The following is a 57,671-nucleotide window of genomic DNA, read 5'->3' on the forward strand; positions in this document are numbered from 1 at the left end:
CTGCAAAGTAAAAAACTCTCTCTCTTTCTTCTCTCTGTGCCCTCTGCGCCTCTGTGGTTCGATAAAAAATAACGAACCGCAGAGACACAGAGAACGCAGAGATTTGAAGAGTCACCTTGAATAGAACGAAAGTAAAAAATACTTGAACGTAAAAGGATTTTAAACAGTGGTAAGCATACAAGACATCAAGACTGCAACTATCCAACCAGATTCTTTGGGCAGATTTGGAAGATTTGGCGGTAAGTACGTCCCCGAAACCTTAATGCCTGCATTAAGTGAGTTAGAAGCAGCATTTCAAAAATATCGCAACGAGCCGAGTTTCCAAGCAGAACTGCAAAACCTACTGCGCGATTATGTCGGACGACCCAGCCCATTATATTTTGCTGAACGCCTGACAACAAACTACGCTAGACCAGATGGCACGGGGCCACAAATTTATTTGAAGCGTGAGGATTTAAATCATACAGGCGCTCACAAAATTAATAATGCTTTAGCTCAGGTGTTGCTAGCTAAACGCATGGGTAAGCAACGGATTATTGCCGAGACAGGTGCAGGTCAACACGGCGTAGCCACTGCAACTGTATGTGCTAGGTTTGGTTTGAAATGTGTGATTTACATGGGCATCCATGATATGGAACGCCAATCGCTAAATGTGTTCCGCATGAAATTAATGGGGGCTGAAGTTCGTCCGGTAGAAGCGGGTACGGGAACTCTCAAAGATGCAACTTCCGAAGCAATTCGGGATTGGGTGACAAATGTAGAAACAACCCATTACATCCTCGGTTCCGTTGCCGGGCCTCATCCCTACCCGATGATTGTCCGTGACTTCCACGCGGTAATTGGTGTAGAAACTCGCGCTCAATCCCAGGAGAAATGGGGAGGATTACCAGATATTTTACTAGCTTGCGTGGGTGGAGGTTCCAATGCGATCGGCTTATTCAATGAATTTGTGCATGAACCTTCAGTGCGTCTAATTGGAGTGGAAGCGGCGGGTGAAGGTGTAGATACAGAAAAACACGCTGCTACCTTGACAAAGGGAAGAATAGGTGTATTGCATGGTGCAATGAGCTATTTACTGCAAGATGATGATGGTCAAGTCATCGAAGCCCATTCAATTAGTGCCGGATTAGATTATCCCGGCGTTGGCCCTGAGCATAGTTATTTAAAGGATCTTGGTCGCGCTGAATATTACAGTGTGACTGATAAACAAGCCTTAGATGCTTTTCAAAGACTCTCGCAACTAGAGGGAATTATCCCAGCTTTGGAAACTGCTCATGCGATCGCATATCTCGAAACCCTTTGTCCTCAGTTAAAAGGCAATCCCCGCATCGTCATCAATTGCTCCGGCAGAGGTGACAAAGATGTACAAACCGTCGCCAAAGTCCTGATTCCCTAGTGGTTCATGTCATTGATTTAGATGAGTTCGTAGTAAGCACTTTAGTGCTTAAAAATTCAGGACTAAAGTCCTGACTACAAACTTATTCTTCATTCAGAACTAGTCAAATGAGAAATAACCACAATGATAACTGTAACCCAAGCTCCACCCGAAAACATCGCTATCTCTTCTGAGTTCTACAACTGGCCAGCTTTATTGCAACAGTTGTTAAATCGGCAATCGTTGACGGTTTCCCAAGCTACAGATTTGATGCAAGGTTGGCTCACAGATGCCATTCCCCATGTCCTATCAGGAGCAATTTTAGCCGCAATTCAAGCCAAAGGCGTATCCGCCCAAGAATTAGTAGGCATGGCCAGTGTCTTACAATCCCAATCCCCAGTACCCAGTACCCAATACCCAGCCCCCCTAATTGACACCTGCGGAACTGGTGGAGATGGTGCTTCAACATTTAATATTTCCACTGCTGTTGCCTTTGTTGCTGCTGCTGCCGGGGTAAAGGTTGCCAAACATGGCAATCGTTCAGCATCCAGTAAGACTGGTTCGGCTGATGTACTGGAAGCTTTGGGGATAAATCTCAACGCCAATCCAGAAAAAGTGCAAGCCGCAGTGGGTGAAGTTGGAATCACCTTTTTGTTTGCTCCAGGTTGGCATCCTGCACTCAAAGCGATCGCAACTTTGCGAAAAACTTTGAAGGTACGGACTGTTTTTAACTTACTCGGCCCGCTAGTAAATCCCATGCGGCCGACAGGGCAAATTATTGGCGTGAACGATCCGCTTTTACTAGAGGAAATTGTTCAAGCTTTATCGCAATTGGGATGTCAGCAAGCGATCGCAGTTCATGGACGCGAACGTTTAGATGAAGCTGGTTTGGCAGATGTCACCGACTTAGCTGTACTTCAAGATAAAAAGGTGCGTTCTCTAACGCTGAACCCTCAAGAACTTGGGTTGAATTTTGCATCCACTGCGGCATTGCACGGTGGAGATGTCCAAGAAAATGCCGAAATTTTGAAGGCAGTTCTCCAAGGTAAAGGCACTCAAGCACAGCAGGATGTTGTCGCTTTAAACACAGCCCTGGCACTCCAAGTAGGTGAAGCCATTCACGGGGAAACGGATATTTTAGTTGGTTGTGTTAAAGGTATTGTCCTGGTGAAGGAAATCCTGCAAAGCGGCGCGGCTTGGACAAAACTAGAACAACTCGCTGAATTTTTACACTAGACGAACCTCTCCTCATAGGATTAAGCCTCTCTCCGTTTCGGGGAGAGGTTTGGAGAGGGGTCAATATATTACACCCAAAACTATACACAAGGAAAAACAGATGATTATCATCCTTAAGAGCGGTACACCTGCTGAGGAAATTACCCGTATCAGCGAAGAACTGAGTGAAACTTGGAAAGTTACGGTAGAAAAAAGCGTTGGAACTCATAAAGTTGTACTAGGGCTAATTGGCGATACCACTAGCATCGATAAATTACAGGTTCAGGAATTTAGCCCTTGGATTGAACAAGTATTACGGGTGCAACAACCTTTCAAACGGGTAAGCCGAGAATTCCGACATGGAGAAGCCAGCGAGGTTGTTGTACCTACACCCAACGGTGATGTCTATTTTGGCGAACATCATCCAATCGTAGTGGTAGCTGGGCCTTGTTCCGTTGAAAATGAAGCGATGATTGTCGAAACCGCAAAGCGCGTCAAGGCAGCAGGAGCGCAATTTCTGCGTGGTGGAGCTTACAAACCCCGCACTTCACCTTATGCCTTTCAAGGTTATGGTGAAAGCGCTTTAGATTTATTAGCAGCAGCGCGGGAAGCGACTGGTTTGGGTATTGTCACAGAATTGATGGATGCTGCCGATTTATCAGCAGTGGCGAGAACAGCTGACATAATCCAAATTGGAGCTAGGAATATGCACAACTTCTCGCTGTTGAAAAAGGTAGGCGCTCAAGATAAACCCGTGCTGCTGAAGCGGGGGATGTCTGCCACAATTGACGAGTGGTTGATGGCAGCAGAATATATTTTGGCATCTGGAAACCCAAATGTAATTCTTTGTGAGCGGGGAATCAGAACCTTTGATGGTAAATATGCCCGGAATACTTTAGATTTATCGGTGCTTCCGGTGTTGCGATCGCTGACCCATTTACCGATTATGATCGATCCTAGTCATGGTACTGGTAGGTCTGAATACGTTCCATCAATGGCAATGGCTGCGATCGCAGCTGGTACAGATGCCTTGATGATTGAAGTTCACCCCAATCCCGCAAAAGCTTTATCTGACGGGCCGCAATCTCTCACCCCTGATAAATTTGACCGCTTAGTTCGAGAAATGTCAATTATTGGCAAAGTAGTCGATCGCTGGCCTACACCTGCATTTGATAGCATTAACGATAAACGCATTCGCTTCATGCCAGAACTATCAAAGTAGACAGAGTGTAATCTCAGCTGATTTTTTGTGAATGGCTAAACCCGATCAACAGATTTTTTAAACAAAAGAATCCGTTGGTCGGGTTTTCATCAGCACGAAAGACTACTTATTGTAGAGACGGCGATTCATCGCGTCTCTTGCCTTAACCATAATAATTTTTATTACTTAGGATAGTTCCGATTTAAATAAAATTGTATTTAAGATTACAAGGTAATAAAAAACTAAATTTGTGGGGAATTAATTTCCCCTGCTACCAAGGAGTAATAATGGTTTTAAGTCAATATCAACGTGCTGTGGGCGTATTTACTCATCGTCGAGATGCAGAACAGGCGCTACATGAGTTGAGAGATTCTGGCTTGGCGATGGACAAAGTATCTGTAGTTGTACAGAATGCAGACCGCAATCATGAAATTATCGAGGATGAAATTAAAGAGCGCACTGGTGATAAAGCTGACGAAGGTGCAACAGTAGGAGGTCTTTCAGGGGGCGCTGTTGGTGGATTGACTGGTTTATTAGTAGGTCTTGGGACTTTAGCAATCCCTGGAGTTGGGCCAATAATGCTGGCTGGCGCAGCTGCAACTGCTTTGGTTACAACCCTTGTTGGTGCAAGTATTGGTGCTGCTACTGGGACTTTTGCTGGTGCATTAGTTGGTTGGGGAATATCAGAAGAACAAGCTAGATCATATAACGAGCGAGTAGAGCATGGACACTATTTCATAATCGTGGATTGTACATCTTTTGAAATTGCTAAAGTAGAAGCAATTCTACAGCGTTGGGGTATTGAAGAATTTGGCATTTACGAACCTATAAGTATTGAGCAATTATCTCCAAATTCTACTACTACCATTCCTAATAAAAGTGGGATTTTGAGCAAATATGCTGTTAGTTGCTTCGATAACATAGAGAATGCTAAAGCTGCAATTAACGATATGTATATCACAGGGTTTTCAGCAAATCAGATGTCTTTAATTTGCAAAGACCTTTCTCAATTTATTGGGTTAACTGGTATTAATTTAAGTGAGCGCTTTGACGCGATGAGGCTAGGAATAGCAGATGATTGGGCACGCTTTTACAACGAGCAAATTGAGCAAGGAAATTACATACTCATCGTTAGCGGCACAGACAATGAGCTTGAACAGGCTAGCTTTATTGTAGGCAATTATGGAGTTCAGGAATGTCAAATTTATGACCCAATGTTAATCCGTTCTTGAAAACTAGCACTGGGAATTTTAACAATTTTGTTAGAACAAACAAATATATAGCAATACTTTCAAAATCCTCCGGTCTTTAGCTGTAAGTAGGTAGACATAATTAAATATAAAATAAACTCTTAGTTTGTAGTGAGCGATTTATCGCTCAGAGCAAGGATTATCAGGACTAAAGTCCTTACTACAAACTTTAAATTTATTTATGACTAGATACTTATGTGTTGCAGCTTATAACTTTATTCGAAATATTCCGCCCGTAAACCGGGCGAATATGTAACAAAGCAATTGTGCAAACTAAATTATTACATCTAAATTTCCTCAGAAATTTTGATGAAGACATTAATAGCCTTCTATCGTATAACCAGCAGATTGAACTATCTGTTTAATCGACTCTTCAGAAGCCGCAGTATCTACAGTTACGGTTTTAGCATCAACATTCACATCTACCTTGGCATCAGATTCCATCGTCAAAATAGATTTAGTTATTTTCTTGGCGCACTCATCACCTTTAATATCCGGAACTTTCAATTTAATTGCCATTACTTACCTCAGTTCATCAACTTTTATTTCTATTTCATCAATATAATAACGGTTGAGACAATGAAGAAACATCTTACTAGAGTCAGGGAATTGAGCATCCCTAGGATAGTAATAAATAATAGCTAGACTTAAATTATTAGTTGTTGGATGGCTAATACATCTGGTTTTTGGTAGATGCCATTGTGCAATTTGTTGTGTGAAGAAAGTAACTCTGGCGATTTAGTTGAAAAAGGATAAAATATCGAGCTACCTATTTTTTTGGAGTTCGTGCATACTTCTCACAACCTTTGTTACTAGATTTCTGGGTGTAAATCTGACGCTTTCGGTCAATATTTTATTTCTCATCCCAGGAACAACAACAGTTTTATTTTTCATTAAACCCCGATAACCAATCTTAGCAACGGTTTCCGTATCCATCATTCTGTTAACATTAGCAATCTTGGAATCTTCCATTGCAGCAGTTTGTTGGAATTCTGATGCTGTTGGGCCGGGACAAAGAACAGTAACGCTAACACCAGTACCCTCTAATTCATTAGCAATCGCTTCTGAAAATGATAAGACATAGGCTTTAGTAGCAAAATAAACCGCCATTAGAGGCCCCGGTTGAAAAGCTGCTGCTGAGGCGACATTTAATATTTTTCCATAGTCTTGCTCGACCATATCCTTGAGAAATAACTTTGTTAAATGTGTCAAAGTCACCATATTTACCTGGAGCATTTGCAGTTCAATACTGAGGTCTGTTTCGCTGAATGCTCCATAAGTACCAAAGCCAGCATTGTTAACCAGCACATCAATTTTGATGGATTCTTGCTGGAGTTCTCTAAAAATTTCTTCTGGAGATGTTGGGATAGATAAATCCTTAGTCAAAATTTTCACAAAAATCCCAAACTTTTGCGGAAATTCATTTATGATTTCTGTAAGTTTTTGTTCATTCTTATCCACTAACACCAGATTATAACCATGACGAGCAAAAATCTGGGTTAATTGATAGCCGATCCCACTAGCCGCTCCTGTAATTAGAGCAGTTTTTTTTTGCCGACTTTCAGATGTTTTATTCATGCTAGAAAAATGGCGAATGTGAGTTAATTAATTTAAGTTTTATAAAAATAGCTACAACAATATATAATGTTTGCGGTAGCTATTTTTATGCAGACAATAAATGATGCTATCTACCTGAAACGAGTATGCTTCAATCAAGCATAAGAGACGTAAATATAAAAATCTGTATCTATATAAACAAGATCAAAAATATTTAATTTTTTCATTAATGTCACAACCTAATTCCGTTACTATAACTGATGTGCAAGCAGCACAAGAGCGAATTTTGGGAATTGCCCATCGCACGCCTGTGCTAACTTCTAGAATGGTTAACGATCGCACCAATAGCCAAGTATTCTTTAAATGCGAGAACTTTCAACGCACCGGGGCATTTAAATTTAGAGGGGCGTACAATGCCTTAGCGCAACTATCGGTAGCACAAAAACAAACAGGCGTTCTCACCTATTCATCAGGAAATCATGCCCAAGCGATCGCTCTAGCTGGAAAAATCCTCAATATTCCCACCACTATTGTCATGCCTGATGATGCACCCATTGTCAAACAAACTGCTACTCGTGGCTATGGTGCAGAGATAATTTTATACAATCGTCAAGAAACAAACCGAGAAGAATTAGCCCAAAATTTAGCAGATGATAGCTCTTTGACACTCATTCCCCCTTACGATCATCCTCATGTAGTCGCCGGACAGGGGACAACTGCTTTAGAACTGATTCAAGAGGTTGGTGAATTGGATTTGCTATTAGTTTGTTGTGGCGGTGGCGGATTACTTTCAGGATGTGCGATCGCAGCCAAGTCACTTTTACCCAATTGTAAAGTAATCGGGGTAGAACCAGCACTTGCCGACGATGCTACCCGCTCTTTTCACACCAAAACCCTGCAAACTGTCAAGAATCCTGATACCATCGCCGATGGTGCGCGGACTCCTAGCCTTGGTAAAATTACTTTCCCCTTAGTGCTGCATTACGTTGATGATATGGTGACGGTATCTGAAGAAGCGATTCTTCGCACCATGTTTTTCTTATGGGAACGTCTGAAAATTGTCGTTGAACCCACAGGAGTACTTGCAGCAGCAGCCTTACTCGAAGGTGTGGTGACAGCACCAGAGTCGAGGATTGGTGTCATCATCAGTGGTGGAAATATCGATTTGGCGCAAGTTGGTAAATTGTTTTCTGGTGGATTTTGACACCCCCACCCCTTTAAGGAGTGGGATTGCAAGGTTTTAGCGAATCAACTTATCTAATTGGATTTCCCCGATATTTTTAATTCTTCTGGGGAGTCACCTCTGCACTAGGCGTAGGTGTAGGTTCAGGTGTGGGGGTTTCTGTAGGTGTAGGTTCAGGTGTAGGTTCAGGCGTGGATGTTTCCGTGGGTGTAGACGTTGGCGTAGGTGTTGGCGATGGGGGAGGAGTGGGATTTTCTGCTGTAACGGTGAGTTCATAGTCTACTGGTTTCGATGCTGTGGAAACCACGACAAACTCGTAAAATCCGTTTTCTGGTAATTTAGTTGATAAACTGCGCTTGGTAGAATCTTCTAAGAATTGGATTTTGCCAGAGGGTGAATAGACTGATAATAAAACTTGGGAATTTGCTTCTAGTTTGAATTCCAGAGATTGATTTTTAGCAAGTCCAGCAATAAATACTTTGCCACTACCAGGTTGAAGATTACCACTGACTGTTTTGCCAGTAGCGCCCGGATCAAAGACAAGTTTCTGGAAAGCGCTACCGGAGAGGATCGCACTGAGTTTATCGCTAACAAAACCGTACCAAACTTGTCCAATGGGCTGATCGCGGAAATCTTTACCACGCTGTTCCGGGAATACACTTAAAAATGCAGCGTCTCCCAAATCATACAAAGAACGACTACCAACGTTGATTTTGTTGACTTCTACTTTCCAGCGATCGCGTTCAGCGCTTGTATAAGTTCCCAGTTGTCGGCGGGTGTTGGAACTCAGGGGTGCTAGTTTTTCCAGCAATTCTGAGGCTGTTTTATCCCATTCTGCCCGCAAACCCTCATCTTCAGTCCCATCGCTGAGAGTGCGCCCGCGTACACTGGGGTTTCTGTCCCAAAAAACTTGATTCACCAAGTTCACATAGAAGTTAGAGTTAATCCCCAACTGTTGACGGCGATCGTTTAATTTTTCTTTACGCTGCCGTTCTGCGGGTGAATATTGCGCTAAAGGATCGGTTGGTTGGTTACTGGTTGGAGTCGGGCTAGCTGTGGGAGTAGGTTGAACTTCCCCGATATCGTTGCGGCTGCTATTCACTCCCCACCAAATTAATCCAACACTACCAGCTACCACCGCCGCCACTAGGAAGATTTTTGTTGGTGTCCACCAAGAAGGAGAGGGAGGAGATGAGAAAGATGGGGGAGGGGGGGAGACGGCGACGGTGGCGGATGTGGGTTGTGGTGGGGTGGGATATTGAGTTGGGGGAAAGTTAGCTGGGGGCGGGTTGAGGGCTTCGATTACTTGGTGAACTGATTGATAGCGATCGCTTGGTCTGGCAGATAGCATTTTATCTAATACCTGTGCCAAAATCGGACTCACGTTTACTTCCCGTCGCCACTGCCAGGTTAAATTATAGGTATCAATTAATTCTTGGGGCTGTTTCCCTGTCAGTAAAACCAACATTGTTGCAGCTAAAGCATATAAGTCGCTGTGAGGAGATACTAACCCAGTTTGCATCTGTTCTGGGGGTGCAAATCCAACCTTACCTAATAGGGTTGGTGATGGGGAAGATGCAACCATACCGGGTTGGTAATATTCGGAAGCTACGGTTGCTACTACTTGTTTGACACCGCCAAAGTCAATTAAAACTGGCAGTTTGTCAACAGTGCGAAGCATTAAGTTATCTGGAGAAATATCTCGATGAATTACTCCGAGTGAGTGAATGTATTCCAACACTGGCAAAATTTGCTGCAACAATTGGCGTATTTCTGCCTCTGTAAAGCGCAAACCTTGTTGTAACCGCGCATTTAACAAAGAATTGTAAGTTTCCCCTTCTACATAATCTTGTACCAAAAACAGATATTCTTTGCCCCCTAAGTTTAGCCGCAGCAGTTCCCGGAAGCGGGGAATTTGCGGATGTTGCAGTTTATAGAGAACACTCGCTTCTCTCTCAAACAGTTCTTCTGCTTTTTGAACAACGTAAGCGGTTTGAACTTGGGGGGAAAATTCTTTTAAAACACAAAGTTCGCGGAAACGGTTGACATCTTCGGCTAAATAAGTCCGTCCAAAGCCACCTTGGCCAATTTGACGCACAATTACATAGCGATCGCCTAAAGTTAGTCCCGGTTGGATACTATAACTCATGGGCGCACCCGACAATTTTTCACCACACTGGAGACAAAAGCGACTACCTGGGGAATTTTCATGTCCTTTATAACAATATATTTTGGTCATTTGTCATTGGTCATTTGTCATTTGTTATTTGTTATTCTTCCCTAGTCGCCAGTCTCCTTACTTGCCAGATTGTACTTTACTGACTTGATCGGCTGCGATCGCATACCAAATTTGACCGAAGGTCTTTTGATTCAGTTTCCCACGCTCCTGACGAGGAAACAACCGATCAAATTTTTCATTTGTGTCTTTGTTCAGTTGCTCAAGTGTATAGTCCCCAAATTGGCCGGATCGCGCTTGTCGTCTCCATGTATCGTAATCTTTTTGACTATATTTACCTAATTTTTGACGAGATTCTGTACTGAGCTTTGCCTGTTCTATTTTATTCAATAAATCGTCAGCAATACCAGACCATTCATCTCGTAAACCAGCATCTTCAGGTTTAGATGTCAGGCTACGTCCCTTTAATTCTGGTTTTTTAGTATAAAATAAATCGTCTACGAAGGGAATAAAAAATCCTTCAGTAATTTCTAGCTGTTGACGACGACTGATAATTTCTTGGAGATTAGGATTTTTTCCTTTGTCACTACCTGGTTTCCCGCTTGGGAATTGGGGAATTTGCGGTAATGAAATTGATGGGATGGTAATTGAAGATACGCTGCGAATGACTGCATTTACTACCCCCCAAGCACCTGCGCCGGTTAAGACAACTAAAGCTGTTCCCCCTAAACTCATCATAAAAGGACGAATCCAAAGAGGGAAAGATATCGGTTTGGAGATCGCTTGCGTTCTATTCTGGAATCTACTCACAATAGCGCTGGCGCGTTGTCTTCCCGGAGCAACTACCATCGTCTTAATCTTGCTGGTAATCGAATTGCCAGTTGATTTAGCCGCACTTGTAGATGGTAAATCTTTCAGGACTTGCTCGGCTCGTTGATAGCGATCGCTCGGTTTATAAGCCACCATCTTTTTTAACACCGCTTCCAGTTTGGGACTAACTCGGATTTGTTTTCCCCAACCCCAAATTCCCTGGTAGCTGTCGTATAATTTTTGCGGTTCTTGCCCTGTGAGCAACACCAGTGACGTAACTGCTAAGGAGTATAAATCACTACTAAAAAATGCTTTCCCTTGCCGTAGCTGCTCTTCTGGAGCATAGCCTTTTTTACCTAGCAAAGTATTATTCCCCACCAACTTCGTCTGCCAAAAACCTTGAGAAGCTGGCAATTGTTTGACACCACCAAAATCAATCAGCACGGGTAGATTATCAGAACGCCGCCAAATTAAATTATCAGGAGAGATATCACGGTGAACAACATCTTGTGAGTGGATGTAGGCTAATACAGGTAAAATCTGTTGCAGTAGGGTGATTACTTCCTCTTCACTGAAAGTCTTTCCTTGGCTCTCGCGTTGTTCTAATAGTTGGTAGTAATTGTCACCATCTATATAATCTTGTACTAAAAAGAAAAAATCTTTAGTACCTATTTTCACTTGTAGCGAGGCGTGAAAACGCGGAATCTGTGGATGCTGGAGTTTTTTCAGAACATTGGCTTCTCGCTCAAATAACTCTTTAGCTTTTTGTAAATCTTGATGTTCTTGTACTTGGGGCGCAAATTCCTTCAGCACACAGGTTCGATGGGATTGACTTATATCCTCCGCCAAATAGGTGCGTCCAAAGCCGCCCTGCCCTAAATGACGGATAATTTGATAGCGATTATCCACAACCTGTCCCACAGCAAGAGGTAATGGTTCACCACAATGGGTACAAAAGCGGTTACTACCATTATTTGTGTGTTGTCTACTGCAATAGAGTTGCATGGTGCTGAAGGATAAATTAATGTTTTATTGGATGACTACAACGCGCATATCCTCATTTTCGGATATCCTACGAATTACGTTAGCGGCGTAAGAGCGTCATTACGAATTACGTTAGCGAAGCGGTAGCGAGTCTTCGAGCGTCATTACGAATTATTTTAACGGTGTTGGTTCATTTTCAGGATAAACAACAAGCGTCATGAACTCCATACCACGACAGCAGCGAGTAATTAAAGCATTTGAAGATTTTTTATCTACCCCCCTAGAAACGATATTGCAACGGCATCTCAACACTCAAACTTCGGCAGCTTTAACTTTATTTCATGATGTGGCGGCTAATGTACCTGCCTACAAAGCTTTTTTAGCTGAAAGGGAAATTAATCCCGCGAGTATTCAAACCTTGGAGGAGTTTCAAAGACTCCCAGCGATCGCTAAACAAAATTATATACTGCGTTATCCCTTAGCTGACTTGTGCCACAACGGACAACTAGAAGGGTGCGATATGATCGCCGCTTCATCAGGTTCTAGTGGTAAACCAACATTTTGGCCTCGTTTTTTCACAGATGAACTCCAAATCGCCACACGTTTTGAACAAATTTTTCACGATAGTTTTCATTCAGATACCAGACGTACCCTAGCAGTGATTTGTTTCACTTTAGGCACTTGGGTAGGTGGGATGTTTACCACTAATTGCTGTCGTTATCTTGCTAGCAAAGGTTATCTCATCACCGTAATTACTCCTGGTAACAACAAAGAAGAAATCTTGCGAGTTGTCCAAGAACTGGGTTCAGCTTTTGAGCAAGTGGTGCTGTTGGGATATCCGCCATTTTTAAAAGATGTAATTGATACTGGTATTGCCCATGGTGTAGAGTGGCAGCAATATCAGATTAAATTGGTGATGGCGGGAGAAGTATTTAGTGAAGAATGGCGGAGTTTAGTAAGCGAACGAGTTGGTTCACAAAATCCTTGCTATGATTTTGCATCACTTTACGGCACTGCGGATGCGGGAGTTTTGGGTAATGAAACACCCTTAAGTATCTGCATTCGCCGTTTTTTGGCAGAAAATCCCGATGCAGCTAGAGCTTTATTTGGGGAATCGCGTTTACCCACGTTAGTACAATACGATCCCTTCACTCGCTTTTTTGAAGTTCACGATGGCGGATTGTTATTTTCAGGAGATAACGGTATTCCCTTAGTACGTTATGACATCTTAGATACTGGCGGGATAATTAGTTATGATGCCATGCTGCAATTTTTAGCAGAATGGGGATTTAACCCGCTTGAAAATCTTCGTTCTGACACTCAACAATCACCTAGAGGTATTTATCAGCTACCTTTTGTTTATGTCTTCGGCCGTTCTAACTTTACAGTTTCTTACTTTGGCGCAAATATCTATCCCGAAAATGTGACGGTGGGATTAGAACAACCAGGAATTCAAGAATGGGTGACTGGTAAATTCGTGTTGCAGGTGAAGGAAGATGCAGATAAAAATCGATTTTTATATGTGGTTGTGGAGTTAGGAGCAGGGGTAGAGGGTAGTGAAGAGCGAAGACTTGCGATCGCATGTTCTATTCTTTCACAACTGCTACGTCTAAATAGCGAGTTTGCTAATTATGTTCCCGCAGAATATCAAACACCACAGGTTACATTAGCACCAATGGGGGATGCTGAATATTTCCCTATTGGGGTGAAACATCGTTATACGCGTCAATAGTACTAGAGAGGCAGTCTAGTAAAATAGTTGACAAAAAATTGAAGAAGAATTCAGAAGTCAGAATTCAGGAGTCAGAATAAATCAGTCGGGGATTCAGACCCGCGACTGATTAAAGACCACCAAATCGTAGATTTAGTGGGGGTCTTAAACCCGGCTATTCAGACGCTCTCTACGAGACGCTGCGCGAACGTGGACTCGCTTTAAGCGAAGCCATGCCGTTGGCGCAGCCTCTCGTAGAGAAGGCTTTACGCTGCGCTATCCGCCACTCGCACAGAATTCATTCTGAATTCTGACTCCTGACTCCTGAATTCTGTTCGATAAATAAGGTTCCATAAGGAAATGCTGTCCCAAACCAACGGTTCAGCTATCACGGTAATAATTCCTCACATCGTAATAAAACAACTCTTACTTCTTTGAGTTCATCGATATGTTCATCTAGAAAACGTCGCAGCTTATCCTCTTGATCAACTAATTCCAGGCATTGAGGGAGTTTATGATGAGGAAATTCATGATGGTCATGGTGCAAATGATCTCCTTTTAAAAATCCCAGCGAAACTCGGTGTACTACAACTTGCTCAATCCCAAAAGCTTTGGCACGGGAGGCTAAATAATAAGTGAGAGTGGGGGCTGTTAATTTTTGCCAAAATGTTTTTTGGGGTACGCGAGTTCCAGAGTGAAAATACAAACGCAAAACTGTCAAATTGTGCATTTCAATTTCTTCTCTTTGGTGTACAAATCCCCAAAAATGCAGATCATTGAATAAATGAATTTGTTTTTCAATCTTTTTTTCCACAGCCCGAGCAGGTTCTAGGGATTGAGTAGCCAAACTCAGTCCTTCTTGCACAGGCATAAAATGGTACTTGCCTGAGCCAAGGCGCTGTGCATTATAGATACCAGCATGACCAGAAAAAATATAGCTCGCCACACAAGCGATACCAATAAAGACTCCCGACTCTAAACCAAAGAGTTCAATTCCCATGAAGGTTGAGGCTATTGGTGTATTTGCTGCTCCACCAAAGACAGCTACAAATCCCATGCCTGCAAGTAAAGGTGTAGGTAACGCCAATATTAAGGACAAAGCATTGCCTAATGTTGCACCAATATAAAATAGAGGGGTTACTTCTCCTCCTTTAAAACCTGCTCCCAAAGTTAGAGCGGTGAAAGCTATTTTCTCAGCAAAATCCCACGGTGGTAACTGGGTGTTAAAAGCATCAACAATTGTAGGAATACCCAGTCCAATGTATTTTGTAGTTCCGACTGCCCAAACAGCCAATGCCACAATTAAGCCGCCGATGGCAGGGCGTAAAGGAGGGTAGGAGATTTTTTCTTTAAAAATGTGGTTGATTCGGTGAGTCAGCTTGGCAAAAATCATCGCGACAATTCCAAAGATTGCGCCAGCGATAATTGCTGAAATCAGCCCCATGACTGTGACTGTGGGGACAACGGGGGCGTGACGATATGCTGTATGGTGTAAACCCAACATTAAGGTAACGCGATCGCCTACGACTGCTGCAATTAAACAGGGAAAAAGTGCATCGTGTTGGATTTTACCAATAGCTAAAACTTCTAAACCAAAGATGGTTCCAGCTAAGGGAGTCCCAAAAACTGAAGCAAATCCTCCACTTAAACCAGCCATTAATAAAATTCGCCGATCTGCGTGTTTGAAGTGGAATATCTTTGTCAACCGATCTGCGAGTGAAGCTGCTATTTGTAAAGCTGTACCTTCACGCCCGGCTGAACCCCCAAATAAATGAGTTAGGTCTGTACCTAACAAAACTAAAGGAGCCATCCGCAAGGGAATAATATCTTTGGGGTTATGAATTTCTTCAAGTAAAAGATTATTTCCTGCCTCTACTCTTTTGCCAAACTGATGATAAATCCAACCGCTTAAGAAGCCGCCCAGTGGTAATAATGCAATTATCCAAAGATGAGATTCCCGCCAATTTGTTGACCATTCCAATGATGCCAAAAGCGCAGCAGAACCTATCCCAGAAAGAATACCAACTACAAAGGAGATGATTAACCATTTACTGAGTTGAGGTAAGGCAATTAACTGCTCTAACTGGCGTAATTTATTCATATTTAAATTACCTTAATTTTTGTAAGTTTAGCTTTATCTCTTTATGAACCCAAGTAGATATCCCAAAAATCAGCTAATAAAATTTGCTGATTGATATAGTCTAGAACGAGCTAAAATTTCATCAATCAATTGACTATTTTTTAAAACTAAATAAATCTTCCTAATAACTTTAAAAACAGATAAATTATTTGCTGGTTTTATGCTGGTTATACCAATTCTCCAAAAGATGGCTACGGATAATGACGCTCTTACACGCAGACGCGGAGATTGATCTGTTGCGAGATTATAGAGAATTGGTATTACAAATATGTATTTCTGATTTACAAGATTTAATACTAACTGACTCTCTGAGCTTTTAAGCAACGACTTCTGTGCAAAAGAGTTCTCTAGTAATTCTGCTAGTTTGAATGTGACAATATTGAAGTGTTTTTTGATATTCGCTTGAAAATAACTCAGTAAAATTTTATTGTTAAAGCAGCAATCTTTGATTACCTTAATTATTAGAGATACTCCATCAGCCTGATTTAAAGCTGCTCTGGGCCTTTCTAAAAATAGACTCTTGAGAGTTTCTAGCCTTATTTTGATAACTCTAAAAAAAATTTTACCCACCTTACTTACCTCATCTTGGCTGATAATTCTTAGCTATAATTACCTATCTTTTGACAGAAGGTTAATGTAGCGTTGAACTAGAAACTATCAGCCGTGAGGGCGGTTCTCTGGTTTTTCCAGAAGGCGAGTTTCATCACCACTTTCTTTGTAATACCAAAGTCTCCACTAATTTGTCAAGGGATTAGAGCAGTCAACTTTTTAGCTTCTGTCTTCATTTGCTCTAGCCGTCAAAAATACCATCCATTTACAGGCATCCCAAGAACAACCAGAGGTAATTGAACACTCACTTTAGTACCGATCACAGTGTCAGATTCAATGGATAATTCTCCACCATGAGCATTGACAATACGTTTGGTAATGACAAGTTTCAGCCCTGTACACCAAATTTCGCATAGATGCAGCGATCGCATCGCCCACGAAGTTTAAAGTCTGGCATCTGCTATTATCAACCCAAGACGATGTGCAATAAGTTGTAATTGCTGTACATCGCGCTCAGTAAAATTGTGGGATTTGAAGTTACCAACGTGCAGAACCCCAATCACTCCCTCGTCAACAGGTAATGGAACGCCAACGAGCGATCGCAGTTGCTTACCAAGAAGAACCAACTGCAACAACTGATAAGGGTTCGGTGTTGATTTGTATTTCTCAACCTGGAACGGCAAAATTGGTGTTAGATATTTAAGAAATTCCTCTGATAATCAAGTAATATCAAGCATATTATCTATCAGGCTTAATATCGGTACAAAATTTTATTAGAGGAGATATTAAATTGTGCAAGTTATCTCTGTCAACGTAGGACTTCCCCGTGAAGTGCTTTGGAAGGGCAAAACAGTTACAACTGGGATTTTTAAAGAACCAGTTGAGGGACAAGTGATGATGCGATCGCTCAACTTAGATGGGGATAGACAAGCTGATTTGAGTGTTCACGGGGGGAAAGACAAAGCAGTTTATGCTTATCCATTCGAGCATTATGACTATTGGCGGCGCAAGTTACCTGACATGGATTTGCCCTGGGGAATGTTTGGTGAAAACCTTACTACGGTTGGGCTGTTAGAAGATGAGATTAATATTGGCGATCGCTTTCGAATCGGTAGCGCAGAGGTAATGGTGACTCAACCTCGAATGCCTTGTTATAAACTCTTAATCAAGTTTGGACGTGCAGATATAGTTAAACAGTTTTTAGATAGCCGCCTAACTGGGTTCTACTTTTCAGTGCTGCAAGAGGGTCAAGTCGGAAATGGTGATACTTTGTCGTTAATCAGTCGAGACTCAAATAATGTCACTGTTGCTGATATTACCCGACTTTATGCACGGGAAACACACGACCTAGAACTGTTACACCGCGCTGTACAAGTTGAGGCTTTACCTACAGGTTGGCGAGACTATTTTCAGCAGCAAATCGAGAAGTTTAAAAGATGAATTTCATTAATGTTAGAAAATAAAGCTGTAACCCTTTCCCTGTATAAATTTTAGAGCTACTCCATATCCTCTGAGTGAAGATATGCGAAATGTGCAGCGCCAAGCATTTGCTGGGATGCTGTGGAGCAAGCAATTTTATCACTATATTGTAGAGGATTGGTTGAAAGGCGATCGCTTTTTGGTTGATTGATGCCACGCAAAAAAAACTAGAACCGCAAAGTTTGCTAGAGAGGGTCAGATATTCAAGTAAACTAGGGGACACAGAGAAGATGAGGTGTATAAATGGCAAGAAAAAGCCCTCAACCAAAAGCGACATCCTCTGAAGTACTAGAATGCGTGCAACAGAATTGTCCCAGTTGCGGCAAACCCATGTGGAATGAGTACAACAATCTTCGGCGTGTGAGAACCCTCAAAGGAGTGGTACAACTGCTCTTAAAAATTCGCCGCAGACTCAAAAGCGGCTTTGACACAGACGGCGTAATGAGCAACAAGTAGGCATCAATCATCCTGAATGATGCCCATTGCTTTGCAGACGATTCAGTGTTGAATTAGCTTTAAACCACAATAAACATCAAGATTCCTAACACTCTCAAGTTGAAGTGTCACTAGTGAGAATACTATTAAAAGTAGGCATTCCATTAGTAGAAACTACCCTGGAAAAATAGTGTGAGGTTGAAGTAATGGATGAGCAGCATCGGTACTTGCCAATCGCCCTTGTTGTTGTTGGAATTGCTTTTCTCCTGATCTATCCGTTGATGAATATCTGGCCATCGGGCTGGTCATGGCAACCAGGTCAACACGAATACGAACAGATGATCGTCGGCATTTATGGGACGCTCGGTGTATTTTTACTACGGGCTTCTCGAAAACCAGAAGCGCATCTCAGTTTAATCTGGTTCACCGTCTGGTCGAGTTTTGTCCACGCACTGATCATGGCGGTACAGGCAGCGATTGATCCTGTGGAACATGGGCACTTCTTTGGCGACATTCCAGCATTGATCTTGGTGGCAATTGTCCTTGGTTTCCTAGCGTCACGCGAAGTAGTTTCAGTGCATGAATGAACGCGGCATAACAAATCTAGGACTTACGCAAATTATCTCTCAAACTCTGATTTCTCTGTGCCGCGCCAGTTGCTACAAGTCGGGGAACCCGCCCAACGCACTGGCTTCTCTGTGCCTCTGTGGTAGCCTGCGGCAAGCCACTTCGTGTCTACGTTATTCCGTAACTCGTGCGTAAGTCCTAAAATCATTTGAATTTTCCCCATTTCCGATGTAAGAAGGGGCTTTATTCCTCAATCAACTCAAAATCAACTCGCTCATAAATATCACGCAAGGCAATTTGAAAATCGATAGAATCTAAGACTAAAAGTGCATCTTCACCTTCATATTCTTTAAAAATCCATTGACTTTCTGCTTGCTTTGCAAATTGTTCCGCAGCAAAACTATACCGGTCAATCATAATATATTCTTGAAAACCAGGAATTGAACGATAATATTTAAACTTATCTGTTTTGTCATAATTTTTAGTTGAATTTGATAAGACTTCAACAATTAATAAGGGATTCGTAATAATTGTTGTACCTGTTCCCTCATAAATAGGCTTACCTTTGATGACTATAATATCAGGATAAGTATAAATGCGATGACGAGGTATTGATAATTTCACATCCCCTATGTAAATATCATAATCTTGTCCTTGCACAGTCAGGGGAAACTTGCGACAAAAATTAAGTGCAATTTTGTTGTGGTTGGTTGTTCCCCCTGTCATTTGTATAATTTCTCCATCTCTGTATTCATTTTTATATTCAGCTTTTTCTTCTAATTCCAAATATTCTTCTGGGGTGTAGTAGCGCTTTTCTGTTTGTAAAACCATATTAATTAACTCATAAAATGAGGGAATGGATATGTTATCAATAGCGTAACTTACCCTAAAGATAGGGAAAATAAATATTTTTGTTATAAAAATACGGTTGCAGACAATGTAACAATAGCGATCGCAAGCAAATACTTTTAGCCATACCCACCAGTGAACGCCCCTACCAACATCTCTGCACAAACTCAGAATCGCAAAGCCGATCACATTCGGATCTGTTTAGAGGAAGATGTTCAGTCTCATCAAATCACCAATGGACTGGAACGTTATCGTTTCACCCATTCTTGCTTACCCGAACTGAACCATGACGATATTGATATCAGTACAGCTTTCTTGGGGAAACACCTTGGCGCACCCTTGTTAATCTCTTCCATGACTGGTGGAACAGAACAAGCCGCAATTCTTAATCAACGTTTGGCCCAAGTCGCGCAACACTACAAAATTGCAATGGGTGTCGGTTCCCAACGGGTAGCGGTAGAAAAACCCCAGGTGGCTGATACTTTTGCTGTCCGCAAGTATGCGCCCGATGTCCTGCTATTTGCGAATCTGGGGGCTGTGCAACTTAACTACAAGTACGGCTTAGATGAATGTCTGCGGGTAGTTGATATCTTAGAAGCTGATGCCCTAATTTTACACATTAACCCTCTACAAGAGTGCATTCAACCCAAAGGTGATACTAATTTCCGGGGTTTGCTTGACAAGATTTCTACATTGTGTTCAAAATTGCCAGTACCAGTGATTGCAAAGGAAGTTGGTAACGGCATTTCAGCAGCGATCGCCAACAAACTCATTGCCGCCGGAGTAGCAGCAATTGATGTCGCTGGTGCAGGGGGTACTTCTTGGGCAAAGGTAGAAAGCGAACGGGCAGAAAATCCCTTACAACGTCGATTAGGGAAGACTTTTGCCGATTGGGGTTTACCGACGGCAGAGTGCATTACAACTATTAGAGCGATCGCTCCTGATGTGCCCTTAATTGCTTCAGGAGGTTTGCGTCATGGACTGGATGTTGCAGCCGCGATCGCCTTGGGAGCAGATATAGCTGGTTTAGCAATGCCTTTTTTGCAAGCAGCGGCAATATCAGAAACAGCAGTTGCGGAACTTGCTGAAGTATTAATCGCCGAAATCACCACAGTCTTATTCTGCACTGGCAACGCTACCTTGTATCAGTTAAAGCACTCTGGCAGTTTACAGCGCATAGAATAAATTAAGTAGGTCATTCATTAGCCATTTGTCCTTTATCAATGCCCCATGCCCAATTCCCAATTCCCAATAACTAATAACTAATGCGTAATTTTATCAAACAAACTTTTGCTAGTTTAGTTGGCACATTATTAGGACTAATTATTTTTGGTGGTCTAGGAACCACTGGACTATTGTTGCTAATATTCGCTGCTAGCTCGTCTAAAGATACAGGGCCAAATGTAAAAGATAAGTCAGTGTTGGTTTTTGACTTGTCGATGAAAATTACTGATAGCGAACCTAGTTCTGACGAACTGTTTCAAAACACAATATCAGGGGTGGATGATGAAAGAATGGCACTCCGCAAAGTTGTAGAAACTTTGGAAAAAGCACGACGCGATCCGCGAATTGTTGGGATCTACCTCGATTCAACTAGCGCTAGTCAAGCTGGTAACGTCGGCTATGCCTCCCTTAAAGAAATTCGGAAAGCGCTGGAGGAGTTTCGCGCTTCTGGGAAAAAGATTGTGGCTTATGGCAGTGATTGGAGTGAAAAGGAATATTACCTGAGTTCAGTGGCAGATTCCATTGTGCTTAATCCTTTGGGAATGATGGAAGTTAACGGTTTGAGTTCACAACCGATGTTTTTAGCGGGTGCATTACAGAAGTACGGTATTGGTGTGCAAGTCGTGCGAGTGGGTAAATTCAAAGGTGCTGTAGAACCGTTCATCCTCAAAAAATTGAGTCCAGAAAACCGCGAGCAAACTCAGAAATTGTTAGATGATGTTTGGGGAGAGTGGCGTACTACTGTAGGTGCAAGTCGGAAAATTGAACCTAACCAGTTGCAAGCGATCGCAGATAGTCAGGCGGTACTAGAAGCCACACAAGCCAAGACTAGCGGTTTAGTCGATCGAGTAGCATACCCTGATGAAGTGGTAAGTGACCTCAAAAAGTTGACAAATAGCGATAAAGACGACAAAACATTCCGACAAATTAACCTAAATAACTACGCAGAAGTTTCTGGCAAATCTTTGGGTGTAGAACGTAGCTCAAAAAATCAAATTGCCGTTGTTTATGCTGAGGGTGAAATTGTCGATGGTAAAGGTGATGCTGGACAAGTAGGAGGCGATCGCTTTGCCAAAATCTTCAGCAAACTCCGACAAGATAAGGATGTGAAGGCTGTTGTATTGCGGATTAATAGTCCTGGTGGTAGCGCTACCGCAGCCGAAGTTATGCAACGAGAAGTGAAATTAACCCGTGAAGCCAAACCGGTTGTAGTGTCAATGGGTGATGTAGCCGCCTCTGGGGGTTATTGGATTGCTAGCGACTCTAATCGCATTTTTGCTGAACCAAATACTATTACAGGTTCCATAGGTGTATTTGGGTTGCTATTTAATGGTGAAAAGCTGGCCAATGATAACGGCATCACCTGGGATTCGGTGAAGACTGGAACCTATGCTGATAGTCAAACAGTTTCGCGTCCAAAATCGCCTCAAGAGTTGGCACTTTATCAACGTAGTGTTAACCGTATTTATAATATGTTTCTGAATAAAGTTTCTCAAGGTCGGAAACTCCCAGAACAAAAAGTTGCAGAAATTGCCCAAGGAAGGGTTTGGTCGGGTTTGGCGGCGAAGGAAATTGGTTTGGTGGATGAAATTGGTGGTTTGAATAGTGCGATCGCTTATGCTGTCAAAGAGGCGAAACTAGGAGAAGACTGGGAAGTGCAAGAATATCCTCGCACTAGCAGTTTCGGAGAACGCTTTTTTGGGCGTGCAACTGAAGAGGCGCGGACTGCTTTAGGAATTGAAGCGGCGCAACTCAAACCATCTAACCCCATCATCACTGAATTCCAGAAATTGCAACAGGAAGTAGAGATTCTGCAAAAAATGAACGATCCACAGGGAGTTTATGCCCGTTTGCCTTTCAACTTGAAAATTGATTGACATCCTCACCGGATCTATCCAGCGATCATAACGACAATGCCCTTGCGATCGTAAGGGCGTTGTCATCAATCTTCTAGACTTGATACTGAGGAAAGTGTATTAGGGTTGGTAGTACTTCGACAAAACTTGATGGAAGTGAGAAATTCCATATTCAATGTCTGCAAGCTGAAGTACACCATAAGCTTTGGAATGAACACTTGCTTGTAGCGATCGCACCACCCCAAAGTCTTCATTTAACACCCGCTCAAATTCAGGTCGAAATTCATCCTGCTTATAAGGAAATGCTTCAATCTGGGCTTTTGTTTGATAAATAAAAACCTCAAACTTAGTTCTTGTGGGAGATAAAGGAGTCAGCCGAAAAACTGAAACTTTGTCTCTTGCGGTATTAATCATCATATTGGGAAAGATGAAGCCCTGGTAAGATTGTCCCCTTGGTTCTCCTGAAAAAGCGGGGTGATCTTTCACAAATTCATCATCTGTAAAAGGAACATATATCTGATAGTGTTGCCCAGTTGGAGTGTAAATAATATTCTTCGGATCGAAACACTTTAAACTTTGGGCATGAACAACTGACAAGTGATAACACTCTAGATAATTCTCAATAGGAAATTTCCAATTGGCTGGCTCTTCATAAAACCAGTGGTCAACCTGCTGAAGTTCCTGCCAACGGTGCTGATATTGCTCTAAGTAAGCTGAAAATCCAGCCAAATAACTTACTAAAGATTGCCCTTCTGCTTCTGAGTTAACAAAGATAAAGCCGCCCCATGTCTCTACTCTTCCCTTAGCTAGATAGACAGCCGACTTATCTAAATTGGAAAAACACTCAGCGCGAGGTAAACCTTTAAGATTGCCTTCATAATTGAAATTCCAACCATGATACGGACAACGCACCCGTTGACAATGACCCTGCCCTTGCAACATTTGCGCTCCGCGATGCGGACAAACATTGTGCATCCCTCGCAATATGCCATTATTATCTCGAATCACGAACATGGGCTGATCGCCAACTTGGCAAGTTAAATAATCCCCAGGATTAGGTAAATCAGATTCACGTCCTACAAACTGCCAGGTGTTACGCCAGATAGTTTGCTGCTCATAAGCAAAAATTTGCTCGCTAAAGTAGTAATCACCAGGTAGTCCAAATTTTGGTTTATTAGTATTAGGAGTTTCATCCACAAATGATGGATGGGTGAAGATATTCATAGTATTAAGTTCTATTTAATCAATGGTGTTGAGCGATCGCTGTACTCAGAACAACCTCAGATGAGATTGCCTCTTGCGCTAATTCCTGCCACCAGACCTGCATTGCATCGATCATTGCCCGAAACCCTGCTGCAAACTCTCCAAATTCTTCGGGTTGTATGTAGGTTGCCAGACATGTTCTCAAGCCCGCTTCATGTTCAATTTCCCACTCGTTTAAATGCTTGCTGAAGAAATATTCCAAATCTTTGGGCATTGCTCCTTCCAGCAACCAATCTAGAAGTTGCACGATTAGAGTTAATTCTGGAATTGAGGTTGCCTCGATCGCATAGATTGCCCCAAGCACATAGTGTATTTGTTTATCAAATACCGATTGCATAGTTCTCAGCAGTTTGAATGTAGCTATTGACGGCATTGTGTTTTTCACAGGAACGCCTAGTCCTTCTTCTAGCCCTTCAGCTAAAAGTGTGTAATGAGAGATTCCTTGGGTAGTGCTACCCATTTCCTCAGCTATATTTTCTTTGAGTTCTTGGGCTACACTGTTCCATCCAGCTGCCAGGGCTTTCTGTCTTGCTAACTCTGTGAAACCCACCAACTCCTTTGGAAAAATCGAATATTGCTGCATGACATAAGCAATCTGAGCAAAGCTTACCTGACTAAGTATTTTTACAACAGGATTTTCTGTAATGCTAAATGCCACATAATCCTGAGCGAGCAGTTGATTAAGCTGCTTTGTTAAGTGATTAAATTCCATTAAAGTTTTAGTCCTTTGTTATAGATTTTCTGAATGCCAATCTAGCTTTGAAATTTGCTATGAATTAACGTAAAACTGATATTTTATATAGCCAAAATAACTTTTGTAACTTTATAAATCTTGAGTAAAGGCACTGAAAATAACTAAATAATTAAGTTGATTGAAATTAGTATTTATACTAGAAAGTAGCCTAAATTCTAACTATTTCAGTAATTTGATTTTTGCAAAAAGACTATTTTGTACAATTAAGTTAAATAGCAATAAGTTGAGGAATTGTAAACAGAGATATTGCCTATTAGTTATTTACTTCTTAATTAAACACAACATTATTTTGATAGTCCGAAGTTGCTCATGGGTAATCTAGGTTAAGCAAAGACCTGGGCAAACCAAGATTTACCACTCATGAAGATACATCCATCTAGCAAAGTCCGTGCATTTTCATTACAGCTTGTTCTGGTCGTTCCTTTCGTATTGCAACTTTTTAGCATCGTGGGGCTGGTCGGGTATCTGTCGTTTAAAAATGGCGAGAAAGCGGTGAACGATCTAGCGGATCAGTTGATGGAGCGAACCAGTGGTGAGGTAAATCAACATTTAGATGCTTACCTGTCGATTCCTCATAAAGTTATTCAGTTAAATGCGGATGCAATTCGCATGGGATTGCTGAATGTGCGCGATCGCCTCAAGGTTGGTAAGTACTTCTGGCACGAAATGCAAGCCTATGACCTAACCTTTATCAGCTTGAACCTAGCAACTGGTGAAGGAACTGGAGCCGGCCGTTACGATGGCAAAACGGTGACAATCGATGATAATGCGATCAAAACGCCAAGTCTGCCGAAAAATACGAAAACTTACTTAACAGATAATGATGGCAACCCAACCAAAGTGATGACGACCAGTACTTGGGATACCGTCAATGAACTTGCCTATACTGAACCTGTCAAAGCCGGGAAACCTATCTGGGTTCGCATTTATACTTATTACGATCCTGCTTATCCCCCTTATATTGTGGCATCGGCAGGTCGTCCGATTTATGATGCCAGCAAAAAACTGATTGGTGTTGTGGGGGCTGAAATTCACCTGTTGAAACTCAGTGAATTTTTACAAAAATTAAATGTCAGCCGCTTCGGACAAGTTTTTATTATGGAGCGTGATGGTATGTTGGTTGCCAATTCTGCTCAAGAAAAGCCTTTTATCGTAGTCAATAACGAAATTAAACGCCTTAAAGCGATCGACAGCCCCAATCCGGTGCTACAAAGCATTGCCAAGCAGCTTCAGCAGCGCATTCCAGATTTTCAGTCCATTACCAATACCCAAAAACTGAAAGTTAATGTTCAAGGAGAAAATTTATACGTGCATATTGTGCCTTGGCGTGACCAACATGGTTTGGACTGGTTAGTGGTAGTTGGTATTCCGGAAAAAACTTACATGGCGCAAATCTATGCCAACACCCAAATTAGCATCCTGCTGTGTTTTGGGGCGCTGATAGTAGCAACGACGATTGGCATATTTACCTCGCGCTGGATTGCACATCCTATCTTGCGTTTGAATCAGACCACCCAAGCAATAGCATTTGGTGATTTACAACAGACACTCCAAGAGGGGAATATCGATGAACTCAACACTCTTGGTCACTCTTTTAATCACATGGCAGGGCAATTGCGGGAATCCTTTATTGCTTTAGAAAACAGTAATGCCGAACTAGAAGCGCGAGTCGAACAACGGACTGTTGAACTTAAAACAGCCATGAGTGAATTGCAGCGTACCCAAGCACAAGTAGTTCAAAGTGAAAAAATGTCTAGTCTGGGCCAACTAGTAGCAGGTATTGCCCATGAAATCAATAACCCAGTTAACTTTATTCACGGCAATATTACTCACTTGGATGAATATACTCAAAACTTGTTACAGATGATTTATCTGTACCAAGAACGCTATTCTAGTCATGACCCAGAAATTCAAGCATTAGCAGAGGAAATCGATCTAGAATTTCTCATTGAAGATTTACAAAAGATACTGCCTTCAATGAAAATGGGGACTGAGAGGATTCGTAATATTGTGCGATCGCTGCGGAATTTTTCGCGTATGGATGAAGCGGAATTTAAGGCAGTTGATATTCATGAAGGTATCGAAAGTACGCTCTTAATTCTGCAACACCGCCTCAAAGATAAACCAGACCGTCCAGCAATTGAAGTTATTAAAGATTATGGCAACTTGCCGCAAGTGGAATGCTATCCTGGTCAACTCAACCAAGTATTAATGAATGTTCTGGTAAATGCAATGGATGCCCTTGATGAGTTAGATATCAAGCGTACCTCTCAACAGATAGAGGAAAATCCCAGTCAAATTACTATCCGCACTTCAGTAGTTGATTCACAATCAATAGAAATTGCGATCGCTGATAACGCACAAGGAATGCCAGAATCGGTTCAAAGCCGGATCTTCGATCCATTTTTTACTACCAAACCTGTAGGCAAAGGAACAGGCATGGGTATGGCAATTAGCTACCAAATCATTACGGAAAAGCATGGTGGGAAATTGCTATGTTTTTCTAGCCTTGGGCAAGGCAGTAATTTCATAATTCAAGTGCCTATTCGACAAAAAGCTCCTGAACCCGTCCTCAAAGTATAGAGCGATCTCATCATTTATTGGAATTGTTAAACCAACGACTGGAGTAATATTCAATAAAAGTGAGATACTCCCGAGACAATGCTATAACCAGTGTTTCGGATACGTCCTTTCCTCCGCTAAATTATTGAAGATCACAGCGCATAACACTAAAATCATCGATCCCTCAAAGGCAGGTGTTAGCAAAAATTGCCAGTCTGGTTTCGTCATCATGACGACTAATGCAACAGCACCCGAAGGTGGGTGTAGAGTTCCGGTAAGCTGCATGATTCCGATCGCACTAGAAACAGCCATTCCCATTGCTAAGGGAGAAGCACCGAGAAAATGCAGAATTATCAGACTCACCATAGCAGCTAAAAGATTACCCCCAATAACATTGCGGGGTTGAGCCAAAGGACTGTCAGGCACACCAAATATCAAGACACTCGTAGCACCAAAAGGAGCCATCAGCAAAGGAGAATTAGTTTTTGCAGCAAGGTAAGACGTTGCAGTTATGGCTAAAAAACTACCGATCCAACTCCAAAAAACATGCCGATGATGAGGTCTATCTATTGGACAGGTTAGCGGACAGGATCGCCATCTGCCAAAGGTTTTAAACCAATAATTTTGTAATTTCAATCGAACTTTTTTACCGTCGATCATGAATGAACCACTCGATAATCATGACTCTCTGAATTGACTGAGCAAGGCTTTGCTAAAGTTACAATAACATGACATTTGCCAAAAAATTCCTAAAAAGTATTCAAATATACAGATTTTTTGATTTTATTCAAATTCAGGCTAAACAGGTCAATTTAAGTTGTATAAAAGTCAATACACTTGTAGAGACGGCGATTTATCGCGTCTCAAAAACCCAAAATTTTTGCCAGTAGCCCTTAATGAACCGTATTGTCATAACAGTAGGGCGCGAACAGTACCATAAAATAGCCTTTACTACAAGCTAATCATTCGAGAAAAATGTATGACAATTAGCTTAGTTGAAATTGACTACAGCGAGGCGGATGAGTTGGCCTCGCCAACGTCGTAATCAGAATTCTCTTCACGTCAGCCTAATAAGTTTTTAACCAGACATGATCTTTGTGGGTTAGCTGATACCCGGTAACTAAATTGCATCAAATATCTCAGAAATACTACTGAACCATCAAGACAACAAATGTAACTAATATATACATAAATATTGTCAGGATGCTGAATATGTCAGATTTACCGCTTCAGTGCAAAAATTTGAAAGAGCAAGTTGAGTCGATATTACAACTTTTACAGCAAGAATCAACGCTACATTCTCAAGATATTACACCTGTACAAACTTCCCTAACTAAAGCGATTTCTCCTAAGTTTGAGATCGTATTTGCAGGTGCATTTAGTGCTGGTAAATCAATGCTAATCAATGCACTATTGGAGAGAGAACTACTTTACAGTGCAGAAGGACACGCTACAGGTACAGAATGCAAAATCGAGTATGCAGAATTAGATAAAGAACGTGTTGTTTTAACGTTCTTAAGTGAAGCAGAAATTCGGGAACAAGTAGTTTATTTGTGTGAGCAACTAGGATTTAAGATAGTAGCTAATATCAACCAACGTGATGTAATTAACTTGCTACGTGAAGATTCTGAAGCGATTATTCAGCAGGAGGGTGGTGAGAGTAAATCAGAACGTGCAAAACAGGCGAAGGCGTTAATGTTGTTGCTACAGGGATATTGGGCAAACCGCGATCGCATCAACACGGTTAATAATGCTACATACTCAATGGAGCAATTTAACTTTTTCAACCTCAAGGAAGCGGCTGGATATGCCCGTCGTGGTAGTAATAGTGCAGTATTGAAGCGAATAGAATATTATTGCAATCATCCTCTGTTACAAGACGGCAACGTAATTATTGATACCCCTGGTATAGATGCACCAGTAGAGAAAGATGCACAATTAACTTATACCAAAATTCAACATCCTGATACTTCGGCGGTGGTGTGTGTGCTAAAACCTGCTTCGGCGGGTGACATGACAAAAGAAGAAACAGAACTTTTGGAATTAATGCGGCAAAATGGGGGAGTACGCGATCGCGTTTTTTATGTCTTCAACCGCATCGATGAAACTTGGTACAATACCCAACTACGACAAAGATTAGACGATTTAATTAGCGGACAATTTGGCAATTCAAACAAAGTTTATAAAACAAGTGGATTATTAGGATTTTACGGGAGTCAGATTAAACAGACAAATCAACTAGATAGATTTGGTTTAGATTCTGTTTTTGCAGAAAGCATTAAAGGTTTAGATGGTAAAGAAGAAACACCACAATTTGTCTATGCATTTAACAACTACTGCGTAAATTCAGGAAAGTTATCTACCACTAAATTCCGTGTCTCTGTTAACGGCTATGAAACTCCAAATCAAAATTATGTGCGGATTTTGGGAGATTGGGGAAATGAACTGATAGAAAAGCTAATTCAAGATAGTGGTACTGAAGAATTTCGCACAGCTATTACTCGCTATCTTACAGAAGAGAAGCGTCCCCAATTATTTAAGAATCTTGCTGATGATTTGGAAGATGTTTGTATTAAACTGACAAAACATTATCAGAGTGTACAACGTAATTTAGATAGTCAACCCCAAGAAATTGAGAGTATGAAGCAGCAAGAGTTGCAACGCCTAAATCAGCAACTCCAGCAAATCGGCAGAGAATTTAGTGAGCATATCACAAAAGAAGTTAACCAAATAATTAATAATTCCTGTGATGCTTTTGAAGCAGATTTTAGACAATTGCAATCACGAATGATTCGTCGTTTAGATGAATTGCTAGATACTTTTTCTGTAGCTTCTGCTTATCAACGTGCAACAATTAGCCATCCTCGCAATGCTACCGCACCTTTAATTGCTATTTTAGTAGAGGCATTTTATTACTTAGCAAATCAGTTAGAAGATATTTTGATTGAGTCATCTCAGCAAGTTGTTGCGAATTATTTTCAGCGATTGATTGAAAAAATTCGCAAATCAGAATATTATCGCCAGTTGTATCGTTTATTAGATAGTGATGGCGGCATTGAACAAGAGATCAGAACTATAGAAAAGCAGGTTACTCAAGCATTAGTGAGTGCAGCTAGTGTAGAGTGCGATCGCTTCGTGCGAGAAAGTCCGAGATTTTATGATGAAGGCACTTTTTCTATATATCAATTTCGCCAAACTTTATTACAAACTTCTCAAAGCTACGATGCTGAAAGTATCGTAGAAGCAGAACCAGCAATTAGGCAATTATTGAAGTTAGATTTTGAGCCAAAAGTTTCGCAAACTATTCGTAAATCTTTCCGTCAAACTATTAACCAAACGCTCAAAACTCAGTTGTTACCAATGGCAGATCAGCAAGCAGATGAGATTTTGCAGCAATATCCACAGGCGCGTGCTAATTTAGAGAAAACACTGCAACAAGAAGCTGAAGAGAAAATCGCTAATAATCGCCGATTATTGAGTGTTGTTGAAGAAAATATTGCAGCATACAATTCAGCAGCTTCTAGTATCAATAGTTGTTTACAGTCAATGAAACTATATGACCACTTCTTACCTGTCATTGGTGAGTATTTTGATACTGATAATAAGTTCGCTAATAATGGATTTGTGTTTTCAGACGCGGTACGAGAGGTTTGATTTTAATCCCAAATACTGAGATAAGTGTAGCTTAGTGAGTGATTTAGCACTCCCTAAGCTACAGCTTTTTTTGTAAATTAGAAGTAGGCTGGCTTCAATTTCCGCAGGAAGTTTAGCATGGCTGAAATCACAGTATCAGGCGACTCAATTAAGAAGCCATGACCCCCACCTTCGAGAACTACAAGTTCAGTATCGGGAATGCCTTGAGCAAGTTGCTGGGAAAACTTTAGGGGAGTGAGAATGTCTTGTTTGCCAACTAGAACTAGGGTAGGACAATGAATTTTTTGAAGGCGATCTGTTGTATCAAAGTCAAGCATGGCTTGGCTGTGATGATAGAGTGAATGAGTTGCTGGCGGGAAAGGATATCTGATTGCAAATTCGATCAGACCTTCGATCATGCCAGGAATCGAGTAGAAGGTATCTGTAAATATCCAGGGTAATACAACTTTTTCATAAAGTTTCAGGTCTACATTAGCGCAGAGTTCACCCCAAGTCTCAATGATGCTGTTGAATAATCCGTCACCCTTTGCAAGTGACGAAAGCAGCATTAGACTTTGCACCTTTTGAGGATGTGCTAACACTAATTCTTGAGCTATCTGACCACCCATTGAATGACCTACTAGATGCACCTTATCGATCGCAAGATGATCGAGCAATGCTGCTACATCATTAGCCATTTGCTTCAGACTATAGGGGGTTTCAGGAGCGGAACTTCGCCCCATACCTCGGTTATCTAAGCGAATAACTTGATACTGCGAAATCAGCGATGGCATAATCAACGACCAATAGGCATGATCGCAAAGGAAGCCAGCTATTAATAGCAAAGGCTCACCCTTTCCCTTAATGTCGTAGAACAAATCAATCCCGTTAACCTGAAGCTTTGGCATAGTCAATAATTCTGCTAAACCCGATCTGAAGCAGGGATCGACAACGCTACACTCCTACGTCTTAAATCTCTCGTCCACCGGAATTTGATAGCCGTTAGCGAGGCGATTGGTCATGTTGGCAGTAGCTGCGATCGCCATGAGTTCCCCGAACATGGTATCATTCATCCCCTTGGCCCGCGCTCCTGCTGTGTGGGAGGCAATACAATACTCACAGCCATTTGTCGCACTCACGGCGATATAAATTAGTTCTCGCATCAGTGGATCAATTTCACCAGGGCTAGTCATCACTTCTTTCACCGCTTGCCAAGTTCGTTGCAAGGTAGGGGGATGATTAGCTATGGCTTTCCAAAAGTTATTAATATAGTCATTCTGGCGGGTGACGCGGATGTCGTCATATACTGCCCGGATTTCATCGCTGGCTTCTTCGTATTCAATCAGCTTAGTCATGTTTCTATGTTTTTACTTCCAACCATTAGCGGTGATGAAATTCGACCTCTCTCTCCAGAATCTTAATATCATAGTTGCCGAAGAAATCGTGGCCCAGTAAGCCGATGCTGGCTTTGGGTGCGATCGCTACCTGAAGATTATTGGCTGTAACTCCACCTGCTGCAATAGATTTTACCTTACTGGTTGGAAATTCTACTTCGCTACCATCGGCAATTTGGGCTTGCATTGTACCTGTAGTCTGGAGTTTAAGTGTATTCGCCATACTTTGAGTAATAATAGTTCCGCTAGCACCAGTATCTACAATCATTTCAAAGGTTTTTTTGTCATTGAAGGTAACGTCAATTACAGGAGTTCCACCAAAGCGGCGTTTAATTGAAACTCGAAAAACTCTGTCGTCTGAAGGTGCGGCTATATTGCCACAAAGCCTTTCTAATCCAACGGTTTTACCGGAGGACGTTACCATGTAACATGCTCCTGGATCGTCTGCTGTTGCTCGATGAGAGAATGCTAAAAATATCAGCGTTGGGATTAGTGCGTAGGCGTAGCTCGTCATAGACATCACAGTTGAAGTCATGGTTTTAATCCCATACCTAAAAATATTATTCATATTAGCTCTCACTCCATTTTTTCAATATTTATTGAAATCTAAATTGCTTACAATATTTACTTTTAATAGCTTAAATAATGTGTTTATTTTTAGGGTAGTTATGGTGATTTTTTATATATTTTTAGAATATGAAATTACTGTTATATTAAGCTATATTAGCTATAATTACTGATTGAAAAATTAAAGATTGGGTGAAGACATGATGAAACTACTGAGAGTTAACTTATCAAGTAAATATTAATTGTCTGACTCAAAAGTTGCTGCTGCATTTACAGCAATTGCGATCGCATTTTTCACAGCAATATCCCTCTGTTCTAAGATGATATTTTCACTCACAGTACGCCCAGCAACTACACCGCAAACAGCAGCAGCAGCAAAATTATACACACCTGCCATTTTGAATAGTGTGCCGGATTCCATCTCATAATTCAAGATATTTAAACGCCGATATTCTTCTGTGATGCCATGCAGCGATCGCATTAAATTTGGATTTGCGGAATCAGTGCGTTCTTGTCCTTCGTAAAAAGTATCAACTGATGCCGTAATTCCGATGTAATGTTCAACCTTTAATTCTCGCGCAGCTTTAACTAAAGCGACTGTCAGAAACGGATCGGCTGCGGCTGGATATTCCACAGGCGCAATGTCATTTGCTGCACCCTGACGACACAATGCTGCACTGCTAATAATAACGCTACCAACTGGTATATAAGGTTGAATTGCTCCGCAAGTTCCAATGCGAATAATTTGCCGGATTCCTACCTGTATCAACTCGTTGACAACAATACTTAATGAAGGCGCACCCATACCACTAGTAGCAGATAAGATGCTGCGACCATTTTGTAAGTATCCTACATAGCTATTGAGTCCGCGATTTTCTGACAACACGCGCACATCTTGGAAATAAGTTTGGGCGATTAGATGCGATCGCTCTGGATCACCCGATAATAGGGCAATGCTGGGAGGTGATGAACCTAAATCATCTTGTCCAAAGCCAATGTGATAGAAGCTTTTACCTGTCATATAGTTGAGATTAGCGATCGCCCTAACACAATACTATGCTAGGGTGATTTCTTATTTTCCTAGAGCAAATCTCCTCCTTCCCATATCTGAAGTTGTCTTTCAGCCGCAACTATGCAATTGAGATGCTTGGGTGGATAGAGAAAATGATCGTAAGCTAATGCCATCTGTCTAGCAGCCTCAGTATATGGCACTCGTCCTATTCCCGTACCCAATCCAGGACAGGCAATGGTGTTAATTTTTTGCCTAGCGTGTTGATTATGGTGTCGAACTGCCAGCAACATCGCCCACATCGCAATATAAGGAATATCTGTCCCAGCAATAATCATGGGAACTCGCATCGTAGGGGTATGAGCCAAAAAAGGATGCTTGTAATGACCTGTTTCCACAATCATTGATGTTCCTACAGGCTGTTCACCCAAATAATCTTCAAGAATGCGCTGCTGGACTCTTGCCATTAAGGAATGACCAAAAAAACGGATAATTGCCGCATCTATGCCACCATCCATCATTCCGAAAGAGTTAGCAGGGCTGACCATACAATCAAAATCTGGCAACCACTCGAAATAGTTATTCACTATTTCTACATTGGGTAAGTAATTAAAATTCTGTTGAAAGGCTGCACACAACAAAGAGTCGGGAGCTACCAATATCAATTTCAAGCTTTCATTTCCTCCGCTTGAATACCTATTTTAAACGTCAGCGAGGGCAAACATCAACTGTTTCTCTGTATTATTCAGCCTGTTCCTTTTTGATGCTACATTTGTAACACTAAAATGTTACTCTTTAGGTGGTGACTGTTTGTCACTTGAACAAAAGGAAATTTTATGATTTCCTGAAACCGCTTATTCAGTAAACTCAATTGGACATTCAGGAGTTTTTTGTGCCTACTTTGAAAACCCTGCAACCTGGAGATGAAGTATCGCTGGAAGAATTTCTCTTGCAACACACTGATACTTCTATGTTTTTGCGCTCTAATTGGCGGGCTGCGGGACTGCTTGATGAAGGTGCAAGATTTCAAGGAACCTACGTAGCAGCCTACTTAGATGAAAGTATAGTGGCAGTTGCAGCCCATTTTTGGAATGGGATGATAATAGTCCAAGCGCCTGTATATTTGCCAGAGGTGGTGCAAGCAGTTGTGGCACAATCTGGACGTGCTATTTCTGGAATTAGTGGCCCAGCAGCACAAGTTGAAGCGACAAAAAGCATTTTGGGACTTAGCAACACACCAACTCAGCTTGATGAACATGAGATATTGTTTTCTCTAGCACTACGAGATTTACAAATACCTGAAGCTTTAGCATCTGCAAAGGTGCAGTGTCGTTTGCCACATCCAGAAGAATTGGAATTACTTATCGAATGGTGCGTTGCTTATAACGTGGAAGCTTTAGGAAAAACCGATACTCCAAGTTTAAGACTTGCTTGCGATCGCATAATTGAAGCACGTCAAGATATGGGTATGCATTGGGTTTTAGTAGCAGAAGATACTTTAGCTTCTTACTCTGCTTTCAATGCTAGCCTACCTGATATTGTGCAAATTGGTGGAGTGTGGACACCGCCAGCGCTGCGGGGGAAAGGCTATGCCAAAAGTGTGGTAGCAGGCTCGTTGTTAGATGCGCGATCGCTCTTAGTAAAACGTGCCATCCTATTTACAGGTCATAATAACCAAGCAGCCCAAGCAGTCTATCAACAAATTGGCTTTTTGCCTACTGGCGAGAAGTATGGCTTAGTCTTATTTGAAGAGACTCAGGCTTGAGAGCGAATTTTAGATTTTAAATTTTGGATTTTAGATTGAATTATTCACAATCCAAAATCGGGCGTTGGTGATTTCATGTATGAAAACGATTTACTCAAAAACAATTGAATCATAATAGAACTGAGATGGCAGGGACAGTATCAAAATGTAGAACAGCCGTGGTTACGGTGGTATGATAGGACTCTCAACTGGGTATTGACTTCTACAGAACAAGAAAGCCAACGGGCTGAACGAGAAAGACAACGGGCTGAACGGTTGATTGCACAATTGCGTAGACACGAAGTGGCTTGTCGCTAGACATCGCTCGGCGTTGAACCCGATGTAGATACTTAATTCCTCACAAGTTTGCTCTTTTGTGAATAGTCTGTATAGCCTTGAATATTCTCTGGTTCAAATTGACCCAGTACACGCGAAGCTTCGCGTGTTAAATCCTCATTTCCGGTAACTACAATTAGGTATTTACCAGCATTCAGACGGTTACGATAGGGTAAAGCATCGCCACTGCCAACTGTTATACCAGTTCCTTGACCGATTAAACTAGCCCCCAAAGCACCGCCTATCGCTCCTAATATACCAGCAAGAAATTCATTACCAAATCGAGCAAACTGGGGAAATAGTTCAACTTCTGTGAGATGGTTAAAGGCATAACCTGCAACAAATCCAAAGATTACAAGCCCCCCAAAGAGCCGAGTTGATTGTTTACGGGCTTGCTTATCGGGATCAATCATTCCAAATTCATCAGCACTTAAATAACCATCTCCTAAAATATTCACTTGTGAAGTTGGCAAGCCTGCTTTTTCCAGAGCAGAGTAAGCGGCTTCTACTTGTATTCGATCTGGTAAAACTGCAACAAGGTAATTCATAAGGATTTCCTTTTTAACAAAGATTTTTTGTGCGAAATTAATAAAACTGCTGAATACGATCCGAGCTATTCTGGCTTTTTGTGCCATTGCCCATCGCTGCCTTTTTCATAATCGCGTTTCACAGCGCTCCAAGCAACACGAAAGGCACGCTCCTCTTCATCATATTCTTCTTGAGCATTGTTAAATGCAGCCCGAAAAATTTCTTGGGCGTGCTTGGGTAAGTGATCTTTGACTGAATCAGGTAAGTCTGCAATCTCTTGGTAAGGCATAAATTTCGTTTCCTTACTTTTTCGCTTGATCCAGAGCTTCAATTGCTCCGTTGGCACGAAAAATCCTTTCTGGATCGTTATCGTAAACAACTTCGTGGATTTACCACAAGTCGAGGTGGTCAGTTTTGGGACGACGTAGTGATTCTTCAAGTTGTTGCATTGCCACTTTGCGATCGCGTTCTTGGGTGCAAACCTTCGTCATCAAAAAAACCTTATCTCGTCGCCCTTGCAACGCCTCTCCCATCCACTCTTCACTACGATGCTAGGTTATACTCCCAAGCGTTATCCATGAAGGTAATGCGAATTGCCTCTTCCTTACTCTTTGCCAATTTCCTCCAACAATTACGCGACTTTAAATAATTCGTAATTATTAACTACAAATTATTTAAAGTCGTGATGGTGTTAAAAACTAATTGTTTGTGGTTTAAAACTCGATGTACTATCCCAATAATTAACCTGGTTAATATTCACCTTAAGCAAAGCAATATCGGGTTCGTCCAATCCTTTAGGAAACCAGGTTTGAAGTTCTGGCTTCCATAATTCTCGCATCTTGTTGCGGTCTTTCACGAGTTTTGATCTACCTGAAATAGAAACGTATCGCTGCTGTTCGGGTGACGAAAAACTAACATTTACCTGCTCATGCTGTTCAATCTCAGTCACCTTATGTGAACCAGCATAAGTAAAGAACCAGAGTGTGGCTTCAGAGTTAATCTCACCACTTTTTGACATGGGGTAACTATGCAAACTTCCATCATCATCGACTGTAGTAAACATACCATAATCAATATTTTTGATTAGTTCATGCAGCTTGTGAATCTCTTGAGCGCGGTCTGTAGAAGTTGCCATTGTTTGTACTACTTTTTCTATTTTGATTACAACCAGCTTATAGGATGGTAAAGTTATGTTTTAGTATTAGCTTTTTTAGTTGAAATTGCGTGAGTCTACAGATGTAATTCTATTAAAATTAGCTCTTTTATTTCTATCTATAGAGATATGGATTGATAGTTAATATTCTGTGTACACACATTTAGTCATAGTAAGGTGAACTTTATGCTTATTTCTTTAGACTTAAAGTTTATAATTTTTATCCTTAGCGTAGCGTAAAGCCTTTTCTACGCGAGGCTTTGTCAACTGCATATTTTCTCTACAAGATGCCAGTTGTAGCCCATTCTGACTTCTGAGTTCTTCTTTAATCTCGCCGAGTTATGTATTGAGAAAGCATTCAAGCATTTTGAGAAAGTCAAAAGTTATTTTGCTTGCGGAAAACACCAAAAAGAGAAAGTCAAATTTTTTTATAGGGCACCCATCAGCGATGCCTACGCTCTCGTATTGCTAAATTAACCAAGTAAAGCAAAATCAAGCCTAGCTTGCTGTGGTTAACAATAGTATCTATTTTTACTTTGCAACATTCTTACTACTCATAGCGCCCTATGTATATTATCAAAATTCCTATTTTACGACAATCCAGACCGGAATTATTACTAGCTGGATTGTATAAGATACTTGTGATAATTTAAGCATTAACCACAATTAGAGGTTGAAAATGGCGACTACATCCAACGTCCAGATTACCATCGCCTTGCAAGAGCCTGGTTTAGATGACGATGAACTGCAAGACGAAACGCAGAGACTATTGCAACAGATGCTGGAACTGGATGAAGTGGAAGATGCTAGCCTTTACCGTGAAGCAGAAGCACCGGAAGGAAGCAAGTCACTTACAGGGCTAGCTGTGGGTTGGCTAACAACGCAGGTGAATGCTAAGAATATTAAAGCACTGATGGGATTTTTAGGCGATCGCCTTGGCAACAAAACCATTGAACTAGAAATTGAGTCTAATGGCAAGAAACTCAAAGTCAAAGCCAGTAGTAGGCAAGAGTTAGAAGCAGCAATTGAAGCAGCACAGAAATTTGTAGCAGGATAGAGAATCATAGATGGTTAAGGTAGCATTGCTGATTGGGGTGGGTGAATACGGAAATGGTCTTTCTTCGTTACCTGCGGCTCCCAAAGATGTGGAGGCGATGCGCGAAGTATTGGAGAATATTGAAATCGGTGGTTTTGATCAGGTGACACCGTTGATAAATCCTGAGCGACAACCGATGGAAGAAGCTATTTATACATTGTTTGCAAATCGTAAAAAAGATGATCTCCTGTTACTGTTTTTCTCAGGTCATGGGGTTAAAGACGATAGTGGCAATCTTTATTTAGCTGCTCATAATACCCGTAAAGAGCAAGAAGCTCTTGTTCAACCAACAGCAGTAGCAGCGAGTTATGTACAAAACATCATGAGCAATAGCCGCTCAAAGCGTCAGGTGGTGATTTTGGATTGTTGCTTTAGCGGCGCTTTTGCTGAGGGAATGAAAGCCAAAGATGATGGTTCTGTGCCTGTTCAACAACAATTAGGCGGAGAAGGACGAGCTGTTCTCACGTCTTCGACTTCTACGCAGTATTCTTTTGAGTATCAGGGTTTTGACCTCTCGGTTTATACCCATTTTTTAGTTGAAGGTCTCAAAACCGGAATAGCAGATCGAGATAAAGATGGCGGAGTTTCTATTGATGAGTTGCATGAATACGCCAGTGAGAAAGTTCAAGAAACCGCTCCCGGAAAAATGAAGCCCAAAATTTATGTGGTGGAGGAAGGCTTTAAAATACTGCTGGCTAAAGTGCGAACTGAAGATCCTAAGCTGAAATATCGCCAAGAAGTTGAGCGTCGCCTCAAGGACGGTAAAATCCCTTCTATTACCCGCAATCTATTAGACCTTAAACAAGGAAGTTTAGGAATACTTCCTGAACAAGCTGCTACCATCGAGGCCGAAGTACTCAAACCTTATCGAGAATACGAAGCAAAATTGCAGCAATACGAGCAGGTATTATCTGAAGCAATTGAAGCTGAAAATCCTTTAACTGAGTACACTCGCAACCAGTTAAAAGACTATCAAGAATTTTGGGGACTTAGAGATAAAGATGTAGAACTAATTGAGAATCGAATTATTCCACGCACACAAGAGCAATTACTACAGCTAGCTAATCCTCCTCAACCTTCAAACCTGAGTCCTAAAAATCTTGATACTCAGGTAAAAACGAGTGTCGAGAGTGAACAAAATTTTGAAGCATTAATACGTCCAAAAAGAAACCTTTCTATTTTTGCCTTACCTGTATTTGCAAAATATTTAGCAGGTATTACCACTATTCTTGTTATATTAGTTGCCGTTTATTTTCAACAATACTTGATACCTAGTTCTAAGCCTACACAAAAAGCTCAAACATCAAATGCGGGATCTGAAATTGTTAAACCACAAATTAATAATTCTGAATTGGCAGTAATCAATAAATATGAAATTATGATTTACTTTTATAAAAATAGGCAGGATTTATTGAAAGCTAAAAATGATATTCAAACTCAATTGATAAAAAGTGGTTTTGAAGGAAAGATAGGTTCAGAGGAAATTGATAAATCATTTTTTGAAAAACGTAATTTTACTCGTCCTCTGGCTTATGAAATTCGTTATAGTTCAGATGAAGAAAAAGCAGCTGCTATTTTTGAAAAAATCTTGCAAAAAATCTATCCAGCAGATAAACTTTTTAAAAAGGCTATTGGAAGTAATACTCCAGATTCTATTTCCATCTTTCTTGGCCCTTGAGTTTAGTTTTGCTATGTGTAAGTAAATCTTTTGGCAGCTTTGGCAGCGATAATTAACGTATGATAATGGTAATTTATAGCATTTTATCTTCATGATATTTGGCTTGTAGTAACTAAACAAGATTTAAAATTTCCTGCAATGTCCTATTGCAGCACCGATCGCCACTCATGGCTTGTTCTCAGAGTGCTAATCTATCAAGTCCTGACCAATAGAGTATTGTTACTCAAAAATTCTGTTAAAAAATTTGTACCCTCTGAATGAGCCTCTTCAACCCATAGCAGGAGTATCATTTTTCATTCAGCACCTACGATGAAGAATTAGAAAATCAACTGGCAGTATATCTGCCTTTCAAATTATGGACTGGAAGTACAGGTGGAAAAATGGCTATAAACCAAGCCGAGATGAAGCGGCAAAAAACCCTCATTTGTTAGATGAGAGTCAGTTCGAGAACGAGCAAGACCGAAAGCTAGCTGAAGAATCAGCAAGGAAGCATTTGGGTATACCTGCACCAACCTTAGACGAAGATCAGTCAATATTACCTCATTAGCTTCGTCTAATGAACAAGCTTGATAACACTATTTCCAAAAAAGATTTTTGCAACAAATAAACTGGCTATAGGGGCGTACAGATGTACACCCCTAATGATGTATCTCTAGTACTATGTACGCTCCACACCATTAGGAAGTTCGACAAAATGCAGATTTCTCAAATTTTAAATCGATTAAACAATAGCAAATTTACTAAGTTACTCACTCAATCAGTAGCTTTAGGCGTAGGTGCTTTTGTTCTACTCTCAACTACTAATGCTAATGCCGCCGAGCAAGTTGTTTTAAAGTATGGTACTTTTCAGGGGCAAGTTTCTGTTCAAGAATTAAGTCAGTTTACAGAAACAGGCAAGACAACCCCCACACTAAAAGCTTATTTGGAGGCGGCCCAACAAGATCCCGCAGTAGCTCGTAAGGCACTGATAGCCCCAATAAAAGCCGATCCTGCCTTTTTAAATAACTTACTGTCAAGCTGGGCAGGGCCAATTTTAGTTAACCAAATTGGTGAAGTAGTTCATCCCCCCGCAGGACAATTAGATCAGCAAGCGCTGCGAAGTGCTTTAAGTACATCTATTCAACAAAATGGTGAAGTTACACTCCTTGGAGCCATTCAGAATTATCCTAATACTTCTGTTGAACTTGAAGGCGATCGCCTCATCTCTGTTTATGAACGTCTAAGCAGCCTGGCAGAACTTTTATGATAGCTAGTTACTGCTAAAATTTAATACCCATGAGTCTATCTTAGGGTTCTATTCTGTGACTGAGAAATTCCCTAACGTAATTGTAGAGTTAGGGAAAAGTTTATATGACAACTGACGTTTCTAGAAATATTAACAAGAATGTTAATGGAGCGCTGATAAGTGGTGTTCTCCTAAGTATTTTGGGGGTGATTGCGATCGCAGCGCCTAACCTCTCGACCTTATTCGCCGAGACATGGATTGCAGTAATTTTGATTTTCGCCGGATTTACAAAACTAGTTTATGCCACTCAAACTCGCCACCAAGGAGGTTTTATTTGGAAACTTCTATTGAGCGGACTCTATATTGCAACGGGTATAATGCTGTTTGTTTATCCTTTTACAGGTATTCTCACACTGACTCTGTTGCTTGGCAGCTTTTTACTGGCTGAAGGTACATTCGAGTTAATTCTGGCATTCAAGTTACGTCCGCAAGAGAACTGGACGTGGATACTAGGTGATGGCATTATTACACTGGTCTTAGGTGCAATGATTTGGTTCCAGTGGCCCTTCAATGCGCCCTGGCTTCTTGGCACACTAGTTGGTATCAGCATTATTTTCACTGGCATTTCACGCGTAATGCTGTCATTGAATGCGCGTTCTACCTCAAATCCTACTAACGAAGCTGCAAATCCTACTTAGTAGATGGGGAATGGGAAATGGGGAATAGGAAAAAGCAATGCCCAATGGCCCATTTCTAAATTTGAATCGTCAAAGTTTACTAAGAGATTGCAGCAGCGATGCCTAGGTTGGGCTACGCCTACGCCAAGAAAATTGCTAAATTAACTAAGGAAATCAAAATCAAGGCCAGCTAGCTGCAATCTACGATGGTATCTATTGCTACTCCCTTCTCGGATATCCAAAACCATTGGGCACGCTTATTTATTACAGCCTTAGCTCAACGTGGTATTGTCAGTGGGTCGCCTAATGGCACATATCGCCCCGATAACTCACTCACTCGCGCTGAATTTGCCGCCATCATCGCCAACGCATTTGGCACAGTTACCAAGAAGCGGCAATATGTACCTTTTGTGGATGTACCCATAAATTATTGGGCAGCAGCTGCCATTCAAATAGCTTACGAAAAAGCATTTATTAGCGGGTTTCCTGATAAAAGTTTCCGCCCCGCCGAGCGAATTACTAGGGCGGAAGTTTTAATTTCCTTGGTAGCGGGCTTAGAACTTGCCACCAAGGTAAAACCAGACCTCCTCTCAACACTCCCACAAATTTATCAAGATTCGATTCAGATTCCTGCGTATGGGAGAAATCAGGTAGCTATTGCCACTAGTGCTGGATTAGTGGTTAGTTTTCCAAATATCAAATTACTCAATCCCAATCTTGCAGCTACCCGTGCAGATGTAGCAGTAATTATTTATCAAGCTTTGGTGTATTTAGGCAAAGCAGAAAAAATTGCCTCTAGTTACTTAGTACAGCCGCCCACACTAACACCAACACCAACACCAACGCCAACGCCAACGCCAACGCCAACACCAACACCAACGCCAACACCAACACCAACGCCAACGCCAACGCCAATACCTATACCCACACCCGCACCTGTCGGTAGCGTTAGGGTAAATCATAGTCGGGAATTCCGAGGGGCGTGGGTAGTATCTGTGTGGAATGGTGATTGGCCTTCCAAGCCAGGACTTTCTGTTGCTCAACAGAAAGCTGAACTCACTGAGATTATTACTAAATTACAAGCGCTAAACTTCAATGCCCTGATCTTTCAGGTGCGACCGGAGGGAGACGCTTTATATGAATCGCAATTAGAGCCTTGGAGTGCTTGGATTACAGGAACTCAGGGGAAAGCACCAGAACCATTTTACGATCCTTTAGCGTTTGCGATCGCAGAATGTCATAAGCGCAATATTGAACTTCATGCTTGGTTCAACCCTTACCGCGCCAGCACTTCCACCGACCCAGCTAAAACAGTACGTCCCCACATAGCAGCGACTAATCCAGAAAGCGTTTATTTGTGGAAAACTCAACGCTGGATGGACCCAGGATTGAAAATAGTTCAAGATAGAGCTTACAACGTAATTCTTGATGTAGTGAAGCGCTACGATGTTGATGGCATTCACTTAGATGATTATTTTTATCCATATCCCATCGAGGGGCAACCTTTCCCCGATAACAAAACTTATGCTGCATATCAAGCAGCTGGTGGTTCACTCAACCTTGGCGACTGGCGACGCGACAATGTTAACAGAATGGTACAGCGTCTCTGGCAGGGAATTAAAGCAGCCAAACCCGATGTGAAATTTGGTATCAGCCCCTTTGGGATTTATCGCCCCGGACAACCTGCTGGCATTACTGGGTTAGATGCTTACAATGTGTTGTATGCCGACTCGAAAAAATGGTTAGAAGAAGGGTGGATTGACTATATTGCACCTCAACTTTACTGGCGCACAGATCAAACACAACAAAGTTATTCAGCGTTGCTACAGTGGTGGACACAGGTAAATACAAAACAAAGACACGTTTACGCTGGTAACAATTTGACAGAACCAAGCAACAAGAGTCGAGAGAGTGATGAGATTGAAAAGCAGGTGAAAATTAGTCGTAGCCAAGCTGGACGGTTGTCACTGGGCAATATCTTCTTTAATCTCGGTGTTTTGACAGAAAATAGTCAGGGTATTGCTGATAAATTCCAAAGTCTGCTTTATAACAAACCTGCGCTACCGCCAACTTTGCCTTGGCAAGATATAACGCCACCCCCTCCACCCATTGGATTACAAGTCAATAACCGCAAACTGAGTTGGCAGCCTGGAGATAATCAGCCAGTTCGTTCTTGGACGCTTTATCGACAAACTGGTGATACTTGGACAATTCAGCGAATTTTGTCTGCTGGCACAACCTTCGCTACCGTTCAAGAAGCGGGGACTTATGCCGTATGTGCGGTGGATAGATTGGCTAATGAGAGTGCGGGAACAGTGATTACAGTGAGTTGAACAAAGATACTGCTTAGACATCTTAAAAAATGGTGTAGGCACAATTGATGAATTGTGCCTATCGACAATTTATTTGTTGAAGTTCTCTAATGTGCAAGTCTGCTTGCATAGTTTCGGCATAGCGATATCTATCCTTTTGAGGAACAATTGAGATTTGCATAGGTTTTAAGGAACGGATTCACCTTTCGGTAGATTAAGACAGAATCATCAAAACTGTATATTTGGATGGGGTAACACATAATTTGCCACAAAACCTCATGCTAAATCAGTAATTTCAATATAAACAGATGAAATTTTGATTGAATTCTAGTTAATTTGTTCCTTATCCTCATAAGCCATGACATCCCCTGAGCCTCAAACTGATTTTGGAGAAAAAGCTCCACAAACCTCATTTGAGCCACCTTCTGGAAAACGGCGGTGGCTTTGGTTATTTTTAGCAGCACTACTATTGTTAGGGGGCGGAACAGCTCTCGTTTGGCGTTTGCTCACTCCGCAAAATTCAGCGCCTTCAACTACTAACGCTCAACCTCAAGGGGTAAGAGTCAAAGTATCCACAGTACAAAGCGGCATAATTGAGGAAAGTTCAGATTTTATTGCTAGCCTAAAATCCCAGCGCTCAGTCATCCTCCAGCCGAGGATTCAGGGTCAAGTTAGCCAAATATTTGTGAAATCGGGAGATCCAGTAGCCGAGGGAGCGGCAATTATCCAGGTAGATCGTACACCACAAGCAGCGATCGCTCCTAACAATGCTGCGCCTCAAGCATTTTTATTGCAGCTGGAAACTGCCCGCACTGTACTCAAATCTCTAGAAGCCCAACGAGCATCATACGTTGAGAATGTGCAATTGTATCAGCAAACCTACGAAAAATATTCCATTCTAGCTGAACAAGGAGCTGTGTCTCGACAGACTCGCAATCAGTTTGCCGATCGACTTGCCAATGCTAAAACCAGTCTTGATGCAATTGATTCCAGGATTCAAGCCCAAAGATCCAATATATTGCAGGCTGAAAAAACGTTGCAGCAAGCTAATGTAAATACTCAAACACAACAAATCCAGTCTGACAAAATTACCGCTCCCTTTAGTGGCACAGTTGGCAACATTGCTGTGAAAGTAGGTGATTTAGTTAATACTTCCACACAATTAGTTAATCTTACGCAAAATCGACCTTTAGAAGTCAACATCTCAGTGCCACTACAGCAAGGGCCGCAATTGCGTAAGGGAATGCCAGTGGAAGTGATGAATACACAAGGTCAAAAGCTGGGTAGAAGTAGAGTATTTTTCATTGCGCCTACTGCTAATAACGAAACACAAGGGATACTGATCAAAGCAATTTTTGACAATCCTAACGGTCAGCTACGTGCAGATCAATTGGTAAGGGCTAGATTATTTTGGAATCAGCGCCCCGGAATTTTAATCCCCACAACAGCAATGACTCGTGTAGGTGGCGACACTTTTGTGTATGTAGTTGAAACCGAAACATCTCCCCAAGGTGTATCTCAACAAGTAGCTCGACAAAGGCGCGTGAAGCTAGGCGAAATTAAAGATAATAATTACCAAGTTCTTGAAGGATTACAACCAGAAGATAAAGTTATTATCTCAGGGTTGATCAATCTTAGAGATGGTGCTGCGATCGTTCCAGAACCTTAAATGAACTACCCAGACCTACTTTGTGGAGGTCTGGGTTTCTGAATTCTACTAGATATCTCTAAATTTAACCTTAATACAGTACTTTCACAGCAGATAATCACTTTGTTGATCCAAAATAAAACTAGATTAATCTATGGCATCTTTATCAGGGAAAGTTGCAATTATCACTGGTGCATCGAGGGGAATTGGACGAGCAATCGCACTAAAATTAGCTGGTAACGGCGCATCTATTGTCGTCAACTATGCGGGTAATGCAGCCAAAGCACAGGAAGTTGTTGCAGAAATTGAAAAGTTGGGAGTAGAAGCGATCGCAATTCAAGCCGATATTAGCAAAGTACCCGACATCCAACGCCTGTTTGAGCAAACACTTGAGCGTTTTGGTAAAGTCGATATTTTGGTCAACAATGCCGGAATCGCCTTCTATAAACCAATTACTCAGGTGAGTGAAGAAGATTTCGATGCGATTTTTGCTATTAATGTCAAAGGTACTTTTTTTGCTTGCCAACAAGCCGCGCAACACCTATCAGAAGGCGGACGGATTATCAACTTTTCGTCATCAACTACGGTGATGATGCTGCCAACTTATAGCGCTTATGTCGGAACTAAGGGTGCTGTTGAACAAATCACGCGGGTATTAGCTAAAGAATTGGGTGCAAAAGCGATCGCAGTTAATGTTATTTCTCCTGGCCCTACCGATACAGAACTATTCCGAGAAGGCAAAACCCAAGAACAGATAGATCGTTTGGCCCAAATGGCTGCTTTTGGCAAGCTGGGAGATGTGCAAGAAATCGCCGATGTAGTAGCGTTTCTCGCTAGCGATGAAGCCAGATGGATCACAGGGCAAAATATCCGTGTAAATGGTGGAATCGCCTGAGATAATTAAAGCTCTCCTCATAAACCAATCCAGTTCAGATAAGCTAAAAACACTTGTAGAGACGGCGATTTATCGCATCTCAAAAACCCAAAATTTTTGCCAGTAGCCCTTAACCCAAGCGTATTGCCTCATAAACGCGATATTCTCCGTTTCAAAACCTCAGCTAGTAACCTGGACATTGCTAGTCCTGTTAGGGTAGGCGAAAATTAGACTGCTACTCCGATTCATTCGAGCTTTTTACTCGAATATAATTGTCCCAGTGCAGCTAACAAAACGGATTGCTAATTTATGGGCTGAAAAAGTTTGTATAAACCGTTTCTAGCTTATACAAATAACGGCTCGTTTATCCGGTTGTAGAGTCTGTGTTTTCGTACTAAATATCACTTCCCTGTCACCCGAAATTATGGATTTGTCCAACTTTACTACACTTCAAAACTTAGAAGCTGCCTTCGGTGGTGAATCGATGGCAAATCGCAAGTATCTGTTTTTTGCAGACGTAGCGCGTCAACTTGGGTTTCCAGACTTGGCAAAACTTTTTAAAGAAACAGCAGACCAAGAAACTGAACACGCTTTTGCACATTTTAAGTTGCTGCATCCAGAACTTGTGGTAGAAAATGCGGCTGCTTTAACTGATGAACAAAAACGAGAAATTGTATCTCGCTGTTTATCTTTGGCAATTGAAGGCGAGACTTATGAATATACTACAATGTATCCAGAGTTTGCCGCCGATGCCCAACGCGATCGCGACAATCCTGCGGCTGAAGAATTTCTCAAACAAGTTAAAGAATCTACCGATCATGCCAACACATTTAGAGAAGCTGCACACCGTTTTGGCTTGCTAAAATTCATCGAAAATTACCACGCCGATCGCTATGCTGAAGCTTTAGAAGTATTAAACGGAGGACAAACAGCAACCAGAGTTGCAGGTGAAGATCCTAAAACTCGGAAATGGATTTGTAGACAATGCAGCATGATTTACGATCCCGTTGCTGGCGATCCCGATTCTGGGATTGCACCTGGTACACCTTTTGAAGAAATTCCTGATAATTGGGAATGTCCAATTTGCGGCGCGAGCAAAAAAACTTTTAAGCCATTTGAGGAAAAAGTTGCAGCTTAGGACGACAATTAATTAGGTACTCTTTTTAGCATATAAACGCGAAGCGTCTTAAGGATACTTCGCGTTTTCGATTATTTATCGCAACAGAATTCAGGAGTCAGGATTCAGAATGGGCTAAATGCCCCGCTACCGCTAACAGAATGGATTGTGACCGAAAAAGCTTATATTGCAACGCTTACGAGCATCTTGATTTTGACTCATTAATTCTGACTTCTGAATTCTTTATCAAGCACAGGTTAGTATCATGAATTCACCAGAAGATAAAATAGGAAACCGTTGTGTTTTTATGTGACTATCTGAAGAGCGATGCTAATCCGTGATAAAGATTTGAGTAAACATTTATTGTTCTCAAATCAGTAAGCTAATTACCCGGTGGACACAATTGCTGCACTTTTTGAGGAAGTTGCCGACACATTTGCTGGAATCCTTGAGGATTAATTTGCCACCAAGCAAATAATCCTAAACTTGTACCCCCTACAAGCAACGCAAACATTCCCCCCAGCATTACCAAGCGTTTACCCCGATTAGGTTTTGTAATTAAGGTTGGTGGAATTTCTGGGCTTGTAACTGATTCCTCTGAAGTATCTAAATCTAGATCCAAATCTAGATCCAAATCTAGCAAAGTTTGCGAACTTTCTGTGAAGGAAATTAATTCCTCTTGTTCCTGTTGTTCCTCTAATTCCTGTTGTTCCTCTAATTCCTGTTGTTCCTCTAATTCCTGTTGTTCCTCTAATTCCTCTTGTTCTTCTTGTATCTCTGCTTCTATGATTTCTTCTGGCAACGCCGGAGTCACAGGTACTAAGTATTCGGGAGAAACACGGCAATGAGTGAGAACAACTGACGTATTATCACGCCCATTTTTTTCGTTTGCCAAGTTAATCCAGTTCCGGACAGCATCTTCAACTGTCATCTGGTCTTTTAACACGGGTATTGCATAATCTTGCCAATATTGTTCCACCCTGTTATTATCACTTAACCCATCAGAACACAGTAGTAATATACCATCTTCTTCCACAATAAATCGCTGAATCTTAAGACGTAAAGATTCTGCATTTCTTGTTCCCAACGCTTGAGTTAAGGCAGTAGCATCTGTTCTTATTAATGCTTTTCGATACAAACTTTTGGCAAAGCGGACTTCTCGCGTCGCCACATCATCATCTACTGTAAGTAGCTGACAATAGTTGCGAGTAATCCAATAGGCACGGCTATCGCCAACATTAGCCAAGTAAAGTTCATGGGTATTATTTGATTGCCACCCAGTACTTGTCTGTACTCGTTGTGGAACTTGCAACGCCATGACAATAGTTGTAGCCATACGTTCTTTACCTTGACGTTTTTGTTCGTTATTGCGGGCACAAATCACATTATTTACCACCCGTAAGCTTGCTTCTAATTGTTCCTGCAATAACTCTGGTGATACAAGTACAGTTTGTTCTGTAACCTCCGCTAGTAAGGCGCGAATTTGCAACTTTACAGACTGCACTGCCAATCTACTGGCAACTTCGCCGCCTTCGTGCCCGCCAATGCCATCGCAAACAATTGACAAGTGGGAGAATAAAGGCTCATCTAAGTTATTCAAAGTATTCGGGTAGCAAGCATCTTCATTTTGCGCCATAATTGGGCCAATATCTGTAGAACCTGCCACCTTCAAAACTAGTGGCAATTCTGCCGCAGATGCTAGTAATAAACCATTGAGTTGAGTAGCAACATCATCCAACTCTATTTCTGTTTCACACATATCCTGGACTATGTTCTGCAACCCTTTAGCTACTGATGTCTTTGCAGAAGCTACCCAAAACTGCCAACACTCCCCCAGATTTTTTAAACTCAGCTTCTCATCTTCTGGTGTTTGGTAGAGTTCTAACAGTCGCACACACCAACCTTGGACTCTCAAGTTGTCTACTACCAGTAAACTGCGGCTAAGTCCTAATTCTGATAAAGGTGTCCAAAGTTGGAGAATTTGCCACAGCCAATAAACTTGTCGTACCGCCGTTGCTTGCTCCCAAGCCTCAACAATAGTTGGATAGATATTTCCTGTATCATCTATCGGCACATTTTCTAATAACAAGATATCAGTTGTATCTTCCTCACCATCACTAGCAAACCCATAAGCTTGGGGCAGATGTAACCGTTCTTGATATAACCGTAGATAAGGAATTACTTCCTTCGGTAATTCTTCAGGGACATCTGGTGGTAGTCCTGGTTGAGTATCCAGCCAAATCTGGCGAGTAATTACTCCATATCTGTCTGCTACTTTTGTGCCTGGTGTAATTTGAGCAGACAATGAGCCAGTAGCCCAAAGATAGCGGTGAACCAAGGGAGTTTGGCAACTTGCACAAACACGATCTCCAATAGGGTTAATGGGGCTATTACAGCCTGGATTTATACAATAAATTGTCAGTTGAGTAGAAATCATAAAAGTATAAATTTAAAAACCAATCAACTCATGAATTTCGATTACATTTAGCTGGCAATGGCTTGAAGGCTAGAATAGACTGGATTTGTGTACCGCTAGCTACACCTGGTTACTGAAAGTAATCAAAATTATTGGTAAAAAGACCAAGTTTTGCTTTCTGTAAATAACTTACGTCTGGCTGTATCTAATCGTAGAAATGGATTTACGTCAATGTAGAGTCTAGGATGGCACTATGCCAAGTTTGACCTTAATCTGGCTTCTGGCGGGAGCAGTTTTGTGTCTCATGGAACTGTTCTTACCATCGGCGTTTGTCGCCTTCATGATGGGAATTAGCGCTTTTGTGGTGGCGCTGCTGTCTGGAGTGGGTTTGGGAAATGTATGGTTGCAAGTTGTAGTTTGGCTTTTACTTTCCACATTCCTAATCGTGCTTTCTCGTCGGTTTTTGCAACCACGACGACGCAAATCGAAAATTCAGGATGCAGTCATAGCCGAAACTTTAACAGAAATTCCGCCTGGTAAAACAGGGCGGGTATTGTATGAGGGAAATTCCTGGCAAGCACGATGTGACGATGACAAATTTACTGTAGCACCCCATCAAAGAGTTTATGTGGTTAGGAGAGAGGGTACTACTTTGATTGTGATACCAGAAAATTTGTTGAATTCTTAGTTATTGGGAATGGGGAATTGGTTATTTTCTTTATTTCCCCATCTCGTCCATTTCCTACTCTCTTTAACATTTAATACTTAAAAAATCAGGAGATTCACAATGGAACAGTTTTTTTTGCTCGTACTTTTAGCCCTTGGTGGTTCTGCCGTCGCGGGATCTGTGAAAGTCGTCAATCAGGGCAATGAAGCTTTGGTGGAAAGATTGGGTAGTTATAACAAAAAACTGGAACCAGGACTAAACGTGATCTTTCCTTTCATAGATAAAATTGTCTACAAAGAAACTATCCGCGAAAAAGTCTTAGATATTCCTCCACAACAGTGTATCACCCGCGACAATGTTGGCATTGAGGTAGATGCAGTGTTTTACTGGCGCATCGTGGATATGGAAAAAGCCTGGTACAAGGTAGAAAATCTCCAGGCTGCAATGATAAATATGGTGCTAACTCAAATTCGCGCTGAAATGGGGCAACTGGAGTTGGATCAAACTTTTACTGCTCGTTCTCACATTAGTGAACTTTTGCTACGGGATTTGGACGTTGCTACCGATCCTTGGGGTGTGAAAGTGACACGGGTAGAACTGCGAGATATTATTCCATCTCAGGCAGTGCGAGAATCGATGGAATTGCAAATGTCGGCAGAACGACGCAAACGGGCAGCAATTTTAACTTCTGAGGGTGAACGCGAAGCTGCTGTCAATAGCGCCAGAGGTAAAGCTGACGCGCAACTTCTGGATGCGGAAGCTCGTCAAAAATCGACAATTCTGCAAGCGGAAGCTGAACAAAAGGCGATCATTTTGAAGGCTCAAGCGGAACGTCAGCAGCAAGTTTTGAAAGCGCAGGCGATCGCAGAATCAGCAGACATTATTGCCCAAAAGCTCCAGACTAATCCCAATGCCAATAAAGCAGTGGAAGTTCTGTTTGCTTTGGGCTATCTGGATATGGGCGCGACAATTGGCAGAAGCGATAGCAGCAAGGTCTTATTTATAGATCCACGTACTATCCCTGCTGCTTTTGAAGGTATGCGTTCCGTTATCTCAAATGGTCAGGTTGACTCTAACGAGTTATTTTCTAAGCAAATACCAGGGTTAGAAAATAACCGCTCTAGTTAAGAATGAAGAGTGGGGAGTGACATTAGTATTAACTTAAGTTTAAAACCCTTTTCAAACTTCGTTTCCAGTCTCAGACTGGGAACGAGACAATCACAATTATCTACTGACAACCTTTTTCAGCTATTCTTCCTGATAATTCACCCATAGAGGTTAACTTCGCTAAAATCGGCATTATCGAGGTCGTTCCTCAAAATAGCACCACTAAGGTCAATAATGAGGATGGAAGCCTCCAGATTGATGTTACTGAGGTCAAGACCTCTGAGCAATCCTTCACGGGAGTCCTCAATGATAACTTTCGAGAAATCTCGCTCTCCAGCAGCATATCTACTCAACAATTCTTCAACAGTAATTCTTTGTCTTTTGACCTTCATTTTTCAAAATCATTACTGTAAATTATGACGTTATCTATTCAGCCAACCACAACACTAAGTGTAGAAAAGTTCTTAGAACTACCAGAAACAAAACCAGCAAGCGAGTATTTTAACGGGCAAATATATCAAAAACCTATGCCACAAGGAGAACATAGTACCTTACAAAGCAGTTTAGTCACAGCTATTAATAAGATTGCTAAACCGCAGAAAATTGCTTATGCCTTTCCTGAATTACGCTGTACATTTGGAGGTCGTTCAATAGTACCAGATATTGCCGTTTTTGAATGGCAAAGAATTCCATTGCTTCCTAATGGAAGAATTACAAATAAATTTGAAATTCCTCCAGATTGGATAATTGAAATTCTATCACCGGAACAATCACCCAACCGAGTTATCAGCAAAATTACATTTTCTATTCAAAATGGAGCAAAGCTAGGTTGGTTACTAGATTCTGCTGATGAGTCAATCATGGTTTTCGAACCCAATAAATTACCAGAATTAAAAGAAAAGCAAGATGTTTTACCCGTTTTGAGGGTCTTGGAAAATTGGCAATTAACAGTTGTAGATGTATTTAATTGGTTGAGTTTTGTTTGAATAAAGCATTTATTCCAGCAGAATTTGGGAGTTGGAATTCTGAATGGGCTACACCCCGTTGCGCTAACAGAAGTAAAGTACGTTTTATTCCTCTCATAGAATTGGTATGATTATTGACCAGTCCCAGTAGCTTGATTTACTTGACATTGGCTGCATAATCCAAAAAACTCTAGGGTGTGGTAAAAAACTTTAAACTTATGGCTAGATTCTAACTGCTCTTCTAAATCATGCACGGGGCATTGATGAATCGGAATTGAGACACCGCATTGCAAGCAGGTAAGGTGATGTTTGTCTTGCTGGGCTAGGCTATAGAGGGCTTCACCATTAGCCAAATTCCGTACTTGTACTATGCCTTCGAGTTTTAAGGCTTCTAAAGAACGGTAAACTGTTGCTAAACCCATACTCTGATTTGTATTACGTAATTCTACGTAAATATCCTGGGCAGAAATGCCTTTTTTGATGGTTTTCAGCAGGTTGAAAATACGCTCTTGACTGCGGGTGCGTATAGCTCTCATAGACAATTATTTAAATATGCCACTTGTAGTTGAAGCTGTTAGATGGGCTAATTGATCAATTAACTTTAACGGCTTCGTAATCTTATTTTCACTCAGTTGGAACAGAAAGTTATAGTATAGCGATCGCAGCATTCAGCAAAAGCCGTGCAAACCAAGTATCTAGCCAAAATTTTTGTGACGCTTCGTCCTTCAGTCTTAGACCCTGCTGGTGTGGCTGTACAATCCGGTCTTCAGCAACTGGGATACGATAACGTTGACCAGGTGCGGATTGGCAAGTACATTGAACTCACCATCACCTCGACTGAGGAAAAGAAAGCTCGTCAAGACCTCGATCGCATTTGTGATCAAATGCTAGCAAATCCCGTAATTGAAAATTACCGCTTTGAGTTAATTGAGGTCGAAACTCAAACGGGAGTCTTTTAGGGCATTGGGCAAGAGGACAAGGGGACAAGGAGAATTGGGGACAAGGGGAAAAACTTGTTTCAAGTTCTCACCTCTTGTCCCCTTGTCCCCTTGTCTCCCCTGCCCCCTGCCTCCCCTCACTCCCCATTCCCCATTCCCCATTCCCTAATCATGAAATTTGGTGTTGTTGTTTTTCCAGGTTCTAATTGCGATCGCGATGTTGCTTATGTAACCAGAGATTTGCTTTTACAACCAACTCGCATGGTTTGGCATCAAGAAACAGACATTGCTGATTTGGATGTCGTCATCATCCCTGGTGGCTTTAGTTACGGAGATTATCTGCGCTGCGGTGCAATCGCACGTTTTTCACCCGTGATGCAACAGGTTGTTGAACACGCTCAAAAGGGTAAATTTGTCATTGGTATTTGTAATGGTTTTCAGGTATTAACTGAAGCTCGACTTTTGCCAGGGATGTTAACCAGAAATCGAGATTTGCATTTTATTTGCGATCGCGTCCCTTTGAAAGTTGAGCGTACCAATCTCTTATGGACGCAAGCCTATACCAATAGTGAAGTTATCACTTTGCCCATTGCCCACGGAGAGGGACGATTCTACGCGGATGAAGCCACTCTGGCAGAAATTGAAGATAATGGGCAAGTCGTGTTTCGTTATGAAGGCGAGAATCCCAACGGTTCACTGAACAACATTGCTGGGATTTGCAATCGTCAGGGCAATGTGTTGGGGATGATGCCGCACCCAGAAAGGGCATCTGACGCAATGCTGGGCAATAGTGATGGCTTAAGGCTCTTTCAGGGCTTGTTAGAGAAGGTAGCCGCATTAGCGTAGAGCAAATATGGGGCGACTAGATTAGATATTTGGCGATCGCTATCTCTAGAATAATCTTCAGAGGGCGATCGCTCCATCACATCATGTCCGCGTAGAGAGCGTCATTATGAATTACGTTAGCGAGTCCGTGAGCGTCATTACGAATTACGAATTATTTCAACGTACCTCTTTAAGACTATCAATTTGCTTGGTAAACAACTCAGTAAATAAACTAAGCACAGTCCGTTCTTCGCGTACTTTTATATTGGCACTGATTGACATACCTGATTGCAATGTGACGTTTTTACCCTTAATTACTAAAGATTGTTTATCCAATGAAATTTTTGCCGGAAATCTATAAAACTGATGTGTTTGGTCTGGCGGTAATGCGTCTGATCCTATCCCCAGCACTTCCCCTTTGATATCGCCAAATTCGCTGTAAGGAAAAGAATCAATCCTAACATCTACCTTCATCCCTTTTCGCACAAAACCGATATCTTTGTTAGTGATGAAAACTTCAGCTATATAGTTTTCCTTTGGGACAATTTGCAGCATTTTTGTCGTCGGGTTCGCTACAAACCCAGGGTTTTTTGCTTGTAAATCAAAAACTGTTCCAGCTACAGGCGCACGAAGTTCTTGATACTTAACGTTTAACTGTGTTTGAGAAATTTTACTATTTACATCTGCCAAACGCTGTTCATTATCTAGGATAACTTTCATGAATTGGCTATCAATTGCGGCAATACGCTGTTTGTTATCAGCTATCTTATCCAAAACATTTTTATCAGAAACAGCCACCGTATTGCTTAATTCTTGTTGACCCTTTTCTATATCAAACTGGAGGCGTTTTTCTTCCTCACCTAGTTGTGCTACTTCCGCCGTGCGGTTTTGTACTTCTTGTTGCTGGTTGAGATACTGAAGTTGAGAAATGCCACCTTCTTCTGATAATATTTTCAGTTTATCTAAAATACCCTGTTGAATGGCTAAACTCGCTTTACTATCTTCCAGCTTAAATTTATTTTGAGCTAGTTGTTTTTTGATTTTCTCTACTTCCAACTGCGCCGCAGCAGAACGAGAATCTAATTCTTTTTTGGCAACTCGTAGACGTTGTTGCTCATCAATTCCTAAAGTAGAATCTCGACCAGAATTTCTTAATTGAGTTCGCAATAAGTCATTTTCTTCTACTAACGCTACCCGACTTTTCAGCAGAAAAGCAGTTTCTTGTGGCAAATTACCGCGCAAATATAAGAGTTCAGATCCCCCGGCAGTAGTTGCCCCCATTAATCGACGATAAATTTGATTTTCTTTAATTAATGCAATACGGATTTTATTCAAAGAATTTAATTCGGCAACACTGGCTATGGAATCAAAAGTCAGCAACAAATCTCCTGGCTTTACCTCTTGTCCATCTTTAACATTAACTGTTTTCACAACTCCACTAACAGGAGCCTGAACTTCTTTGACTGTTCCTTGCGGCTTTAATTGCCCTGTTGCTGGGACTACTTGCTCAATTTTCGCAAAATAAGCCCAAGCAATTCCAAAGCAGGCTAACCCCATGAGAGTAACCATAATTGCCCGCGACCAAACTGGAGATTGACGCAAGACAATTGCTTGCTCAAATTCCTCACTACTGGAGTTAATTAAAGACTCTTGAGCAGCTTTTTGTTGTTTTGTAAGTACCGGTGAATCTTGCTTGACTCCATTTTTCTGATTACCGTTTTTCTGATTGCCGTTGTGGTGATTCCCATTAAGTTGAGTCATAACGATTTTGGGTTTTGAATTTTAGATTTTGGATTTGTTTTTGGGTGGACACTGTTCAAATTATGTAATGCTATGCCGCCAAGAATAACTAACTACAAGTTCACATCTTGCTGCTGATACAGATAATAATAATGACCTTTAGTAGCCATTAATTCTTGATGGCTACCTTGTTCTATAACCCTACTATTATCCATCACAACAATCATGTCTGCATTACTGACCGTATTTAATCGATGGGTAATAAAAAATACTGTATCACCCTTAAATGCTTTAGCTAAATTGAGACATATTTGCCGTTCTGTGGGATAGTCTAGGGCGCTAGTTGCTTCATCTAAAACTAATAATTTTGGTCGTTGTAAAACAGAACGAGCGATCGCAATTCTTTGTCGTTGTCCACCTGAAAGCGCGGAACCCCGTTCTCCCACGCGCGTGTTGTAACCGTTGGGCAAGTTCATAATAAACTCGTGAGCGCACGCAACCTGAGCCGCTTCGATAATTTCTTCGGTTGTCGCATCGGGATTCGTCAGAGCAATATTTTCCTGAACGCTACCGTCGAACAACAATGTTTCTTGGGGAACTACGCCAATTTGTCGTCGCAGTGAATAAAGTTCGACTTTGGCAATATCATAACCATCAATTAAAATTCTGCCGGACTCAGTTTCGTAAAGTCTCAGCAGCAATTTCATCATCGTACTTTTACCCGATCCACTTTGTCCGACGATGCCGATAAATTTTCCTGGCGCAAATTCGAGGTTGACGTTGGAAAGTTGCAGAGGGCCACTCGTCCCAAATCGAAAGGAAACATTTTCATATTTTACTGCTCCCTTAATCGTCGGTAAGGGGATGTTGTAGCGGTCTGTT

General features: G+C 41.5%; 57 protein-coding genes, 1 pseudogene and 1 riboswitch (2 of these 59 only partly in view). Of the genes and pseudogenes, 31 read left to right on the forward strand and 27 right to left on the reverse strand.

Annotation, left to right across the window (positions count from 1 at the left end; all coding sequences use genetic code 11):
- The 5 genes from trpA to FD724_RS31075 form a co-directional block, all read left to right on the forward strand.
- Positions 1–11, forward strand: partial view of a tryptophan synthase subunit alpha gene (gene trpA / locus FD724_RS31055; RefSeq protein WP_179075279.1) — the final stretch only. It extends 817 nt beyond the left edge of the window; 11 of the gene's 828 nt are visible here — the last part of the coding sequence; the start codon falls outside the window, past its left edge; its stop codon occupies positions 9–11.
- A gap of 155 nt (positions 12–166) precedes the next feature.
- Positions 167–1,396 (forward strand): tryptophan synthase subunit beta, encoded by a 1,230-nt coding sequence (gene trpB, locus FD724_RS31060; RefSeq protein WP_179075280.1) that lies wholly within the window; start codon positions 167–169, stop codon positions 1,394–1,396.
- Between the two features lie 123 nt (positions 1,397–1,519).
- Positions 1,520–2,611, forward strand: coding sequence for an anthranilate phosphoribosyltransferase (gene trpD / locus FD724_RS31065; protein WP_179075281.1), 1,092 nt, complete (start codon positions 1,520–1,522; stop codon positions 2,609–2,611).
- Between the two features lie 100 nt (positions 2,612–2,711).
- Positions 2,712–3,812, forward strand: a complete 1,101-nt coding sequence (gene aroF, locus FD724_RS31070; RefSeq protein WP_179075282.1) for a 3-deoxy-7-phosphoheptulonate synthase — start codon at positions 2,712–2,714, stop codon at positions 3,810–3,812.
- 266 nt (positions 3,813–4,078) lie between these two features.
- Positions 4,079–5,023: a hypothetical protein gene (locus FD724_RS31075; protein WP_179075283.1), complete on the forward strand. Its 945-nt coding sequence runs from the start codon at positions 4,079–4,081 to the stop codon at positions 5,021–5,023.
- 336 nt (positions 5,024–5,359) lie between these two features.
- Here FD724_RS31075 and FD724_RS31080 read toward each other — a convergent pair whose 3' ends face one another.
- A complete protein-coding gene (locus FD724_RS31080) occupies positions 5,360–5,560 on the reverse strand; it encodes a heavy-metal-associated domain-containing protein (protein ID WP_114080641.1) in 201 nt (66 codons plus the stop codon).
- Between the two features lie 246 nt (positions 5,561–5,806).
- On the reverse strand, positions 5,807–6,619 hold the full coding sequence (locus FD724_RS31085; RefSeq protein WP_179075284.1) for an SDR family oxidoreductase: 813 nt from the start codon (positions 6,617–6,619) through the stop codon (positions 5,807–5,809).
- A 208-nt stretch (positions 6,620–6,827) separates the two neighbouring features.
- On the opposite strand from FD724_RS31085, the gene FD724_RS31090 reads away from it, so the two are divergent.
- Positions 6,828–7,802, forward strand: coding sequence for a threo-3-hydroxy-L-aspartate ammonia-lyase (locus FD724_RS31090; RefSeq protein ID WP_114080639.1), 975 nt, complete (start codon positions 6,828–6,830; stop codon positions 7,800–7,802).
- A 76-nt stretch (positions 7,803–7,878) separates the two neighbouring features.
- Here FD724_RS31090 and FD724_RS31095 read toward each other — a convergent pair whose 3' ends face one another.
- Positions 7,879–10,020 (reverse strand): serine/threonine-protein kinase, encoded by a 2,142-nt coding sequence (locus FD724_RS31095; RefSeq protein WP_179075285.1) that lies wholly within the window; start codon positions 10,018–10,020, stop codon positions 7,879–7,881.
- Positions 10,021–10,077: 57 nt separating this feature from the next.
- A complete protein-coding gene (locus FD724_RS31100; RefSeq protein ID WP_179075286.1) occupies positions 10,078–11,772 on the reverse strand; it encodes a serine/threonine-protein kinase in 1,695 nt (564 codons plus the stop codon).
- A 196-nt stretch (positions 11,773–11,968) separates the two neighbouring features.
- Here FD724_RS31100 and FD724_RS31105 point away from each other — a divergent pair, with 196 nt between their 5' ends.
- Positions 11,969–13,483, forward strand: a complete 1,515-nt coding sequence (locus FD724_RS31105; protein ID WP_179075287.1) for a phenylacetate--CoA ligase family protein — start codon at positions 11,969–11,971, stop codon at positions 13,481–13,483.
- A gap of 367 nt (positions 13,484–13,850) precedes the next feature.
- Here FD724_RS31105 and FD724_RS31110 read toward each other — a convergent pair whose 3' ends face one another.
- From FD724_RS31110 to FD724_RS31125, 4 genes are all read right to left on the reverse strand, one after another.
- A complete protein-coding gene (locus FD724_RS31110; protein ID WP_179075288.1) occupies positions 13,851–15,563 on the reverse strand; it encodes a DUF190 domain-containing protein in 1,713 nt (570 codons plus the stop codon).
- Positions 15,564–15,632: 69 nt separating this feature from the next.
- On the reverse strand, positions 15,633–16,172 hold the full coding sequence (locus FD724_RS31115; RefSeq protein ID WP_179075289.1) for a hypothetical protein: 540 nt from the start codon (positions 16,170–16,172) through the stop codon (positions 15,633–15,635).
- 71 nt (positions 16,173–16,243) lie between these two features.
- Positions 16,244–16,319: riboswitch (Fluoride riboswitch) on the reverse strand.
- An 80-nt stretch (positions 16,320–16,399) separates the two neighbouring features.
- A complete protein-coding gene (locus FD724_RS31120; protein WP_179075290.1) occupies positions 16,400–16,582 on the reverse strand; it encodes a HAMP domain-containing histidine kinase in 183 nt (60 codons plus the stop codon).
- A 12-nt stretch (positions 16,583–16,594) separates the two neighbouring features.
- A complete protein-coding gene (locus FD724_RS31125; RefSeq protein ID WP_306297102.1) occupies positions 16,595–16,786 on the reverse strand; it encodes a GAF domain-containing protein in 192 nt (63 codons plus the stop codon).
- On the opposite strand from FD724_RS31125, the gene FD724_RS41210 reads away from it, so the two are divergent.
- The 4 genes from FD724_RS41210 to FD724_RS31140 all read left to right on the forward strand — a co-directional run bounded on the left by FD724_RS41210 (position 16,732) and on the right by FD724_RS31140 (position 18,652).
- Positions 16,732–16,854, forward strand: coding sequence for a hypothetical protein (locus FD724_RS41210; RefSeq protein ID WP_256874618.1), 123 nt, complete (start codon positions 16,732–16,734; stop codon positions 16,852–16,854). The genes FD724_RS31125 and FD724_RS41210 overlap by 55 nt on opposite strands.
- A gap of 89 nt (positions 16,855–16,943) precedes the next feature.
- Positions 16,944–17,591: an MOSC domain-containing protein gene (locus FD724_RS31130; RefSeq protein WP_179075291.1), complete on the forward strand. Its 648-nt coding sequence runs from the start codon at positions 16,944–16,946 to the stop codon at positions 17,589–17,591.
- A 282-nt stretch (positions 17,592–17,873) separates the two neighbouring features.
- Positions 17,874–18,086, forward strand: coding sequence for a hypothetical protein (locus FD724_RS31135; RefSeq protein WP_179075292.1), 213 nt, complete (start codon positions 17,874–17,876; stop codon positions 18,084–18,086).
- Positions 18,087–18,271: 185 nt separating this feature from the next.
- A complete protein-coding gene (locus FD724_RS31140; protein ID WP_179075293.1) occupies positions 18,272–18,652 on the forward strand; it encodes a DUF6632 domain-containing protein in 381 nt (126 codons plus the stop codon).
- A 32-nt stretch (positions 18,653–18,684) separates the two neighbouring features.
- Here FD724_RS31140 and FD724_RS31145 read toward each other — a convergent pair whose 3' ends face one another.
- Positions 18,685–18,840, reverse strand: coding sequence for a hypothetical protein (locus FD724_RS31145; RefSeq protein ID WP_179075294.1), 156 nt, complete (start codon positions 18,838–18,840; stop codon positions 18,685–18,687).
- 35 nt (positions 18,841–18,875) lie between these two features.
- Positions 18,876–19,463: a Uma2 family endonuclease gene (locus FD724_RS31150; RefSeq protein WP_179075295.1), complete on the reverse strand. Its 588-nt coding sequence runs from the start codon at positions 19,461–19,463 to the stop codon at positions 18,876–18,878.
- A 153-nt stretch (positions 19,464–19,616) separates the two neighbouring features.
- Here FD724_RS31150 and fni point away from each other — a divergent pair, with 153 nt between their 5' ends.
- A complete protein-coding gene (gene fni, locus FD724_RS31155) occupies positions 19,617–20,666 on the forward strand; it encodes a type 2 isopentenyl-diphosphate Delta-isomerase (RefSeq protein WP_179075296.1) in 1,050 nt (349 codons plus the stop codon).
- An 80-nt stretch (positions 20,667–20,746) separates the two neighbouring features.
- The gene (gene sppA / locus FD724_RS31160) at positions 20,747–22,582 is read left to right on the forward strand and encodes a signal peptide peptidase SppA (protein WP_179075297.1); all 1,836 of its coding nucleotides are present in this window, start codon (positions 20,747–20,749) and stop codon (positions 22,580–22,582) included.
- A 99-nt stretch (positions 22,583–22,681) separates the two neighbouring features.
- Here the strand turns inward: sppA and FD724_RS31165 are convergent, their stop codons facing one another.
- Together FD724_RS31165 and FD724_RS31170 are read right to left on the reverse strand one after the other, a co-directional pair.
- Positions 22,682–23,785, reverse strand: coding sequence for an aromatic ring-hydroxylating dioxygenase subunit alpha (locus FD724_RS31165; protein ID WP_179075298.1), 1,104 nt, complete (start codon positions 23,783–23,785; stop codon positions 22,682–22,684).
- A gap of 19 nt (positions 23,786–23,804) precedes the next feature.
- On the reverse strand, positions 23,805–24,536 hold the full coding sequence (locus tag FD724_RS31170) for a DUF3865 domain-containing protein (RefSeq protein ID WP_179075299.1): 732 nt from the start codon (positions 24,534–24,536) through the stop codon (positions 23,805–23,807).
- Between the two features lie 402 nt (positions 24,537–24,938).
- Here FD724_RS31170 and FD724_RS31175 point away from each other — a divergent pair, with 402 nt between their 5' ends.
- Positions 24,939–27,161 (forward strand): ATP-binding protein, encoded by a 2,223-nt coding sequence (locus tag FD724_RS31175; protein ID WP_179075300.1) that lies wholly within the window; start codon positions 24,939–24,941, stop codon positions 27,159–27,161.
- Positions 27,162–27,242: 81 nt separating this feature from the next.
- Here FD724_RS31175 and FD724_RS31180 read toward each other — a convergent pair whose 3' ends face one another.
- Entirely contained in the window at positions 27,243–27,800 is a 558-nt protein-coding gene (locus FD724_RS31180; RefSeq protein WP_179075301.1) for an HPP family protein, read from the reverse strand.
- 552 nt (positions 27,801–28,352) lie between these two features.
- Here FD724_RS31180 and FD724_RS31185 point away from each other — a divergent pair.
- Positions 28,353–30,794 (forward strand): dynamin-like GTPase family protein, encoded by a 2,442-nt coding sequence (locus FD724_RS31185; protein WP_179075302.1) that lies wholly within the window; start codon positions 28,353–28,355, stop codon positions 30,792–30,794.
- A gap of 77 nt (positions 30,795–30,871) precedes the next feature.
- On the opposite strand, the gene FD724_RS31190 is transcribed toward FD724_RS31185, so the two are convergent.
- The 5 genes from FD724_RS31190 to FD724_RS31210 form a co-directional block, all read right to left on the reverse strand.
- Positions 30,872–31,681: an alpha/beta fold hydrolase gene (locus tag FD724_RS31190; RefSeq protein ID WP_179075303.1), complete on the reverse strand. Its 810-nt coding sequence runs from the start codon at positions 31,679–31,681 to the stop codon at positions 30,872–30,874.
- Positions 31,682–31,735: 54 nt separating this feature from the next.
- Positions 31,736–32,128, reverse strand: coding sequence for a carboxymuconolactone decarboxylase family protein (locus FD724_RS31195; protein ID WP_012412753.1), 393 nt, complete (start codon positions 32,126–32,128; stop codon positions 31,736–31,738).
- A 25-nt stretch (positions 32,129–32,153) separates the two neighbouring features.
- Complete coding sequence (locus FD724_RS31200; RefSeq protein ID WP_256874614.1) at positions 32,154–32,702, reverse strand: TIGR02281 family clan AA aspartic protease; 549 nt, start codon at positions 32,700–32,702, stop codon at positions 32,154–32,156.
- A gap of 270 nt (positions 32,703–32,972) precedes the next feature.
- On the reverse strand, positions 32,973–33,755 hold the full coding sequence (locus tag FD724_RS31205; RefSeq protein ID WP_179075305.1) for a nucleoside phosphorylase: 783 nt from the start codon (positions 33,753–33,755) through the stop codon (positions 32,973–32,975).
- A 59-nt stretch (positions 33,756–33,814) separates the two neighbouring features.
- Positions 33,815–34,414, reverse strand: a complete 600-nt coding sequence (locus FD724_RS31210; protein WP_179075306.1) for a macro domain-containing protein — start codon at positions 34,412–34,414, stop codon at positions 33,815–33,817.
- Positions 34,415–34,635: 221 nt separating this feature from the next.
- Here FD724_RS31210 and FD724_RS31215 point away from each other — a divergent pair, with 221 nt between their 5' ends.
- Both FD724_RS31215 and FD724_RS31220 read left to right on the forward strand, forming a co-directional pair.
- On the forward strand, positions 34,636–35,508 hold the full coding sequence (locus FD724_RS31215) for a GNAT family N-acetyltransferase (RefSeq protein WP_179075307.1): 873 nt from the start codon (positions 34,636–34,638) through the stop codon (positions 35,506–35,508).
- A 126-nt stretch (positions 35,509–35,634) separates the two neighbouring features.
- A pseudogene (locus FD724_RS31220) lies at positions 35,635–35,805 on the forward strand (Uma2 family endonuclease); the annotation flags it as partial.
- 32 nt (positions 35,806–35,837) lie between these two features.
- Here the strand turns inward: FD724_RS31220 and FD724_RS31225 are convergent.
- The 4 genes from FD724_RS31225 to FD724_RS31240 all read right to left on the reverse strand — a co-directional run bounded on the left by FD724_RS31225 (position 35,838) and on the right by FD724_RS31240 (position 37,486).
- On the reverse strand, positions 35,838–36,371 hold the full coding sequence (locus FD724_RS31225) for a hypothetical protein (RefSeq protein WP_114080726.1): 534 nt from the start codon (positions 36,369–36,371) through the stop codon (positions 35,838–35,840).
- 65 nt (positions 36,372–36,436) lie between these two features.
- The gene (locus tag FD724_RS31230) at positions 36,437–36,640 is read right to left on the reverse strand and encodes a ChaB family protein (protein WP_114080618.1); all 204 of its coding nucleotides are present in this window, start codon (positions 36,638–36,640) and stop codon (positions 36,437–36,439) included.
- 100 nt (positions 36,641–36,740) lie between these two features.
- Positions 36,741–36,884, reverse strand: coding sequence for an aldo/keto reductase (locus FD724_RS40440; RefSeq protein WP_218651486.1), 144 nt, complete (start codon positions 36,882–36,884; stop codon positions 36,741–36,743).
- 158 nt (positions 36,885–37,042) lie between these two features.
- Positions 37,043–37,486, reverse strand: a complete 444-nt coding sequence (locus FD724_RS31240; protein WP_179075308.1) for a pyridoxamine 5'-phosphate oxidase family protein — start codon at positions 37,484–37,486, stop codon at positions 37,043–37,045.
- Between the two features lie 697 nt (positions 37,487–38,183).
- Here FD724_RS31240 and FD724_RS31245 point away from each other — a divergent pair.
- The 9 genes from FD724_RS31245 (at position 38,184) to FD724_RS31285 (ending at position 48,152) form a co-directional block, all read left to right on the forward strand.
- Complete coding sequence (locus FD724_RS31245) at positions 38,184–38,561, forward strand: hypothetical protein (RefSeq protein ID WP_114080616.1); 378 nt, start codon at positions 38,184–38,186, stop codon at positions 38,559–38,561.
- Positions 38,562–38,571: 10 nt separating this feature from the next.
- A complete protein-coding gene (locus tag FD724_RS31250) occupies positions 38,572–40,278 on the forward strand; it encodes a caspase family protein (RefSeq protein ID WP_179075309.1) in 1,707 nt (568 codons plus the stop codon).
- Between the two features lie 355 nt (positions 40,279–40,633).
- The gene (locus tag FD724_RS31255) at positions 40,634–40,825 is read left to right on the forward strand and encodes a bromodomain-containing protein (protein ID WP_114080614.1); all 192 of its coding nucleotides are present in this window, start codon (positions 40,634–40,636) and stop codon (positions 40,823–40,825) included.
- 147 nt (positions 40,826–40,972) lie between these two features.
- A complete protein-coding gene (locus FD724_RS31260) occupies positions 40,973–41,524 on the forward strand; it encodes an alpha/beta hydrolase (RefSeq protein ID WP_179075310.1) in 552 nt (183 codons plus the stop codon).
- A gap of 104 nt (positions 41,525–41,628) precedes the next feature.
- On the forward strand, positions 41,629–42,201 hold the full coding sequence (locus FD724_RS31265) for an HdeD family acid-resistance protein (protein WP_179075311.1): 573 nt from the start codon (positions 41,629–41,631) through the stop codon (positions 42,199–42,201).
- A gap of 185 nt (positions 42,202–42,386) precedes the next feature.
- Positions 42,387–44,513, forward strand: coding sequence for a family 10 glycosylhydrolase (locus tag FD724_RS31270; protein WP_179075312.1), 2,127 nt, complete (start codon positions 42,387–42,389; stop codon positions 44,511–44,513).
- A gap of 337 nt (positions 44,514–44,850) precedes the next feature.
- Positions 44,851–46,161 carry an efflux RND transporter periplasmic adaptor subunit gene (locus tag FD724_RS31275; RefSeq protein ID WP_179075313.1) on the forward strand — a complete coding sequence of 437 codons (1,311 nt, stop codon included), beginning with the start codon at positions 44,851–44,853 and terminating at the stop codon, positions 46,159–46,161.
- A gap of 133 nt (positions 46,162–46,294) precedes the next feature.
- Positions 46,295–47,035 carry an SDR family oxidoreductase gene (locus FD724_RS31280; RefSeq protein WP_179075314.1) on the forward strand — a complete coding sequence of 247 codons (741 nt, stop codon included), beginning with the start codon at positions 46,295–46,297 and terminating at the stop codon, positions 47,033–47,035.
- 403 nt (positions 47,036–47,438) lie between these two features.
- On the forward strand, positions 47,439–48,152 hold the full coding sequence (locus FD724_RS31285; protein WP_179075315.1) for a rubrerythrin family protein: 714 nt from the start codon (positions 47,439–47,441) through the stop codon (positions 48,150–48,152).
- 361 nt (positions 48,153–48,513) lie between these two features.
- Here the strand turns inward: FD724_RS31285 and FD724_RS31290 are convergent, their stop codons facing one another.
- The gene (locus FD724_RS31290) at positions 48,514–50,568 is read right to left on the reverse strand and encodes a protein phosphatase 2C domain-containing protein (protein ID WP_179075316.1); all 2,055 of its coding nucleotides are present in this window, start codon (positions 50,566–50,568) and stop codon (positions 48,514–48,516) included.
- A 232-nt stretch (positions 50,569–50,800) separates the two neighbouring features.
- Between FD724_RS31290 and FD724_RS31295 the strand changes: the two genes are divergently transcribed.
- Positions 50,801–51,235 carry an NfeD family protein gene (locus tag FD724_RS31295; RefSeq protein WP_012412773.1) on the forward strand — a complete coding sequence of 145 codons (435 nt, stop codon included), beginning with the start codon at positions 50,801–50,803 and terminating at the stop codon, positions 51,233–51,235.
- Positions 51,236–51,334: 99 nt separating this feature from the next.
- Positions 51,335–52,342 (forward strand): SPFH domain-containing protein, encoded by a 1,008-nt coding sequence (locus tag FD724_RS31300; protein ID WP_012412774.1) that lies wholly within the window; start codon positions 51,335–51,337, stop codon positions 52,340–52,342.
- A 137-nt stretch (positions 52,343–52,479) separates the two neighbouring features.
- Here FD724_RS31300 and FD724_RS31305 read toward each other — a convergent pair whose 3' ends face one another.
- Entirely contained in the window at positions 52,480–52,713 is a 234-nt protein-coding gene (locus FD724_RS31305) for a pentapeptide repeat-containing protein (RefSeq protein WP_114080977.1), read from the reverse strand.
- Between the two features lie 24 nt (positions 52,714–52,737).
- Between FD724_RS31305 and FD724_RS31310 the strand changes: the two genes are divergently transcribed.
- Complete coding sequence (locus FD724_RS31310) at positions 52,738–53,307, forward strand: Uma2 family endonuclease (protein WP_179075317.1); 570 nt, start codon at positions 52,738–52,740, stop codon at positions 53,305–53,307.
- 110 nt (positions 53,308–53,417) lie between these two features.
- On the opposite strand, the gene FD724_RS31315 is transcribed toward FD724_RS31310, so the two are convergent.
- Positions 53,418–53,822: a Fur family transcriptional regulator gene (locus FD724_RS31315; RefSeq protein ID WP_114080348.1), complete on the reverse strand. Its 405-nt coding sequence runs from the start codon at positions 53,820–53,822 to the stop codon at positions 53,418–53,420.
- A 144-nt stretch (positions 53,823–53,966) separates the two neighbouring features.
- On the opposite strand from FD724_RS31315, the gene purS reads away from it, so the two are divergent.
- Together purS and purQ are read left to right on the forward strand one after the other, a co-directional pair.
- A complete protein-coding gene (purS, locus tag FD724_RS31320; protein WP_012412776.1) occupies positions 53,967–54,245 on the forward strand; it encodes a phosphoribosylformylglycinamidine synthase subunit PurS in 279 nt (92 codons plus the stop codon).
- A 150-nt stretch (positions 54,246–54,395) separates the two neighbouring features.
- Entirely contained in the window at positions 54,396–55,070 is a 675-nt protein-coding gene (gene purQ, locus FD724_RS31325) for a phosphoribosylformylglycinamidine synthase subunit PurQ (protein WP_179075318.1), read from the forward strand.
- A gap of 156 nt (positions 55,071–55,226) precedes the next feature.
- Here purQ and FD724_RS31330 read toward each other — a convergent pair whose 3' ends face one another.
- Both FD724_RS31330 and FD724_RS31335 read right to left on the reverse strand, forming a co-directional pair.
- Positions 55,227–56,810, reverse strand: coding sequence for an HlyD family efflux transporter periplasmic adaptor subunit (locus FD724_RS31330; RefSeq protein ID WP_179075319.1), 1,584 nt, complete (start codon positions 56,808–56,810; stop codon positions 55,227–55,229).
- 92 nt (positions 56,811–56,902) lie between these two features.
- Positions 56,903–57,671 carry the 3' end of a peptidase domain-containing ABC transporter gene (locus FD724_RS31335; protein ID WP_179075320.1) on the reverse strand. Its footprint extends 2,240 nt past the window's final position, so only the last 769 of its 3,009 coding nucleotides appear in the window; its start codon lies off the right edge, out of view — the gene reads right to left on this strand; it ends in the stop codon at positions 56,903–56,905.

The organism is Nostoc sp. C057 (assembly GCF_013393925.1).
In the GTDB taxonomy this organism is placed as follows: domain Bacteria; phylum Cyanobacteriota; class Cyanobacteriia; order Cyanobacteriales; family Nostocaceae; genus Nostoc; species Nostoc muscorum_A.

Coding starts and splice junctions, on each gene's coding strand:
- trpD (WP_179075281.1), top strand. CDS start 1,520: ATGATAACTGTAACCCAAGCTCCACCCGAAAACATCGCTATCTCTTCT.
- aroF (WP_179075282.1), top strand. CDS start 2,712: ATGATTATCATCCTTAAGAGCGGTACACCTGCTGAGGAAATTACCCGT.
- FD724_RS31075 (WP_179075283.1), top strand. CDS start 4,079: ATGGTTTTAAGTCAATATCAACGTGCTGTGGGCGTATTTACTCATCGT.
- FD724_RS31080 (WP_114080641.1), bottom strand. CDS start 5,560: ATGGCAATTAAATTGAAAGTTCCGGATATTAAAGGTGATGAGTGCGCC.
- FD724_RS31085 (WP_179075284.1), bottom strand. CDS start 6,619: ATGAATAAAACATCTGAAAGTCGGCAAAAAAAAACTGCTCTAATTACA.
- FD724_RS31090 (WP_114080639.1), top strand. CDS start 6,828: ATGTCACAACCTAATTCCGTTACTATAACTGATGTGCAAGCAGCACAA.
- FD724_RS31095 (WP_179075285.1), bottom strand. CDS start 10,020: ATGACCAAAATATATTGTTATAAAGGACATGAAAATTCCCCAGGTAGT.
- FD724_RS31100 (WP_179075286.1), bottom strand. CDS start 11,772: ATGCAACTCTATTGCAGTAGACAACACACAAATAATGGTAGTAACCGC.
- FD724_RS31105 (WP_179075287.1), top strand. CDS start 11,969: ATGAACTCCATACCACGACAGCAGCGAGTAATTAAAGCATTTGAAGAT.
- FD724_RS31110 (WP_179075288.1), bottom strand. CDS start 15,563: ATGAATAAATTACGCCAGTTAGAGCAGTTAATTGCCTTACCTCAACTC.
- FD724_RS31120 (WP_179075290.1), bottom strand. CDS start 16,582: ATGCGATCGCTGCATCTATGCGAAATTTGGTGTACAGGGCTGAAACTT.
- FD724_RS41210 (WP_256874618.1), top strand. CDS start 16,732: ATGGAACGCCAACGAGCGATCGCAGTTGCTTACCAAGAAGAACCAACT.
- FD724_RS31135 (WP_179075292.1), top strand. CDS start 17,874: ATGGCAAGAAAAAGCCCTCAACCAAAAGCGACATCCTCTGAAGTACTA.
- FD724_RS31140 (WP_179075293.1), top strand. CDS start 18,272: ATGGATGAGCAGCATCGGTACTTGCCAATCGCCCTTGTTGTTGTTGGA.
- FD724_RS31145 (WP_179075294.1), bottom strand. CDS start 18,840: ATGATTTTAGGACTTACGCACGAGTTACGGAATAACGTAGACACGAAG.
- FD724_RS31150 (WP_179075295.1), bottom strand. CDS start 19,463: ATGGTTTTACAAACAGAAAAGCGCTACTACACCCCAGAAGAATATTTG.
- sppA (WP_179075297.1), top strand. CDS start 20,747: ATGCGTAATTTTATCAAACAAACTTTTGCTAGTTTAGTTGGCACATTA.
- FD724_RS31165 (WP_179075298.1), bottom strand. CDS start 23,785: ATGAATATCTTCACCCATCCATCATTTGTGGATGAAACTCCTAATACT.
- FD724_RS31170 (WP_179075299.1), bottom strand. CDS start 24,536: ATGGAATTTAATCACTTAACAAAGCAGCTTAATCAACTGCTCGCTCAG.
- FD724_RS31175 (WP_179075300.1), top strand. CDS start 24,939: ATGAAGATACATCCATCTAGCAAAGTCCGTGCATTTTCATTACAGCTT.
- FD724_RS31180 (WP_179075301.1), bottom strand. CDS start 27,800: ATGATCGACGGTAAAAAAGTTCGATTGAAATTACAAAATTATTGGTTT.
- FD724_RS31185 (WP_179075302.1), top strand. CDS start 28,353: ATGTCAGATTTACCGCTTCAGTGCAAAAATTTGAAAGAGCAAGTTGAG.
- FD724_RS31190 (WP_179075303.1), bottom strand. CDS start 31,681: ATGCCAAAGCTTCAGGTTAACGGGATTGATTTGTTCTACGACATTAAG.
- FD724_RS31195 (WP_012412753.1), bottom strand. CDS start 32,128: ATGACTAAGCTGATTGAATACGAAGAAGCCAGCGATGAAATCCGGGCA.
- FD724_RS31200 (WP_256874614.1), bottom strand. CDS start 32,702: ATGACTTCAACTGTGATGTCTATGACGAGCTACGCCTACGCACTAATC.
- FD724_RS31205 (WP_179075305.1), bottom strand. CDS start 33,755: ATGACAGGTAAAAGCTTCTATCACATTGGCTTTGGACAAGATGATTTA.
- FD724_RS31225 (WP_114080726.1), bottom strand. CDS start 36,371: ATGAATTACCTTGTTGCAGTTTTACCAGATCGAATACAAGTAGAAGCC.
- FD724_RS31230 (WP_114080618.1), bottom strand. CDS start 36,640: ATGCCTTACCAAGAGATTGCAGACTTACCTGATTCAGTCAAAGATCAC.
- FD724_RS40440 (WP_218651486.1), bottom strand. CDS start 36,884: ATGGGAGAGGCGTTGCAAGGGCGACGAGATAAGGTTTTTTTGATGACG.
- FD724_RS31240 (WP_179075308.1), bottom strand. CDS start 37,486: ATGGCAACTTCTACAGACCGCGCTCAAGAGATTCACAAGCTGCATGAA.
- FD724_RS31245 (WP_114080616.1), top strand. CDS start 38,184: ATGGCGACTACATCCAACGTCCAGATTACCATCGCCTTGCAAGAGCCT.
- FD724_RS31250 (WP_179075309.1), top strand. CDS start 38,572: ATGGTTAAGGTAGCATTGCTGATTGGGGTGGGTGAATACGGAAATGGT.
- FD724_RS31255 (WP_114080614.1), top strand. CDS start 40,634: ATGGACTGGAAGTACAGGTGGAAAAATGGCTATAAACCAAGCCGAGAT.
- FD724_RS31260 (WP_179075310.1), top strand. CDS start 40,973: ATGCAGATTTCTCAAATTTTAAATCGATTAAACAATAGCAAATTTACT.
- FD724_RS31265 (WP_179075311.1), top strand. CDS start 41,629: ATGACAACTGACGTTTCTAGAAATATTAACAAGAATGTTAATGGAGCG.
- FD724_RS31270 (WP_179075312.1), top strand. CDS start 42,387: ATGGTATCTATTGCTACTCCCTTCTCGGATATCCAAAACCATTGGGCA.
- FD724_RS31275 (WP_179075313.1), top strand. CDS start 44,851: ATGACATCCCCTGAGCCTCAAACTGATTTTGGAGAAAAAGCTCCACAA.
- FD724_RS31280 (WP_179075314.1), top strand. CDS start 46,295: ATGGCATCTTTATCAGGGAAAGTTGCAATTATCACTGGTGCATCGAGG.
- FD724_RS31285 (WP_179075315.1), top strand. CDS start 47,439: ATGGATTTGTCCAACTTTACTACACTTCAAAACTTAGAAGCTGCCTTC.
- FD724_RS31290 (WP_179075316.1), bottom strand. CDS start 50,568: ATGATTTCTACTCAACTGACAATTTATTGTATAAATCCAGGCTGTAAT.
- FD724_RS31295 (WP_012412773.1), top strand. CDS start 50,801: ATGCCAAGTTTGACCTTAATCTGGCTTCTGGCGGGAGCAGTTTTGTGT.
- FD724_RS31300 (WP_012412774.1), top strand. CDS start 51,335: ATGGAACAGTTTTTTTTGCTCGTACTTTTAGCCCTTGGTGGTTCTGCC.
- FD724_RS31305 (WP_114080977.1), bottom strand. CDS start 52,713: ATGAAGGTCAAAAGACAAAGAATTACTGTTGAAGAATTGTTGAGTAGA.
- FD724_RS31310 (WP_179075317.1), top strand. CDS start 52,738: ATGACGTTATCTATTCAGCCAACCACAACACTAAGTGTAGAAAAGTTC.
- FD724_RS31315 (WP_114080348.1), bottom strand. CDS start 53,822: ATGAGAGCTATACGCACCCGCAGTCAAGAGCGTATTTTCAACCTGCTG.
- purQ (WP_179075318.1), top strand. CDS start 54,396: ATGAAATTTGGTGTTGTTGTTTTTCCAGGTTCTAATTGCGATCGCGAT.
- FD724_RS31330 (WP_179075319.1), bottom strand. CDS start 56,810: ATGACTCAACTTAATGGGAATCACCACAACGGCAATCAGAAAAACGGT.